This is a genomic window from Streptomyces sp. P5F9 (genome assembly GCF_057961495.1).
In genome coordinates this window covers 1-54,184 of the sequence record NZ_JBXVPZ010000017.1, presented here as the reverse complement: position 1 = coordinate 54,184, position 54,184 = coordinate 1, and the positions used below count along the sequence as shown (strand labels likewise).

Here is a 54,184-nt window from a genome sequence, read left to right as displayed (position 1 = left end):
CCCACCGCACTGCCCGCCGACACCGCCGCCAGCACCCAGGGCACGACATCGTCGCCGTACCCCCGCTGCTCGACGAACGCCATCACCAACAGGTAGACCGCACTCAACGCGAGCCCCATCCCCCCGGCCACGACGACCGGACCGAGCAGCCCGCGAACCCGGGCCGGCCTCAACCCCCGCCCGGCGCCCGCGGATACGCGTACTCCGGACAGTGCCGGTGACCTGACGAAGGCGATCGTCCCGGTCACGATCAGGGCCGCGCTGAGCAGGACCCCGGCCGCCGGTGGAGCGAAGACGAGCAGCGCGCCGACCGCCAACGGGCCGACGACGTACAGGAGTTCCTCCGCGACGCCGTCGAGGCTGTACGCGCGCTGCAACAACCCACGGTCACCGACGAGTTCGGCCCACACAGAGCGCATCGTGGGTCCGAGCGGGGGCGCGCACATGCCCGTCAGCGCGGCCACCGCGCCGAGCACCACCTCCGGCGTCCCGGGGCTCCAGGTCACCGCCGCGAGGACGCACAGGAGACCGCCGTAGAGCATCGCCATGGGGAGGAGGGCGCGGCGGGGGCCGTGGCGGTCGACCAGGGCGGCGCGCAGGGGTAGCAGGAGGACGGTCGCGGTGCCGAAGACGGCCATGATCGTGCCGGCGGCGGCGTAGGAGCCGGTGGCGCGGACGACCGCGAGCAGGACCGCCGGGGAGACCATTCCGTACGAGAGGCGGCCGACGAGCGCTGCGGCGAACGTGCGGCGGGCGTACGGGACTTGGAGCACGGAGGCATACGAAGGGCACGCCGAAGTCGGCGTGGAAGAAGACGCGGACATGCGAGATGTTCCTCAACTGGAGGCAGGGAAAGGGGACGCTTGTGCGCCGCGCGACGGCGATCAGATGCGATCCGATGTGATCGCTGCCGTGCGCGGGCCGGGGCGGGCCCTATGCCAAGAGGAGGAACATGCGGTCAACGTACCAACGGGACACGGCCGTTGACCACCGGGTCAGCTCTCGGTGATGTCCGCGCTCAACCCTCCGTGATGCCCGCGATCAGTTCGTCCGCCGCCCGGTACGGGTCCAGCTCCCCCGCCACGATCCGCTCCGCGAGCGCGCTCAGGCGGCGGTCGCCGTGCAGGTCGCCGATGCGGGCGCGCAGGGCCGTGACCGCGATCGTCTCGACCTCGCGGGCGGCGCGGGCCGCGCGGCGCTCCGCGAGGACACCGTGCTCCTCCATCCACGCCCGGTGCTTCTCCAGCGCCTCCACGACCTCGTCGATGCCCTCGGCGCGGGAGGCGACCGTCTTCACGATCGGGGGGCGCCAGTCGCCGGGGCCGCGGGACTCGCCCAGGCCGAGCATGTGGTTCAGCTCGCGGGCGGTCGCGTCGGCGCCGTCACGGTCGGCCTTGTTGACGACGTAGACGTCGCCGATCTCCAGGATTCCGGCCTTCGCCGCCTGGATGCCGTCGCCCATCCCGGGGGCCAGCAGGACGACGGAGGTGTCGGCCTGGGAGGCGATCTCCACCTCCGACTGGCCGACCCCGACCGTCTCGACCAGGATCACGTCGCAGCCCGCCGCGTCGAGGACGCGGATGGCCTGCGGGGCGGACCAGGCGAGGCCGCCGAGGTGGCCGCGGGTGGCCATCGAGCGGATGTAGACGCCGGGGTCGGAGGAGTGGTCCGACATGCGGACGCGGTCGCCGAGCAGGGCGCCGCCCGAGAACGGCGAGGACGGGTCGACGGCCAGGACGCCGACCCGCCTGCCCTGCTTGCGGTACGCCGTGACCAGCGCGGACGTGGACGTCGACTTGCCTACGCCCGGCGATCCCGTGAGGCCCACGACGTAGGCCCCGCCGGTCAGCGGTGCGAGTGTCGCCATGACCTCCCGGAGTTGGGGGGACGCCCCCTCCACCAGGGAGATCAGCCGGGCCACGGCCCGCGGCCGGCCTTCCCTGGCCTGGGCCACCAGCGAGGCGACGTCCTGCATCACGGCTCCGATCCCTTGCGGATGTGCGAAAAGGTTCTGCTGCTCAGGCCTTGGGTACCCGCACGATCAGCGCGTCACCCTGACCGCCGCCGCCGCACAGCGCCGCCGCGCCGACCCCGCCGCCGCGCCGCTTGAGCTCCAGGGCCAGGTGCAGCACGAGCCGGGCGCCGGACATGCCGATGGGGTGGCCCAGGGCGATGGCCCCGCCGTTGACGTTCACCTTTTCCGTGGACACCCCGAGGTCCTTCATTGACTGGACCGCGACGGCGGCGAAGGCCTCGTTGATCTCGATCAGGTCGAGGCTCTCGACCTCCAGGCCCTCCTTCTTCAGGGCGTGCAGGATCGCGTTCGAGGGCTGCGACTGGAGGGAGTTGTCGGGTCCTGCCACATTTCCGTGGGCGCCGATCTCGGCGATCCACTCCAGGCCCAGCTCCTGCGCCTTGGTCTTGCTCATCACGACCACGGCCGCCGCACCGTCCGAGATCTGCGAGGAGGTGCCGGCGGTGATCGTGCCGTCCTTGGTGAACGCCGGGCGCAGCTTGCCGAGGGACTCGGCCGTGGTCTCCGCGCGGATGCCCTCGTCCTTGCTGAAGACGACGGCCTCGCCCTTGCGCTGCGGGATCTCGACCGGGGTGATCTCGGCCTCGAAGACGCCGTTCCGCTGGGCGGCCGCGGCCCGCTGGTGGGACAGGGCGGCGATCTCGTCCTGCTCGGGGCGGGCGATGCCCAGGCGCGTGTTGTGCTTCTCCGTGGACTCGCCCATCGCGATGTTCTCGAAGGCGTCGGTCAGGCCGTCGTGGGCCATCGCGTCGAGCATCTCGATCGCGCCGTACTTGTATCCCTCGCGGGACTTGGGGAGCAGGTGGGGGGCGTTGGTCATGGACTCCTGGCCGCCCGCGACGATCACGTCGAACTCACCTGCACGGATGAGCTGGTCGGCGAGCGCGATGGCGTCGAGGCCCGAGAGGCACACCTTGTTGATGGTGAGCGCCGGGACGCTCATGGGGATGCCCGCCTTGACGGCGGCCTGGCGTGCCGGGATCTGCCCTGCCCCGGCCTGGAGCACCTGGCCCATGATCACGTACTGCACCTGGTCGCCACCGATACCCGCACGGTCGAGGGCGGCCTTGATCGCGAAGCCGCCGAGATCGGCTCCGGAGAAGGACTTCAGGGAGCCCAGCAACCGTCCCATGGGCGTCCGGGCGCCCGCGACGATCACCGAGGTCGTGCTGTTCGTTCCAGACATGAGGTGCGATCCCCTTCCAGCATTTTTCAGCTGAGGAGTGAACGAGGGTTTACTTGAAATGTACTGAGCGGTAGACCACCCCGTCATCGGGCCGTCGGTGTGATCGCGCGCACGTTGCGTAACCATCGCGCTAGCGCTGCACTACATACATGCTGACGCGAATCGACCACATCGGGATCGCCTGCTTCGACCTCGACACGACTGTCGAGTTCTACCGGGCCACGTACGGCTTCGAGGTGTTCCACTCCGAGGTCAACGAGGAACAGGGCGTACGCGAGGCCATGTTGAAGATCAACAACACGGACGACGGCGGCGCCTCCTACCTCCAGCTCCTCGAACCCACCCGTGAGGACTCCGCCGTAGGAAAGTGGCTGGCGAAGAACGGGGAGGGGGTCCACCACATCGCCTTCGGTACGGCGGACGTCGACACGGACTCCGAGGACATCCGCGGGAAGGGCGTACGCGTTCTGTACGAGGAGCCCCGGCGCGGCTCCATGGGGTCACGGATCACGTTCCTGCACCCAAAGGATTGCCATGGCGTACTGACAGAACTGGTCACTTCGGCGCCTGTTGAGTCACCTGAGCACTGACCCTCGTACATATGGGCCGGTAGGGTTGGGGTCGGTCGTCGCTCGCAACCAGGGCTACGGCATGCCGGGGTCCGGGTTTCGGGGGGCGAGCGTCGGGCAGCAGCCCATGCTCCGTCGTTGATCTGACACCATTCCCCGGGAGCACCGTTCGGTGGATGGACGGCGCTCGTTGGAGTAAACCGCGACCAGGGGACGGATGGGACCGCGCAGTGCGGGGCTACGAACGCCAGGAGCGAGAGCCGGCGGCTGACGTCGACCACCTCTCTCGGTTCGAGGCCGAGATGGAGCGGCTGAAGACCGAGCGGGAAAAGGCGATCCAGCATGCCGAGGACCTCGGCTACCAGGTCGAGGTGCTGCGCGCCAAGCTGCACGAGGCGCGCCGCACCCTCATGTCCCGACCGGCTTACGACGGCGGTGACATCGGCTATCAGGCCGAGCAGATGCTTCGTAATGCCCAGGTCCAGGCCGACCAGTTGCGGCAGGACGCCGAGCGGGAGCTGAGCCAGGCCCGCGCGCAGACCCAGCGCATCCTCCAGGAGCACGCCGAGCAGGCCGCGCGCCTCCAGGCGGAGCTGCACACGGAGGCCGTGACCCGGCGCCAGCAGCTCGACCAGGAGCTGGCCGAGCGCCGGCAGACCGTCGAGTCGCACGTCAACGAGAACGTGGCGTGGGCCGAGCAGCTCCGCGCCCGCTCCGAGTCGCAGGCCCGCCGGCTCGTGGACGAGTCGCGCGCCGAGGCCGAGCAGGCCCTGGCCGCCGCCCGCGCCGAGGCCGAGCGCGTCGCCACCGAGGCCCGGCAGCGGCTGGAGATGGACGCCGAGGCGGCCCGCGCGGAGGCCGAGCAGCTGCTGCGCCGTGCCCGCACGGACGCCGAGCGGCTGCTGAACGCGGCGTCCTCGCAGGCCCAGGAGGCCACCGACCACGCCGAGCAGCTGCGCAGCTCCACGGTCAACGAGTCGGATTCCGCCCGCCGTCAGGCCACCGAGCTGAGCCGGGCCGCCGAGACCCGCATGGCCGAGGCCGAAACCTCACTGCGTGAGGCGCGCCTTGAGGCGGAGAAGGTCCTCAGCGAGGCGAAGGAAGCCGCCGCCAAGGCGCTCGCGAGCGCCGAGTCGGCCAACGAGCAGCGCACCCGGACGGCGAAGGAGCAGGTCGCCCGGCTGGTGACGGAGGCCACCAAGGAGGCCGAGGCCACCAAGTCGGACGCCGAGCAGATCGTCGCGGACGCCCAGGCCAAGGCCGACAAGATCGTCGCGGAGGCCGAGGAGAACGCGCGCAGCCTCACCGCCGAGGAGACCGCCTCCCAGCTCGCGAAAGCAGCCCGAACCGCCGAGGAAGTCCTCGACAAGGCGGCCGAGGAGGCCAAGAACACCACGAAGGCCGCCACCGAGGAGGCCGAGCGGATCCGCTCCGAGGCGGAGGCCGAGGCCGACCGGCTGCGTGCCCAGGCGCACGACATCGCCGAGGGGCTCAAGGGCGCGGCGAAGGACGACACCAAGGAGTACCGGGCCAAGACGGTCGAGCTCCAGGAGGAGGCGCGCCGGCTGCGCGGCGAGGCCGAGCAGCTGCGGGCCGACGCGGTCGGCGAGGGCGAGCGCATCCGCGCCGAGGCCCGCCGCGAGGCCGTCCAGCAGATCGAGGAGGCGGCCAAGACCGCCGAGGAACTGCTGTCGAAGGCCCGCGCGGACGCCGACGAGCTGCGCCAGACCGCCACCACGGACAGCGAGAAGGTCCGCACCGAGGCCATCGAGCGCGCCACCACGCTGCGCCGGCAGGCCGAGGAGACCCTCGACCGCACCCGCAAGGAAGCCGAGCGGCACCGCTCCGAGGTCATCGAGCAGTCCGAGGGCATCAAGGCCGCCGCCGAACAGGCCGCACGCGACCTGCGCGACGAGACCGAGCGGGCCATAGAGGCACGCCGCGAGGAGGCCGCCGAGGGCCTGACGCGGCTGCACACGGAGACCGAGGAGCGGCTCGCCGCTGCCGAGCAGGCGCTCACCGACGCCCGCGAGGAGGCCGAGCGGATCCGCCGCGAGGCCGCCGAGGAGACCGAGCGGCTGCGCGGCGAGGCCGCCGACCGCATCCGCTCCCTCCAGGCCCAGGCCGAGGCGGAGGCCGACCGGCTGCGCAACGAGGCCGCCGCCGACGCGTCCGCCTCCCGCGCCGAGGGCGAGGCCATCGCCGTACGCCTGCGGTCCGAGGCTTCCGCCGAGGCCGAGCGGCTCAAGACCGAGGCACAGGACACCGCCGACCGCGTCCGCGCGGAGGCCCAGGCCGCCGCCGAGCGGCTGGCCACGGAGGCCTCCGAGACGCTGGCCGCCGCCCAGGAGGAGGCCGTACGACGTCGTCGTGAGGCCGAGGAGCTGCTCGGGTCGGCCCGTGAGGAGGCCGGGCAGGAGCGCGAGCAGGCCCGCGAGCAGAGCGAGGAGCTGCTGGCCTCGGCGCGCAACCGCGTCGAGGAGGCGCAGTCCGAGGCCGTACGACTGGTCGAGGAGGCCGACCGGCGCGCCACCGAGATGGTGTCGGGCGCCGAGCAGCACGCCCAGCAGGTACGGGAGTCCGTCGCCGGGCTGCACGAGCAGGCGCAGGAGGAGATCGCCGGGATCAGGTCGGCCGCCGAGCACGTGGCGGACCGCACCCGGCGCGAGGCGCAGGAGGAGGCGGACCGGGTCCGCGCCGACGCGTACAGCGAGCGGGAGCGGGCCACCGAGGACGCCAACCGCGTCCGGCGCCGGGCGGCCGAGGAGACGGACGCAGCCAAGGCCCTTGCGGAGCGCACCGTTTCGGACGCCATCGCGGAGTCGGAGCGGCTGCGGTCGGAGGCCGCCGAGCACGCCCAGCAGGTGCGCACCCAGGCCGCGGACACGATCGCGCAGGCCGACCAGGACGCGGCGCGGGCCCGGGCGGACGCCCGCGAGGACGCCAACCGGATCCGTTCGGACGCGGCGACGCAGGCCGACACCCTCATCACCGAGGTGACGGCGGAGGCGGAGCGGCTCCAGACGGAGACCGTCAACGAGGCCGAGCGGGTGCGGGCCGAGGCCGTGGCCAAGGCCGAGAAACTCATCTCGGACGCGACCGGGGACGCGGAGCGGCTGCGTGCCGAGGCCGCCGACACGGTGGGTTCCGCGCAGCAGCACTCCGAGCGGATCCGCAGCGAGGCCGCACGCCTCAAGGCGGACGCGGAGGCGGAGGCCGAGCGGGTCACCTCGGCGGCGCGCGAGGAGTCCGAGCGGACGCTGGACGAGGCCCGCAAGGAGGCCAACAAGCGGCGCTCCGAGGCGGCCGAGCAGGTCGACACCCTCATCACGGAGACCGCGGCCGAGGCCGACAAGCTGCTCAGCGAGGCCCAGCAGCAGGCGCAGAAGACGACCGCGGACGCCGAGGCACAGGCCGACTCGATGGTCGGCGCGGCCCGCAGCGAGGCCGAGCGGCTGGTGTCCGAGGCCACGGTCGAGGGCAACTCCCGCGTGGAGCAGGCACGTACGGACGCGGACGAGCTGCTCGTCGGCGCGCGCCGGGACGCCACCGCCATAAGGGAGCGCTCCGAGGAGCTGCGCGACCGCATCACCGCCGAGATCGAGAACCTGCACGAGCGGGCCCGCCGTGAGTCCGCCGAGACGATGAAGTCGGCCGGCGACCGCTGTGACGCGCTCATCAAGGCGGCCGAGGAGCAGCTCGGCAAGGCCCAGATGAAGGCCAAGGAGCTGGTCTCGGAGGCCAACTCCGAGGCGGGCAAGGTCCGTATCGCCGCCGTGAAGAAGGCCGAGGGTCTCCTCAAGGAGGCCGAGCAGAAGAAGTCCACGCTCATCCGCGAGGCCGAGGAGCTGAAGGCGGAGGCGATCCGCGAGGCCCGCCGCACGGTCGAGGAGGGCAAGCGCGATCTGGAGGTGCTCGTCCGCCGCCGCGAGGACATCAACGCCGAAATCTCCCGTGTCCAGGACGTCCTGGAAGCGTTGGAGTCTTTCGAGGCCCCGACGGCGGCCAAGGACGGCGGGGTCAAGGCGGGAGTCACGGCGGGCGCAACTCGTTCGGGTGGCAAGTCTGTTGAAGGTTAAGAAAGCCCCGTGAGGTTCGGGGTGTTCTGGGGCCTTTGACCGAGTCTTTGGCAAGCGGTCCGACGGTTAGCCACTCAAAAGGGGTGTCATTCTCCAGATCAAACACGCATCCGCTCGATGACACACCGCTTCGGCCCCTAGGATTCCACCTATCACCTCACCGGTCTCATTCGACAGGAACCCCATGAGCGACACTTCCCCCTACGGCTTCGAGCTTGTGCGGCGTGGGTACGACCGCGCTCAGGTGGACGAACGCATCTCGAAGCTCGTCTCCGACCGTGACAGCGCTCTGGCCCGTATCACTGCTCTCGAAAAGCGCATCGAGGAGCTCCACCTCGAAACGCAGAACGCCGCGGCCCAGGTAAGCGACGCCGAGCCGTCGTACGCCGGTCTCGGCGCGCGGGTCGAGAAGATCCTCCGCCTCGCCGAGGAAGAGGCCAAGGACCTGCGCGAGGAGGCACGGCGCGCGGCCGAGCAGCACCGCGAACTCGCGGAGTCCGCTGCTCAGCAGGTCCGCAACGACGCAGAATCGTTCGCTGCGGAGCGCAAGTCCAAGGCGGAGGACGAGGGCGTCCGGATCGTCGAGAAGGCCAAGAGCGACTCCGCCCAGCTGCGTGGCGAGGCTCAGAAGGACGCGCAGCAGAAGCGCGAGGAGGCCGACGCCCTCTTCGAGGAGACCCGCGCCAAGGCCGCGCAGGCCGCCGCCGACTTCGAGACGAACCTCGCCAAGCGCCGCGAGCAGTCCGAGCGCGACCTGGCGTCGCGTCAGCAGAAGGCCGAGAAGCGCCTCGCGGAGATCGAGCACCGCGCGGAGCAGCTCCGGCTTGAGGCCGAGAAGCTGCGCACGGACGCGGAGCGTCGCGCCCGTCAGACGGTGGAGACGGCTCAGCGCCAGGCCGAGGACATCGTGGCCGACGCGAACGCCAAGGCCGACCGCATCCGTTCGGAATCCGAGCGCGAGCTGGCCGCCCTGACGAACCGTCGCGACAGCATCAACGCCCAGCTGACGAACGTGCGCGAGATGCTCGCCACGCTCACCGGCGCCGCGGTGGCCGCCGCGAGCTCGCCGGTCGAGGACGAGCCGATCTCTCGTGGAGTTCCGGCTCAGCAGTCCCGGTAGTCACGCGGTAGTTCGTACGGCTGAGGCCCGCATTCCCTTCGGGAGTGCGGGCCTCAGCCGTGCCCGCGCAGCAACGGCAGATACACGTCGTCGACGATCCCGACGAGGGCGGAGTCGGCGACCGGGTCGAGGGACAGGATCATCTCGTAGCGCAGCAGTTGGGCAGCAAGGGGGACCACACGGCCGTACGCTCGACGATCCTCCTGTGGGCACGGCGGAGATCCAGAGGATGCCCCGGACTTCAGGCCGGGGAGGAATCCGGCTTCCCGCGTCGCGGGGCAGGTTTGGCCGGATCGCTGCCGAGCGATCCGGCGTCTGCCGAGACGGCGGTGAGGCCGAGCTCGATCAGACACAGGATCTCGGAGTTGATGGACCGTCGGTCCGCAGCCGCCTGAGCGCGCACACGGCCGTGAAGGTCTTCGGGGAATCGGACGTTGAAGTTGACCATGTAGCCATTCTATAGCTAACGTGTAGCCATGGTGGCATCACAGGCGACGGGAGACACTGGGCACGCCCGGTGGACATTCCGGCTGCGCGTGTCGTCGACCGCCCGCACGCAGCTGTGTGCGGAATAGGATCGGCGCCGGTGGGTGTGGAACGAGTGCGTAGCCAAGTCCAAGGCGGTGCACGCGCGTAACAAGGCCAGTGGTGAAAACGTCACCTGCGGTCCGGCCCAGCTCGACAAGATGCTGACGGCAGCCCGGAAGGCGACGTCGTGGCTTCGCGAGGGCAGTTCGGTGCCGCAGCAGCAGACCATCCGGGACTTCGGCAGGTCCCGCGCGAAGGCGCGGAAGGACATCAAGGACCGTCTGCCTCAGAGGCGGCGGGCCGGGATGCCGAAGTGCAAGAAGAAGCGCGAGGCCCTCCCGAGTCTGAACTACACCCAACGCGGCTTCCGGCTGAAGGACGGGCGCCTGCACTTGGCGGGCGGGATCGTGCTGGGCGTGGTGTGGTCGCGCGACCTGCCTACCACCCCGTCCTCGGTACGGATCTATCAGGACAGCCTCGGCCACTGGTATGCCTCCTTCGTCGTCCCCGCCCAGGCAGAACCCCTGCCCGAGATCGGCGCAGTGATCGGCATCGACTGGGGCGTCAAGGAGACCGCGACCACCACATCCGACGCACATGACCTCCCCCACGTCCAGCACGGCAAGAAGGTCCAGGCGAAGCTGTCGCGCTACGACCGGATGATGGCCCGCAGGAAACCCAAGCAGGGCCAGCCCGGCTCGAAGGGATATCGCGAAGCTAAGAAGTTGCGGGCGAAGGCGCACAAGAAGGTGGCCCGTCAGCGGCAGGACACCGGCCGCAAGTGGGCAAAGCGCGTGGTGACCGACCATGACGTGATCGCTGTCGAGGACTTCCGCCCGAAGTTCCTCGCCAAGACCACCATGGCCCGCAAAGCCGCTGACGCGGCGATCGGCGCCACTAAGACGGCCTTGCTGGAGATGGGCCGCAAGCACGGGCGGGATGTCCGCCTGGTACACCCCGCGCACACCACCATGGACTGCGCGCAGTGCGGAGCGAGAACCAAGCACGCACTACCGCTGTCGGAGCGTACCTACACCTGCACCGCATGCGGAGCCGCGTCCCCCAGAGACAAGAACTCCGCCCAGGTGATGCTCGTCCGGGCAGGTCTCAACCCGGCTGGCGTCGAGGGCGTAAGACCTCCTGGAGCGCTGCTCCAGGAAGCAGCCTGAGCCAGGAATCCCCCGCCCTTCAAGCGGGAGAGGATTCAAGGTTGTTGCCTGCCTCGTCGGACTCTGTTTGCCCGTTCGGGTGGCATCCGCCGAACGCCCGTCTTAGCGTGGCCGCATGATCGAGCTTGAGGGGCTGACCAAGCGGTACGGCGAGAAGATGGCGGTCAACAACCTCACCTTCGCCGTCAGACCCGGCATCGTCACGGGCTTCCTCGGCCCGAACGGCGCCGGCAAGTCGACGACCATGCGCATGATGCTCGGGCTCGACCGGCCGACCGCCGGGGACGTACGCATCGACGGCCAGCACTACGACCAGCTCAAGGACCCGCTGACCTACATCGGCGCCCTCCTCGACGCCAAGGCCATGCACGGCGGCCGCAGCGCCTTCAACCACCTGCTGTGTCTCGCGCAGAGCAACGGCATCCCGAAGGCCCGGGTGCACGAAGTACTCGACACCGTCGGCCTCACCTCCGTCGCGAAGAAGAAGGCCAAGGGGTTCTCGCTCGGCATGGGCCAGCGGCTCGGCATCGCGGGCGCGCTGCTCGGTGACCCGCGGATCCTGATGTTCGACGAGCCGGTCAACGGGCTCGACCCCGAGGGCATCCACTGGATCCGCAACCTGATGAAGTCCCTTGCCGGGCAAGGCCGTACGGTCTTCGTCTCCTCGCACCTGATGAGCGAGATGGCGCTGACGGCCGATCACCTCGTCGTCATCGGCCAGGGCCGGCTCCTCGCGGACACCTCCATGGCCGACTTCATCCAGCAGAACTCGCGGTCCTACGTCCGGATCCGCACCCCGCAGCGCGAGCGGCTGCTCGACGTGCTGCACCAGGCCGGGATCACGGTCGTCGAATCCGGCAGCGGGGTGCTCGAAGTCGACGGGAGCAAGTCCGAGCAGATCGGTGAGCTGGCCGCGTCGCACCAGCTCGTGCTGCACGAGCTGAGTCCCCAACAGGCCTCTCTGGAGGAGGCGTTCATGCAGTTGACCGCGGAGTCGGTGGAGTACCACGCGCATTCCGACGCACCACCACCCCCCGTGGCACCTGCCCGGCAGCAGGGCTGGGGCGACGACTGGAAGAAGGGCTGACATGGCGGCGACCCAGGTCATCCGCTCGGAGTGGACCAAGATCCGTTCCGTCGCGTCGACGGTGTGGACGCTCTCGCTGGCCCTGGTGGTGACGATCGGGCTCGGCATGCTGATCTCGGCGCTGTCGAAGAGCCAGTTCGACGACATGAGCGCCAAGGACAAGCTGTCCTTCGACCCGACGTTCATCAGCTTCGCCGGGATGAGTCTTGGTCAGCTCGCGATGATCGTGTTCGGGGTGCTCGTGGTGTCGAACGAGTACAGCACCGGCATGATCCGCACCTCGCTCGCGGCCGTCCCGCAGCGCGGCACCTTCCTGTTCAGCAAGATCGCGGTGGCCACCGGGCTGTGTCTGGTGGTCGGGCTGGTGACGAGCTTCGTCACGTTCTTCCTGGGGCAGGCGATGCTCGGCTCCCACAAGGCGGAGATCAGTGACCCGGGCGTGCTGCGCGCGGTGATCGGCGGCGGGCTCTACATGACGCTGATCGCGATGTTCTCCATGGGCGTCGCCTCGATGCTGCGCTCGCCGATGCTGTCGCTGGGCATCCTGATGCCGTTCTTCTTCCTGATCTCCAACATCCTCGGCAACGTCTCCGCGACGAAGAAGATCGGCCGGTACCTGCCCGACCAGGCCGGCAGCAAGATCATGCAGGTGGTCACCCCGGTCGACGACTCGTCGCCGTACGGACCGTGGGGCGGGTTCGGGATCATGGCGCTGTGGGTGCTCGCCTCGCTCGTGGGCGCCTATGTCCTTCTGAAGCGGCGGGACGCGTAGCCAGGAGCACGGCTCGGGCGTTGCTTTACTTTCTCTTGGGCGGAACCGTCAGCGCCCCGATATCCTCCTAACCCTTACGGGGGCGTGTGCCCTGCTGTCCTGATCCTTTCGATGGGTGCGGAGCATGATCGAGGCTGTCGGCCTGACCAAGCGCTACGGCGACAAGACCGCCGTGTACAACCTTTCCTTCCAGGTGCGGCCCGGTGCCGTCACCGGCTTCCTCGGGCCCAACGGCTCGGGCAAGTCGACGACGATGCGCATGATCCTCGGCCTGGACAACCCCACGTCAGGACAGGTGACGATCGGCGGCTTCCCCTACCGCAAGCTGCCGAACGCCCCCAGACAGGTCGGCGCCCTGCTCGACGCCAAGGCCGTGCACGGCGGCCGCAGCGCCCGCAGCCATCTACTCAGCCTGGCCCAGCTCTCGGGCATCCCGGCCCGGCGCGTGGACGAGGTGCTCGGGGTCGTGGGCCTCCAGGACGTGGCGAGAAAGCGCTCCAAGGGCTTCTCCCTCGGCATGGGCCAGCGGCTCGGCATCGCCGCCGCTCTCCTCGGCGACCCCCAGGTGCTGCTCTTCGACGAGCCGGTCAACGGCCTCGACCCCGAGGGCATCCTCTGGGTGCGGAACCTGATGAAGGCGCTCGCGGCGGAGGGCCGTACCGTCTTCGTCTCCTCGCACCTGATGAGCGAGATGGCGCTGACGGCGGACCACCTCATCGTGATCGGGCGCGGGCAGCTCCTCTCCGACATGAGCGTGCGGGACTTCATCTCGGCGAACTCCGCCGACTTCGCGCGCGTGCGCACCCCGGACACGGAGCCCCAGCTGCGCGAGAAGCTGACCTCCGCGCTGACCGAGGCGGGCGGGCACGTGCTGCCCGAGCAGGACGGCGGGCTGCGCGTCACGGGACTGCCCCTGCCGCGCATCAGCGACATCGCGCACGACACGGACGTACGCCTCTGGGAGCTGTCCCCGCATCAGGCCTCGCTGGAGGAGGCCTACATGCGGATGACGCAGGGGGCCGTCGACTACCGCTCGACGACCGACCAGAAGGCCGGTCTGATGCAGCAGCTGCCGCCGGGCGCGCAGCCGCCCATGCCGGTACCGGGGCAGGGCCAGCCGGGCTGGTACGCGCCGCCGTCTCCGCAGCAGGGCGGCCGGCCGTTCGCGATGGGCCAGCCCCCGGCGAATCCTTACGGCGCCCCGAATCCGTACGGCGCCCCTGCGGCGCCCGTGGCGCCCGCACCGGGCCCGTACACGACTCCGGCGCCGCAGGCCCCGCAGACGGCGGCACAGGCGCCCCAGGGCCCGGCACAGGGCGCCCCGGCGGCCGCACCGGCTCCGGGCGCGGGTGCGGCCGGGGGCGCGGGCGGGATCGCATCCGCGCCCAACTGGCAGGCGGCGAACGGTCCTTCGTACGGCGGGTACACCTCGCCGATCCCGGTCGTGCGCACGCATCTCGGGCACGCGCTCGCCTCCGAGTGGACGAAGATCAAGTCGGTGCGCTCGACGATCTGGACGCTCGGCGTCTTCGTGGTCCTCGTCATCGGCATCGGCCTGCTCGCCGCCGTCGTGGTCAGCAACTCCTCCTCGCAGCTGAACGGCGAGAACCCGCTCTCCTACGGCTTCTTCGGGCTGCTGCTCGGCTGCATGTGCATCATCACGCTCGGCGTGCTGACCACGGCCTCGGAGTACGGCACGGGCATGATCCGCACGACGATGACCGCGTGCCCCAGCCGCGGCCGGGTCCTCGCGGCGAAGTCGATCGTGTTCTTCGGGGTCGCCTTCGTGGTCACCCTGGTGGCCTCGGGGTTCATCGCCTTCGTGGACGCCTCGCTGCTGGAGAACAACGGCGCGAAGGACCCGTCCGCCGGCGAGTGGCTCAAGGGGACGGTCGGCGTCTCGCTCTACATCGCGCTGCTCGGGCTGCTCTCGCTGATCATCGGCTCGATCATCCGGCACTCGGCGGGCGCGATCACCGTCATGATCGGCGCGGTGCTCGCCCCGCTGGTCATCGCGCTGTTCATGTTCTCGCAGTCCCTGGAGGACGTACGCCAGAAGCTGTTCGAGTACTCGATCCCGAACCAGCTGAGCGTCTTCTACTCCAACTCCCTGACGGATTCCGGCCCTTCGGGCTGGGACCCGCTGTGGATCATCGTGGGCGTGACGGCCGTGGCGTTCGCGGGCGCGGTCGCGCTGCTGGAGAAGCGGGACGTGTGAGCCGTACCACTTGCTAGGACACAGGCTCAGAACTTCGGCGCGTTCCTGGACCGCTGCACCCGTGTGGTGCGGCGGTCCTTCGCGTTCCAGCACGCCTTGTGCCAGTGCCGGCGCTCGTCCACGCCAGAGTGCTCCGGCCAGGCCACGACATGCGGGACACCGGAGGGAATCTGCTGGTCGCAGCCGGGGCAGCGGTATGTCTTGCCCTGCGCGCTCGCCCCGGCGACATGGCGCACGCTCCACTCCTCGCCCTGCCAGTGCTCCGTGGACTGCCAGCCGCCGTAGCGGCCCGAGGGCTCGTCGTCGGCACTCTGGCCGGAGGAACCGGACTCCTTGGGTCGGTTGCGACGCGGGGACACAGAACACCTCACGGGGCTATACAGGAGGCAAGGGCTGTGTCCAGCCTACGTGGCGCGGACAGGGGTATGCGAAGGGCATCAACCCGCACAAGTCCCCCTCGGGACCGCGCATTCTGCAGACAATCCGCAAATCTCTTTGCCAGGCCGTGTCCTCGGCACGTGTCGGGCGGTTATGCCCGGTGGGGGAGCTCCGTGTCGGAGCCAAGGAAGCAGGAAAAGCCATGCGCGTCGGAAGTTTTGTGTTGGCGGCCCAGTTCCCGGGGCAGGGCCAGGGGGAGGCCCTGCACCGCGCGGTCCGCTCGGTGGAGGTCGCGGAGGAGGCCGGTCTCGACACGGCCTGGCTGGCCGAGCACCATTTCGTGCCCTACGGCACCTGCCCGTCCGCGGTCACCCTGGCCGCGTTACTGCTGGGCCGCACCCAGCGCATCCGCGTCGGCACCGCGGTCAGCGTGCTGCCCACCGTCCACCCGGTCGCCCTCGGCGAACAGGCCGCGCTGCTGCATGTGACGAGCGGGGGGCGCTTCTCGCTGGGTGTGGGGCGCGGCGGGCCGTGGGTGGACCTGGAGGTGTTCGGCTCGGGTCTCGCCGCGTACGAACAGGGGTTCCCGGAATCACTCGATCTGCTGATGCGCTGGCTGCGCGAGCCGTCGGTCGCGGGCACCGGGGACCGCTTCGCGTTCCGTGAAGTGCCCGTCGTACCAAGGCCGTCGGAGGCGCTGTCGGACGCGCCGGGCCCCGAGGTCGTCGTCGCCTGCACCTCGCCCGCGAGCGTGCGACTGGCGGCCGAGCGGGGCCTGCCGATGCTGCTCGGCATGCATGTCGGGGACGAGGAGAAAGCTGAAATGGTCACCCTGTGGCGCCAGTTGGCCCGGGCGGCCGGGCGGCCGGCGGAGGAGATCCGCGGCGCGGCCCATGTGTCTGCCGGTGTCTGCCAGATCGCGGACAAGCGTGCCGACGCCGAGGAGGCTCTGGTGAAGGCGATGCCGGGCTGGCTGAAGCAGGGGCTCGACGCCCATGTGACGGTGGACGACCGCGAGCGCCGGATGCGCGACCCGCTCGCGTACACCGAACTCCTCTGCGGGCTGCACCCGGTGGGCACCCCGCGCCTGTGCGTCGACCGGCTCGCGGCGACCTCGGAGCGGACCGGCATCTCCCGCTTCGCGCTGCTCGTCGAGGGGTCCGGAGACCTCGCGGCGACCGAGGAGAACGTACGGCGGCTCGGAGCCGAGGTGCTCCCCCACCTCGGCTGAGCGAACCGCGGGGAGCTTGCCGCCCCAGTACAGAAGCACCTCCCGCGTACGGGAGCGGCAAGCAGTGCACCACCCGCCGCGTCAGCAGTCCCTGAACTCCGGGGACTGGTTCAGCAGTTGGCTGCGCACCGAGGTGAAGCGAGCCAGCTTCTCGTCGACCGAGCCGTCCATGGGGAACACCGCCACCCGGTGGCAGTTCTGGAAGGCAAGGCGTACACCGAAGTGCCGCTGCAGCGCGCCGCGTATCGCGTCACTCGCGAGCGCACGCAGCAACTGACCGCGCGCCTGCTCGTCCGGCGGCGGCGTCTGGTTGTCGGCGAACGCTCCGCCGTCGACCTTCAGCTGAGCCACCAGGGAGCTGATCATCTCCCATGCGTAAGGCAGGGAGGTCCGGACGCAGTCGACGAATTCAGCTTCGTCGACCTCGCCTCGCTCGGCCTTTTCGAGTAGGGCCGGTGAGACGTCGAGCGACATGGGTTCTCCTCTCGCACCCCCAACGCGCGGGGGTTGCCGGACAGGTAAGGGAGTTCGCGATGACGAACACGCTGCGTACATGTCTCGCGACCTCCCGCTTATACGGTAGGCAACGGAGGGTGGCGGCACCAGGAGAATGCGTACATAGGGAACTCCCAATGGGCCCACAATCGGCCAAGAATGAACAACGGGCGTCACGGGTCTTCCAGGACAACAGGGGCGGCCCGCAGAACCTCGTTCGAGGGTGGTGGTGGGAGACGGGTGGGCGAATCGCGTGCACCCACGCCCGTCGAGTAGCGTTGCCGACCATGCGTCTCGTCATTGCCCGGTGTTCCGTGGACTACGCGGGCCGGCTCACCGCCCACCTCCCCTCCGCCCCCCGTCTCATCCTGGTGAAGGCGGACGGCAGCGTCTCGATCCACGCGGACGACCGGGCCTACAAGCCCCTCAACTGGATGTCTCCGCCCTGCACGCTGAAGGAGGGTTCCGGGGACCCTGAAGATCCCGCAGGTGTCTGGACCGTCATCAACAAGGCGGGCGAGAAGCTCATCATCACGATGGAGGAGATCCTCCACGACTCCTCGCACGAACTCGGCGTGGACCCCGGCCTGATCAAGGACGGCGTGGAAGCGCACCTCCAGGAGCTGCTCGCCGACCGCATCGACACCCTCGGCGAGGGCTACACGCTGATCCGCCGCGAGTACATGACGGCCATCGGACCGGTCGACATCCTGTGCCGGGACGCCGAGGGCGGGACCGTCGCGATCGAGATCAAGCGGCGCGGCGAGATCGACGGGTCGGAGTCGAAGGAAGGTACCGCTTCCCCCAAGCCTAGGCACTGGGCTGTGGAGATCAAGCGACGCGCCACGATCGACGCCGTGGAACAGCTCACGCGGTACCTGGAGTTCCTGAACCGCGACACGACGATTGCACCCGTCGGGGGCATCCTCGCAGCTCAGAGCATCGCGCCGCAGGCCCGGACGCTTGCCGAAGATCGCGGCATGAGGTGTGTCGTCCTTGATTACGACGAGCTTCGCGGCATCGACAACAAGGAAGACCGGCTGTTCTAGCAGGCCGATCATGCACGTCCAGCGCCCCCGGATCTCACGCGAGACTGGGGGCGTACGTCGCAACTCTTCTTCGTCGCCTCCACTCCCCCTATACAGAGCGCTTCTGGTCGCATCCCGGGTACCACTCAGCGATCTTGGCAGGGTGCCGACACCCTCTTGACCGCTCCTCGGGATGGTGGGCACGATGGCACCGAGAAAGTTTCTCGTCCATTCGAGCAAGGAGAGCCATGCGCGCTCAGTTTCTCGGCAAGGACCCGGAATCGCAGGTTGGCCAGTCACCGACGCTGTTCGCGACCGACCGCACCGACCGTAAGACCTACATCGCCCAAGGATGGGTCGTGACCGACCCCCAGGTGCTCGCCGATGTCGGCCCCGTCCCCGAGGGTGAAGCGATCATCGAGATCCCCGAGGATGTCCTGAAGTTCTACGCCCGCCGGTACCAGGAGGAGGAAGGGCGCTGAGCCGCATCATCGGCGACGAGTTCGGCGAGCTGTTCCGCACCTTCAAGCACACAGCGTTTCGTTTGGAAGTGCGGGACCGCTACGACTCGTCGTACGAGAATGAATCGTTGGGCAAGTTCCTTCGCAGCGAGCCCGACGATCTGCCATGGATGCAGGACTGGCTCACCATGATTCGCGAAGCAACGGATAACGGCCTGCGCTTCTCACGAGTTCGAGTCGTCAGCCTGCCCCTGACCGACTACAGCCGCTTTGGCATCTGGTGCGCCCAATTCACCAACGGCGCGGGCGAGGATATTCGGTATCTCACCCGCGATGAAGCCAAAGCCGAGGAACTGCCCAGCCACGATTACTGGTTGTTCGACAGCAGTAAGCTGGTGCGTATGCACTTCGATGATGCGGACCGCTTCCAAGGCGGCGAGCTGATCGAAGATCCGGCCGTGATCGTAGAGCACAACTACTGGCGTGACGCCGCCTGGCACCACGCCAGACGACGGGATGACTTTGCCACCGAACAACAGCAGCAGCGCGACTAACGTCCAAGAGGCGCGTAGCGCGCTAGGCAAGCGACTCCGTGAACTGCGGCAACAAGCCGGCCTGACCGGCAAGCAGCTCGCGGAGTCGCTGGCATGGCCACCCTCGAAGGTGTCGAAGCTGGAGAACGGTCGGCAGACACCGACCGACGACGACATCCACGGGTGGACGCGGGTCACGAGCACCACGGATGAAGCCGAAGCCCTGCTTGCATCCCTCCACACTCTTGAAGTCCAGCACGCCGAATGGCAGCGGCAGTTCAAAACAGGGTTGAGCGCTCACCAAAACGAGATTGCCGACCTGGACGCGCGAACCAAGTTGTTTCGCGCCTTTGAAGCGACGGTTATCCCTGGACTGCTGCAAACGCCCGAGTACGCGCGGGCCCGCTTCGCTCAAGGGATCGCCATGTTCCAGGCGCCCAACGACATCAACGAAGCCGTCCGAGCACGGGCGCAGCGCCAAGAGATTTTGTACCGGGCGGACAAGCGGTTCCACTTCGTTCTCACCGAAGCAGCGCTACGCTTCCGCCTCGCTTCACCAGAGATCACGCTTGGGCAGTTGGATCGACTGGTTTCTCTGTCTGCGCTGCCGAACGTAAAGCTCGGCATCATCGGGTTCGAGACGCACTACGTGGTGGCTCCGTGGCATGGCTTCTGGATACTCGACAACGACCGCGTCATGGTTGAGACCTACTCGGCAGAGCTGAACCTTGCCCAGCCCGGGGAGGTCGAGCTGTACGGCCAGGTCTTCGAGCAGCTTGCCGCCGTCGCCAGCTATGGCAGGGCAGCGCGGGCGATCATCACCCGCGCCATTGACGATCTTGTGTCGGACTCCCCCGAAGATGGCTCCTGATTTCTGCACCCTTCACCCGTTAGTGGAGTTTCGAGAAATACCAAGAAACTTTCTATACGGGCGCTGCTGCGACCCCTACGCTCCCCGCAGGACGGCGAATCGCGTCCATCCTTCTGGGACTTGGGGAGAGCCAGGTGACCATCACTGTTCCGCTATTGAGCCGGGAACAGATCAACCGACTGCCGGAGCGTGCCCGGGAAGTCGTCGAGTACCGCAAGAGCGGCCTCAGCCTCAACCACATCCAGGGGTGCCCGCTGGACTGCGCCTACTGCATCCGTCACACCTACGGACTGTGGGATCAGCGACAGCCGCGCGCCCTCATGAGCGACGCCGAGGCCGTCGAAGAACTGGTCAATCACCGGTACTTCCAGCCGCACGTGACGCCGGTTCAGGTGTTCAACCGAGCCACCGACCCGTTTCTGCCGAACGTCCGACCGCACACCTTCGCGGTGCTGGAAGACCTCGACAAGCGTGAGCTGCGCAATCACGTGTTGGTCATCACCAGGCACGCAATGAAGGCCGACGACGTCCAGCGGCTCAACCACCTCCGGCACGTCAAGGTGACGTTGCTGTTCACGTACTCGGGGATCGACAACAAAGACATCGAACCGTACCCGTCCAGCGTGGCCGCCGAGTCGCTCAAGCTCATGAGTGAACCGCTCGACCGCAGCTATCGAACGGTTCTGTACTGGCGACCGCTGGTGCCAGGTCTCAACGACTCCCCCGCACACCTTGACCGGGCGTACGAGCTGAGTCATCACGCCGACGCCACAGTCTTCACCGGCCTGTTCTACCGGGGCCAGATCGCCGACTACTACAAGGCGAACAACCTCCCGGAGCCGTACGACGAAACCGCCCGCCGCAAGATCGTGCCGGAGACCCTGGAAAAGCGCGTCCTCTCAACGTTCGCCGGCTGCGAGTCGTTGTTCCGCAAGACCTCGTGCGCCGTGTCGTTCGCCCATGGGGAGGCCGACTACAACGGCCACTACGGCATCCGTGAACTGTGCGATATCTGCCCGCTCGCGCAGCTCGACCTCTGCAAGAGCGCACACCACGTACCCAGTGCCGAGCGGATACGGGAAGTCGGCAGCACTCTGTCAGAGGCGAGTGGTCTGGTGGTCGTGGACATCACGGAGCGAGCGGCCGTCGTCGCCGGACTCGCCGAGGAACAGCCGCGCTACTACCTGCAACATGCGCTTGGCTTCCAGGTACACGACGTGCGCCACCCGCACCGCGACCGTCGCCATGGTCGGGCGGAAATCGGATGGAAGGAACCCAAGCAAGATGACTGACTGGACGAACCTGAACTACGTCGTAGTGGACGTGGAGGGCAACGGCCAGCAGCCGCCGGATCTGGTGGAGTTGGCCGCCGTGCCGATCGTCGGGGGTGTCATCGGGGAACCGGTGAGCTGGTTGGTTCGCCCGGATCAGCCGATCACGCCCATGGCCCGAAGGATTCACGGCATCACCAACGAAGCCGTTGCTAGAGCGCCGAAGTTCGAGGACATCAAGGTTGATGTGCTGCTGGCCTTGTCGCACCCGGCGCTGGTCGCCCACAACGCGCACGTTGACGTTGATGTTCTTCAGCGGAAGCTCATGGGGTGGGAGTGCCCGGAAGTCTTCGACACGCTCAAACTGTCGCGCCGCTTCGTGCCCGACCAGATGAGCCACCGGCTTGGATCGTTGGTTGAGGCGTTCAAGCTCGCCGAGGGGCTGCCGCTGGAGCTGAGGCCCCACCGCGCCACGTACGACGCGGTGGTCACGGCGCGGCTGTTCCAGATGCTCGCCACCACCAATAGCGTTCCGCGGTCGCTGGATGAACTACGTGACCAACCGTCAGGGGGTGGCAGGGATGAAGCTGCGACCCTTTTCTAGCCATGAGCGAGGCATGTTCGTCACGGTCGACGGCCCCAGCGGTGCCGGGAAGTCCACGATCGTTCACCACCTGGCGCAGATGCTCGTTGCCGAAGGCGAACACGTCCACGTCACGGCCGAGCCCTCGAAGGGAGCGATAGGGGATCTCTGCCGCCAGTTGACGGAGACGGTCACCGGTCACGCCCTCGCGTGCTTGTACGCCGCCGACCGATACCACCACGTCGAGACGGAAGTACGACCGCACCTCGAAGACGGCCGGACGGTCATCAGTGATCGGTACATCCCGTCAGGACTGGTGATGCAGCGCTTCGACGGCGTAGATCCGTCGTTCCTTTGGCAACTCAACGCCGACGCTGATCGGCCCGACCTCGCTGTGATCCTCGAAGCCGACCCCGAAGTCATCTCCGAGCGGCTGACGGAGCGCGGGCCGCATAACCGCTTCCAGCTCTCGCCGGGCAGCAGCCACGCAGAAGTTCACTTCTACCGGCAAGCGACCGAGCGCTTGATCCAGGCCGGTTTCGATGTCCTGCGCGTTGACTGCAACCAGCGACCACCGGAGCAGGTAGCCAAGGTCATTCGAGATCGGCTGACGACCTTCTTTGCCGCCCCTCGTGTGTGACCACGCGTGATGGTTCTCCCCGCTGATCACACCAGTTGGTGTCTCAGTACCCCGTGAAAGCAGCAGGGCTGGCGACGTTGGCTTCCGCGTCCGTCGCCAGCCCTGCACCCCGTTCCTGCGGAGCGCAGAGCGATGAAGCCTCCCATCTACGGCTACGTCCGAGCACTTCCTGACCTGGACGACCAAGCCGTCAGCCACCTACACGATGAACTGGCCCACTTCGCCGTTGCGGCGGGGTTCACGCTGGCCGGGGTCTTTGTCGAACGCCGCTGGCTCCACCTGGCCGCCTGGGATGCGTTAGTTGACCACTGCAACCGGCACGAGGTGCGAAATGTGGTCGTGCCGAATTCCGAGCACCTGCACACGCTGCCGTTCCTGTCCTCCGTGATGCAGAGCGTCATCGAGGACGTCATAGGGGGCTGCGTCTGGTTCGTCCATCCCGACACAGCCGAGGAGCTGTCGTGTCCGTCCAGGTCGAGGAGCACCGCCCCGTGAACGTACCCCGTCAACCGAACCAGCTCTTCACCACCAGCATCCGCCTTGCTGCCGTGTCCTCAGCCGTACCATGCTCGCGGATGTTCGTGCGGGACATCCTCGAACGTTGGAAGCTCGGCGACCACATCGAGGTTGCCGAACTTGTGGTGAGCGAGCTCGTCACCAACGCCGTGAAGATGACCGGCATCACGGACCCAGAGCCGAAGTCCTGGGAGATAAGGGCAGAGCACGTCATCGGGGTGCAGCTCCGCACCACGAACGGCAGCCTGTTCGTCGAGGTGTGGGACAGAAGCATGGACGCCCCCGTGGCGAAGAACCCGGACAGCAACACCGAGGGCGGTCGTGGCCTGATGCTCATCGGGGCGATGACGAAGCAGTGGGACGTGTACCGGCCGCAGTCAGGTGGCAAAGTCGTCTGGGCTGAACTGGAACTGGGCAAGCCTGCGGAACCTCCGCCACTGCACCATCCACCCCTGACGGTGCGCGTACCGGGGTCGACCATGCCGCCGCGTGGTGAGATGGAGAAGACGGCACATCTGGGGCTGATCGAGCGGATGTTGGACGATTCGCGTTCTCACGATGTATCCCCGGAAGGTTGAAGGACTCGACCAACCCCCAGCCGGCCACGAGCGGTTGATCCGCCACACCTACTGCACTCGACTAGTCCTCAGATTCGCCAGGTTCGCACCCCCGTTCGACCGAGCGGGGGTGCTGTCGTATTACCCGTCAGTTCACCTGCGCAGCCAGGGAGTTGTGTGGCAAGGTGCCAAGGCTTCCTTATGTTACGCATGGTACAGAAGGAGGCTTTTGTTTAGAATAGTAGACATGGAATATGCGAGGAACTATTTATGAGCAACAAGAACGAAGATCCTGGGATGTACCTGCGGAGTCTCCGCCTCAAGAACTTTCGATCCTGTTATGACACGGAAGTCGAGTTTCAACCAGGCATCACACTTCTCGTTGGCGAGAACAACTCTGGTAAGTCCAATGTGATCGAAGCGCTACGGCTTGCAACTGCACCCCTAAACCGTCGAGCTACAAGATACTTTGATGAGTCCGACCTATCTCACGGCCAGGAAGGCCAAGAAGCCGAACTTCACACGTTTTACGATGGCCTGACAAAAACTCAGCGCGCGCACTACATTGCGGCGTTGAATGTCGATACCAACCAGGCCGTCTACTCGGCAAAGTATGCGATCGACTCAAAGCGTCGGCACAACGTGCGATCGACTTTCACGGCTGGCCCCGTCGGTGGAACAGACGCTGAACCCGAAAAGCGCGAACAGATCGCGCACGTCTATCTTGCACCGCTGCGAGATGCGAAGAGGGAACTTGATTCATCAGACGGCAATCGTCTCCTCAGAATCATTCGACACCTCACTACCGAAGAAGAACGAAAAGACTTCCTGGACAGTGCCAACGATTCGTTCAAAGAACTGAAGAAGCACGATGTCCTAACTACTACCACGGGCGAGATTCAGGCGCACCTTGGTGAACTGACGAACTCCGTACGTGGGCAAAGCGTCGAGGTTACGTTTGCCGACTATGAAATGAACCGGCTGGCGCGAAGTCTCAGGGTGAAGATGGCGGAACATGACATCGAGCCCGCCGATCTCACAGAGTCTGGATTGGGATACGCCAACCTACTCTTCATTGCTACGGTCATCCTGGAACTGCGCAAGGCTCAAGATGCCGAACTCACACTGTTTTTGGTTGAGGAGCCGGAAGCCCATCTGCACCCGCAGTTGCAGGCTGTTCTTCTTGATTATCTGCGCGAGCAGTCCGAGGCTTCGCCAAGTGACGATACACAAGGGCCTGCCGGACGAATTCAAGTTATCGCAACGACGCACTCACCGAGCCTCGCGAGCAGTGTTGGCATCGAGAACGTCGTAGCGCTCCGGACTAAGAACGAGAAGGAGACGATCCAAAATGACGAGGGTACTAAGGAGGTAGGTCGCCGCAAAACGCACGTGCTTCCCCTAGCTAAGATCAAGCTTAGCGATCCTGATCGGCGAAAGATTAACCAGTACCTGGATGCAACGCGAGCCGGACTCCTTTTTGCTCGCCGGGTGATTCTCGTAGAGGGTATTGCGGAGGCTGTGCTCCTTCCTGTAATTGCACGCCACTCTGTGTTTGGCGACGATAACGACCCCACCCAAGTGAAGCAGCGGCGAGCCTTCCACGGGGTCACGATTATCAATGTAGGTAGCGTCGACTTCGCGCCGTACATCACACTTCTACTCTCCGAGGTGAATGGCTGCCGCTTGCTGGATCAACTGACGGTAGTTACTGACAGAGACCCAGACGTTCCCAAAGAAAAGAAAGAGGACGAAGAGCCCCAGGGCGAGGTGGTGGCTCAAGAAGAAGGGGAAGCCGACCCCGACGACGCCCCAGACGATGAGGGCGGCGGAGATGAAACCGAACAAGATGATGACGATGAATCTGCGGTGAACAACCGCAAGGATCGCTTGATGGAACATGCTGAAGCGATCGGGGCAAAAGACTACCTTGTCGTGGCAGAGGCCCCGCACACGCTTGAGGCTGATCTGCTTACCCCAGAAGGAAACGAGCCGGTCCTCAAGAAGGCATATCTGAGCCAGCACCCCAAGTCTCAAAAGCACTGGCATGAAATCATGGCGAACGAGAAGAGCCCGACCTGGGGATTCTACCTAAAGTTGCGTAAGAACAAGAACTTCATGAGCAAGGGTCAGTTCGCCCATGATGTCGCACTCTCTATTGAAGACAAAGAGGGTTTTAAAGCGCCTGACTATCTGGACGAAGCCATCCGTGGCGTGCTGGAAGAAGGAACGGGCGGTGTGGCGAGTTGAGCACCATTAGCTTGACCGAAGACCAGCAGGCTCTCGTTGACGCTGAAGAAAGCCTGTTCGCTGCCGCCTGCCCAGGAGCTGGAAAGACTCGCGCTATGGTGGCACGGTTCTTGAAGCGAACCGCTGAAGAGAATCGCCAGGGTGTTGCCCTGATCTCCTTTACCAACGCAGCAGTCGATGAGGTACGCCGTCGGTGCGGGGACCAAGTTGACGCCCTGAAGGCGCCAAATTTTGTCGGGACGTTCGACACATTCATCCATCGCTTTATTGTCACGCCGCTTTTCGTGAGGGAGTACAAGGTACCGCCGAAGTACGTGCAAAGCTGGAAGGAAATTTCAAGCACGAGCTTTCGTATGAGCGAGATTCCTCGGTCTGGCGAGCTCGAATTTAGTTGGTTCGACTTTGATCGAAACGGTCGAGCTACCCTTGTGATGGATCGAGTTGATCCGCGCTTCGGTAATGCCGAGGCGAAGACAGCACTCTTGGCAAATCGGAACAAAGCTGAGAGTAGGGCCTCGCACATCTTTGGCAAGCTGCTTGAAGCGGGCACCGTCAGTTGTGACGCAGCCCGGTTGCTAGCCGAATTCTGGGTGCAAGACACTGAGGCTAGGCGGATCATCGGCCCACTGCTGCAATCACGCTTTTCAGAAGTGATCGTCGATGAAGCGCAGGACTGCGGTCGCGAGGAGCTGCTCGTATTGCAGTATCTTCTTGATTGCGGCATCCGGGTCGTGATGGTCGGTGATATTGACCAGTCAATTTATGAGTTCCGCGACGCGACACCAAGCGCTGTACAGGACTTCGTGAAGAATCTACCGATGCAGTTGGAGCTTGGCGACAATTTCCGTAGCTCTCCAGCGATCTCCGCCTTTAACAGTGGACTCCGGTCAGGTGCCCTAGTCGAGACGTCCAGTGGGGAGACGTCGGCACTGCAAATTCCGGTGCAACTTGTCGAGTTCTCAGTACTTAATGACATCGTTCCAGCGGCGTTGCGGATTGCCGACGAGCACGAGCTAGCGGCGAGTGACCTTATACTCCTCGCTCATGCCGGAGCCCATGGTATGCAGGCGGCTGGTGTAGTTGCCGTCGGGGGGTCGGGAAACAATAGAGTCCTTTCTATCGCTGATGCAGGGTTCAAGCTCAGGTCGACAGAGTTCAATGCGCAGACACGTTTGAAAGTCATTGGACAGGTAGAGCGCGCCGTCCTAGCAGCACTCGCCAGCGGCAATGATTTTGGGCACAAGAGCCTTGAGGCTATTTGTGAGAAGCTCGGCATTGAAACACGGTGGCTCCGCAACTTTGCTGTGCGTATGGCTGTTGCTCTCGACGCTAAAGGGAAGACCGCGAAGGAATTTGCGGTTGAGGTACGAGAATTCCTCAAGGCTGCCGATTGGGGTGATGCAACTCCCCCGGTGGCCGGAGACCTAGGGAACCTTTTTAAAGCACCGAAAGAAGGTGATTGGGCCAACGTTGCAAGCCTGGGTGACGATCCCCTTATTCCATACTCAACTGTGCACGGCGTGAAAGGCATGGAGTTTCCCGGCGTCGTGCTGGTTCTTCCGGATACGCCAAGAAGCAAGGTGACGGAAGAAGTACTGGATGCCTGGGAGAGTGGTCAGGACATCGAGTCTCGGCGCGTGCTCTATGTCGCCGGTTCTCGTGCGCAGCAGTTGTTGGTGTTCGCCGTCCATCGAAAGCACATCGACCGTGTCGCCGTGCTCCTCGACGCCAAAGCGGTTCCGTACGTACGTTCTTGAGGTGGGTCTCAGACGTCTTGATCGAACCGACCTAGCGCAGGCCGGCACGGAAGGTAGGTCGGTCGATTCCAGACGAGTGCACCCCTCAGATTGATTGACGCGTCCCCGGGGCGCGTCAGCAGAAAAGTGATGGAGGCTGTCATACCCGACGACTACCGTTGATCCATGACGGAAGACCAGCGCGCACCGATCGCCAGACGCACGCCGCTTGATCCCTACAGTTCAAGCGCGCCGCATCTGGTCGGCATCGTGGACACCAACGCGCTGTTGAGCAGTATCGAGAACGACTGCCGTAAGGGCTTCCGGTCACGGCTGCTGCGGATGAGCGATGGTGGCACCGCCACTCTCTACGCTGCTGACCACGTCCTTGACGAGACGTACGAACACCTCCCGAGGATGGCCAAGCGTGGCCTGGTGTCGCTCGCCACCCTCCGCGCCCACTTTGAAGCTGAGTACCTACCGGCGCTGCGGTTCGTCACGATGTCGGATGTCGACGGCCCGGACGATCAGGTCTTGGCGATCACCGACACCGACGACGTGCCAACAGGCTGGTTGGCCAAGCTCATTGCGCCGTGCGTCGTGTTCTCGGATGACAAGCACCTCAAGAAGCCTGGGTTCGCCCCCAAGGATTGGCAACGAGCGGCGAAGTCCGTCCTCGACATCGCCGAAGGTGTGAGGGACCAGGCCGTCACGGTGAACGCTGCCGTTCTTCCGGCCAGGGGTGCAGTGGGGCTGGTCAAGCTCCTGGGGCGTCAGACCGGCATCTCCCCGTGGGCGATTGGTGCTGTCGTCCTCAGTGGTGGCGCACTACTCCTCAAGAAGCCCGAGAGAAGGAAGGCGGCTACTTCGTTCGCCGTCAAGGCACTCGAAGTGGTCGGCACCAAGCTGGAAGCGGCAACGGCGCAAGAACGGCAGGGTGTCGAGAAGCTGCGCGAGGTCATCCTTGCTGCACCGTTGCAGCCGACGATCCGTCAGCGGGTAGCGATCACGTTGGCGCGGCAGAACGAACCGCTACTCGCCGCCGAGGTGTACGAGCTGATCTCAGCGCACTTCCCGGATGAGCCCGAGGTCGCCATCAAGGAGGTGCGGGCCGTGCTGGAAGAGGGGACAGAGTTCGTCCGGGTGGAGCGGTACCGATGGCAGCTCGGGCGCGAGGTCGCTCCGCGGCAGTCTTGAACAACCCGATCAACCAGGCGCCGGCCACGAGCTGTTGGTCGTCGCGCTCCAGGGCGCAGACCCCAGGAACGAAGAACGCCCCGCGACCGGCAGCGGACGCGGGGCGTTCTTCGCTGGGGTGCGGGGCGGGGGCGACGAGGGAGTATCAGGCTTCTTCGGTGTACCGGATCGGCCCGTTGGGGTCGGGGTTCTTGGGATCACCTGAATGAAGGCTTCGTTGGAGTTGGGGTTGTCTCCCACCACTCGGAGGTACAGGCGCACGCGCCTGACCTCCTCGTAGGGGTCGAACCCTGATTTCAGAAGCCAGCCCTCCACGTACCAATCCGGGTGCTTGTAGCAGCCGATCGGGGTGTCTCCGTGGTCGTTCTCGACACCGACGAACACCGATGTGGTGGTCTGGACGACCACGTTGAACTCAATGTCGTCGGATACCTTGACGCGGATCGGAACGGGCTCGGCGTAGGTGTTGCCGAACTGGGCGTTCTTGAGCTCTTCCAAGGTGAAGCCGGGATTGAACATGAAGACGGTCTCACCCGCCTCGAAGCCGTAACCCCTGAACATGTCGTACAGACCGTCGCTGGGGCCGTACTCGTCCGCCATGTTGTCTTACCTCTCGTGCGATTCGGATGGGGCACGCCACCGGTTGAAATCAATCAAGCGGGGTGCCACATCCGAAGATGAGAGGCGCGATGCAATTACTTAATTGCGAATCATTATTATTTAAACACGTATTGACCTATTCGTCAATACTTTCGCGATGCCACGAGGGGAATACGTCAACAGTCTTGAGCAGCAAAGCGAAGAGCACGCTTGACTTTTCAGGCAAACGCCCCACGTCAATAATGCCAGCGATAAAAAACGCCTCGGCGACGAGCGTTAGCACAGAGAGATAGAAGTAATCCGCAATAGGCAGCGGAGCGTACGCCACGTTAATCATGTAGCAGACAATCCCGACGAAGGCGAACGTAGCCATAGTGTATTGCGCTCGCCTGCTTAGTCGCCTCATGATGGCATTCACCCTTTCAGTAAGCGCGTCCCAGTCAGGCTCACTCGCGTCCGGCTCAGGCTGCGATGACTGCCCGGTTTGAAGAGGTGCGCTTTCCGATGAAGCCATGGCCGCATTGAGAAACTTCCTCTGCGCGTGCTGGCGAATGATCAGGCGCGCGAGCTCTTGGAAGCCATCTTCCTCAAAGCGGCAGTGATGGCTACGGCTAATCGCGAAGCTCACCTCATCGCCCGTCTTTGGCAAGGTGTCAGCCCAGCGGCGGCGAGCCTCCAGATTCTTCCGAGGCTCGACATCATCCCCGATGACAAGAGCGTTACGAATTGCCCGAGTCATGTTGGTATCGCGGAAACCCAGAACGAGCGCCGTCAAGCGCTTGTAGCCCTCCGCTGGCTGCCCCTCCGCGTCGAGCTGCTGGAGCAAGCGGACATGTTCCTCCTTGCCTAGCTTCCCGATCGTCAGGCCAACACCCTTACGCAACTTCACGAAGCTGGCGATCAACGTTGCCTCGATGTTCACCCTCGAAAGCCTCCCGCCCAAACCATCCCAGATGCGCAGTATCCCACCTCGTCCATGTGTCACAGACATGTCTGAAGGCCCTGGGACATCGGTGGCATGTACTCCCAGGCCCTCACCGGCCGACGGTTAGTTCGCAGGGTCATCCCCGATCCGCACGACCACAAGAAGGACGGCACCCATGGGTAGCGAACTGATGCTTGGCGGCTTCGGAGAACCCGACGAACGGCGCGGCCTGGCGGCCCGTCCGTCTCGCGGGCAACGCGCCGCGCAGCGGCGGACGGGCGTGGAACTCGTCCGCCTCCAGGGCGCGGGGCAGCTCGAAGAGGTCAAGTTCCTGCTGCGCAAGCGCATGACCGAAGACGGGATGCACGACGTTGCCGACGTCATCGAGTTGGGCGAGCGGTTGGTTGCCCAGAATCCGGCCGCTGCTGCCCTGCTCGGTGACATCGTCCGGGAGTTTGCCTACACCACGGCCCGTGACATCCGGGACTTCGGCCGGATGCGGGGCATGTAGGTGTCCGACGTGTTGCTCGGCGCGCTGGCAGGCGTTGCCCTCGTCTTTCTTCCTTGGTGCGTGGCGCGCGTCATCGAAGCGTTCAACGCGTACCGCGACGCCAAGAAGAACCGGCCGCTGACTGCGTTGGAGCAGTACGCCGTAATGCGTCGCCGCAAGCAAGACACCATGCGCCAACTCCGGGCAGTCGCCCACGAATCCCAAGAAAGGAGGTAATCAAGATGAGCAGTGCCGCTCAGGCCGCGCTCGGCTTCGTGTATCTCGTCATCTTCGCGGCGGTGCCGATCCTCTTGTACGTCTGGTTCAACCGGCGCTTCGGCCCTGGCATCCGCCAGCGTCGGCGTGACCGCCAGATCGAGACGCACATGCGCCTCGCCTACCGCGACGCCGAAGTAATCGACCGCATTACGCGGCGCATCGAGGACGAACGGCGTTTCTGATCCTCATCGACCGGCCCCCTTCCGTACGTCGTCCTCCGGGGAAGACAGCCGAGACCTTCTCTCGGCCATGGCCACCCCGGCTGGACGGCTCCATGCGGCAGGGGGCCGCGTCGTAGATCCGCTCCATCAAGCATCCGCCGGCCACGACTCGTAGGTCGGCGACACCATCCCGAGAGGTTGCCCCGTGGCGAAGGCCCGGAATTTGTTGCTGCTCCTGCTGCTGGCCGCACTGACGATTCGCGTGCTGTGGCTGGCCGTTGAGCCGATCCTTCCTTATCTCGTCAGCGGCCTGGCGGTGCTGCTCGTACTGGGATTTATCTACCACCGCATGACGAGGTGGTGACCGTGAACGCCCGCACCTACCGCCTGAACTTCCCGTCGGACCTCGCCGCCGACCAAGTGGCAACGTGGCTGCACGCTGTAAGCGGCACGCTCACCACCGGCCCGCGGCGGCTCTTGGATGTCTCGTCCATGGTGTTCGAGGTCGAGGCCGGAGAACTCGGCATCCAGTACCGTCTGGTCGTCCCGGATGAAACGGCCGACTTCCTGACGGGCCAGCTGCGCGCCTTGATCCCCGGATCTACAGCCACGCCGGCGGGCGCGGATGACCGCGCGCACCAATGGACGGCCGCGGTCGAGCTGGGACAGACGAACCCACGGCGGAGCCTCGGCACCGTGAACCCCGAGGCCACCAGCGCAAGCCTGCTCGCTGGAATGCAGGGCCTCGGCCGGGGTGAAGCGCTGCTTCTTCAATGGGTCGTGTCACCGGCACTGCGGCAGCGTCCACCCAAGGCGGCGGGCGAGTTGGTCTTGCCTGGTTCCCGCTTCGCTCCGAAGCCCGACCGGGACCGGATCACCGACGTGCGGGCGAAGCTCAGCGAGCCCAACTTTCTCGCCGTGCTTCGCGTGGCCGTGAAGGCTGCGACCAGGCAGCACGGCGAACACCTCCTTGCCCGTGTTCGTGCCAGCCTCCGCGCGGTCGGGAGCGCCGACAACCGACTCAAGCAGCGGCTTGTGACCAGTGGTCGCGTCATTTCACGGGTGCAGTCCCGAGCCGTACCGACGCTGTTTCCAATGCAACTGGCCGGCTCCGAGTTGGTCGGCCTGATCTGCTGGCCGATCGGGCAACCGCATGTTGCCGGGCTTCCTCGTTCCCGTACGCGGCAGTTGGCCGCGACGGGGGCGATTCCTCGTACCGGCCGAGTTATCGCGCGGAGCAACTTCCCGGGGAATGAACGACTGCTCGCCCTTGGGGTGGTCGAGTCGGCTCAGCATTTGCAGGTCGTTGGACCCACGGGAAGCGGTAAGACTGCCCTCCTGGCAAATATGATTAAACAGGATATGGACGCCGGACGGGGCGTGATCTTGATCGAGAGCAAGGGCGACCTGTTTAACGCCGTTCTCGAACGTGTGCCCGAGCATCGGATTTCGGATGTCGCCCTGATCGACGTCAGCGACACCGCCCATCCGGTCGGTTGGAACCTGATGGCCGGGTCGCCCTACGTGGTGGCCGCCGACATCCAGCGCCTTTTCGATCATTTGTACCCACAGGACTCTCGGGGCGTACGAGTTCGACAGGGGTTCTATCACCTGATCCTCACGGCCATGTTGAGCACCGGCGGGGCGGCTCCCATGACGTTCGCGGATATTGGCGCGCTTGCCGTGCCGAGGCCGGATCAGGAAGATTTCGCCGCCCGTTTGATCCGTGGCGTTTCACACGTCGAGGAGCTGGCCTCGTGGTGGCAGGGATTCAGCGACGCTCGCACGAGGGCAACGCACTTCCAGCCGATCCTAGATCGAATTTGGCAGTTGAATAATCGGCCGAGCATCCGGAACATCATCGGGCAGAGCCGCAGCACGGTGAACCTGGGCGAGATCATCCGGGGCAATAAAATCTTGCTCGTTAACTTGGGGCGCTCAACCGAGGGGCGAGACACAGCCGGATTGCTCGGCTCGCTGCTCCTGAATGCGGTGTGGAGTGCCGTGCAGGCCGGGGCGGCTAATCCGGCCCGACCAACCATGCTCGTGCTGGACGAGTATCAGGATTTCGCCGGATTGCCGATTTCTGCCGTCGACTGGTTCGCCCAGGCTCGTAGCTTCGGATTGGCTGTGACGGTGGCACATCAGTTCTTGGGACAGCTCCCCCGAGAACTTCAGGAAGCGACACAAAATAACGCCAGATCGACCGTCGTGTTCCAAACGTCCGCAAACGAATCCAGAGACTTCGCCCGACAGTTTGGCCGCAGCGTTAGTGATGAGGACTTTTCGAACCTGGCAAGGTTCGAGGTTCTGATGCGGATTGCCACTGCGGACGGAGTCAGTTCGCCGGTAACGGGTGTCACGCTACCGCCCGTTGATCCGACCGGTTCCACTGCCGAAGTACGGCGACATTCCCGAGCGACTTACGGGCGGCCCGTCGCAGAGGTGGAAGCGGCGATTAAGCATCGCCGCGGAGCGCAGCCGGCCCCGGGGCCTTCTACGAGACGACCCCGGTTCGGTGGACCGGGGAACGGGAGCTGAACCATGGGGCGAGGAGCAAGCGAAGCACTAAGCCGCGATCTGCAAGAACTCCACGACAATGCGTGCTACGTCGAGGCATATGCCGGTTTCCTTCAAAAAGAGCTGCGTGATCTCGTAGCGGCATCTGCTCGGACTCGGTCGTTGCTTGATGGGAACGAAGGCGGCGACGATTCGTTCGGGGACTACGCCCGCGAAGTCATGGCGATGAAATACGAGATCGGGCGGTTGGTTGAGCGAGTCCTTCTCATGCGGATGGACTGCGAAAGGATGTAAATCCTCACGACGTAGGCGAACCCCGTAGGCCAGGGGTGGGCGAACCGTAGGTGTACCCCCACCCCTGTAGCGGCAGTGACCAGCCAGAATGCCGCCGTCATGACGTGACTACCCCAGGAATGGAACCTGTGGAACTACTTGGGCGCGACTACGAGGTAATTCGGTTGGTGGACACGTTCACGCAGCTTGCCTCGACCCATATTTCGGAACTTCTTTTTGTCGACCGCTCACACTCGGTGCCGGACAAGGTTCTTGGACGGCTGACACGAAACGGCTACCTTTCCCGGGTTGGCCGCAGAACCAGCGGGATCAAAGGCGGCGCGGGGGCGTTCGTATTCCAGCTCGGCCGGTATGGCCGCGCCCTCCTGGACGTCGAAGGCCGCCAGTCGCCCACGGTGAATAACCACGCCTTGATGGTCGCTGACACCTACCTTGAACTACGGCGAGCGGAAAGGATCGGGGTTCTGGTTCTCAAGGATTACGCGGTGGAACTTTCCGTTCCTCCGGCAGTGCGGGCGGATCTGTCAGTGTCGGTGGACTTTCCGCAGCAGTCACGCGAAAGCCGGTACTTTCTGGAAATCGACCTGGGGACGGAACGACCGGCGCGGATCACGGAAAAGCTCGCGGCATATTGGCGGGCAGTCGAGACGAGCGCCGAGGACTGGTTTCCTTACGTGGTGTTCGTGGTGCGGCAGCAGGCGCGTAAGAGCGAGATTGAGCGGACTATCCGCAGGCTTCCCGAGGAGCGTCAGGAGATGGTGCGGGTGTACGTGACGGGCGAGCTTATCCCCCAGCTTTTGAACCTGTGAAAGCGTTGTGTTTAGTACGGCGCTAACAGGGGTGAAAAGCATTGAATAACAGGGGTGGATTCGTTATAATAAAGACATAAAGTAAGAGCCCTGATTGCGACAGGACTCCTACAGTTTCGACTAATCAAAGTAGCCGAAACTGCTGTTATTTATAACACCTCCTGTCGCATCCGGCAAGGAGGTTATTTTTTACCCGATACCAGAAACGACGCAACAAACCTAGAATCAAGCAAACGTAAATAGCGCCGGAAGCCTGACCGCTTCTAGGGTCGGTTTTCTGTGGCGCAGGATAACTAAGGAATGAGGATTCAGAACATAGCGAACAAGATTGAGGCTTTGGGCGGCAAGTGTCAGATAGGTACGTCCCCACGCGAAGATAACCGCCACGTCGTGCGACTGCTCGGCAAACTTGGCCGGTATGACATCGAGGCCGTAGATTACAATTCACCGTCACCGACGGCCGCTGACGCCGATGTGTCGGTCATCCTGTACCGACGTGACGACGAAGAGATTGATAACTCGTGGCTGTTTCATCGCACGATCGGGTCGCTTGAACAGCTCGTGCCAAAGCACGCGAAGGGGGTGATGTGAAACTCCTGACCAAAGAGCTGAAACGGAAGCTGCCAGGCTTCACCGTAGAGAGGGCCGAACCGGTAGCCGTCGTTAAATTCATTGCGCCGTGGAGCAACTGGACATGGTATGCCGCCGAGTACGACCCCGTTACCCGTACGTTCTGGGGATTGGTGGACGGCAACTTTATAGAGTACGGCTGCTTCGGCCTGGACGAGTTGGAGCAGGTACGCGGGCCGTATGGGCTGCGGATCGAGCGAGACAAGTTCTTCAAGCCAACGCCGCTCAAGGAGTTGGAGTGACAGCCCGCTACAAGGTCCTGGGCAACCACATCGTTGACACCTGGGGTGGTGGGGTCATCGTGGCCGAGCTGGACGACCGGCGGACGGTGAAGGCCGCCCGGCCACGACGACGCCAGAGTAAGCAGGTACGCATCCGGGTGATGCAGGACTTCACCATCGCGGCCGGACTCGTCCTTGGTGCGATGCTGTCCTACGTCGTCATGCCGTGACCCTGGACACCGACACACTTACGCCCGCGCTGCTGTATCGCGGGCGTTCGGGTTGGTGGCGGGCATCAAGGGGTTGCGGCCAGCGTGCAGCTGGTCGAGGCGACCTAACGTCCCGCAGGTGCAACGGCCTTGAAGACCTCCACGCTTACCGTCCTGTCCCCGTAGTTGGCGACGTGCAGAACCAACTCGTACTTGTCGTACTTCTCGCTGAGGCGAGTTAGCCGCGCGACAACCGCGTCGGGGTTGTCGTCCGGGGTGGCCTTGAGCGAGAAGCCTGATGGCGGATCGTCTGCCGTGAAGTCGCCAAGAGACATGCGTTCTAGCCCCCTTGACTTTATCTCGAACTCATCAATATAGCGGCATTCTTTCGGGGCGTCTGAGAGTAGGTATCGGGATGCGTCAGTTTCTCTTCGGCCTACGAGCATTGGTTTTATTTGTACCATCTTCCAACTTTCTTTGACGTTAAGGGTGGAATGTTTCAAAGAGGCCGTAATTGCTGTATATTATGTGTAGGTAACGGCGCTTAGCTTGAATACTCCACTTTATCTGTTTGAAGGCGTATAATCGCCCTATGGGTATTGGGATCAATACCCTCCTGTCTGTGGGTTAGCAAAAGCGCTATGCTACTTAAAACTTTACATGTTTGGCATGTAAAGTTCAATAGAAAATGTCACGCCGAGAACAATTTAATACCTATGCACTATTTCAAACATACCGAAGTCACCGAAAGGTACCGTGTTTCGCTTAAGACCGTTCACAACTGGATTGAATCGGCCAAGGCTGGCAAGAATGGCTTGAAGCTCAACGTTAGCAGCAAGCATTCACACATTCTCGATACGCCAGAGAACGCCGTAATCCTTGATCGGCTCGTCGCAAAGGCGCGGCGTTATCAGTCTGACCAAATCAGTGTCATCCGGCCGACTTCCGAGTTCTACGACATCTATAGCAGCGAACAAGTGCTCGACATCATCACGAACCTAAAGGTGCATGGCGAAATCCCTCGGCAGTACAACTATCTGCAAGATGGGGCGACGAACTGGGATAACTGGTTGAAGCGTCTAGCCAAAGAGGAGTCCTCGAACATCCTGAAAGGGACTGTCGAGCTGATCCAGAAGAACATGGAGACGCTTGACTGGTTGCTCGAAGGGAACAAGCGGGTCAATATCATCGACCTTGGCGCGGGTAATGCCTTCCCGGTTAAAGACCTGCTCGGCCACTTGGTCGAGCGGAAGCTTCTCCATCGCTACATTGCCGTTGACATCAGCCCGTCCATGTTGACCCTTGCTGAACGGAACATCAAAGAGTGGTACGGCGACGCCGTGAGCTTCGAGGGATATGTCCGAGACATCAGCTACGAGCGATTCAATGATCTGATCGTTGACGAGATGGAGACAGAGGAGACCATCAACCTCGTCTTGTTGCTCGGTGGCACTACTCATAACTTCCACTCTTTCGAGGAAGCCCTTACGCCCATACGTGCGAGCATGGGGCAAAATGATCTGCTCATGTATTCAGTCAAACCGGACACGGAGGCGGCACGCAAGTATTTCGATTTTGGCGCTACTCCGGAAGCTGGCGAACTCTCAGACAGCCACAAGTACATTCTTGAACTGTTGAATATTGACGATTCGCTGTACGACGTAGAGGCGGGCTTCGATCCGGCAGCGAAGATGCGCTATATACGCGTACGTCTTACGGACGCCGTTGAGATCGAGTTTGACGTCAGAGGAGTGAAGCGCAGCGTCACCCTAAAGAAGGGCGACACCATCATGCTTCTCCGCGTTTGGCACAAGACCGTGCTCGAAATCCATGGGACATTCGAGAGGGCAGGTTTTTCTATGTTGCAGTCGATCCACACGAGGGATCGCCAGTGCTTCCTATCTATATCGGGCGTAGGGGATCGTGTCGACGCCGACCGCGTCTAACCGCCCGGCACCTTCCGCCGCTTCTGGCACGCTTGAACGCCCCGCGCCTCGCATCGGCCGCGGGGCGCTTTGGTTGGCGGGATCAGGAGCTGGTGCCGGCATGGGGTTGGGTAGGGCGATTCTACGACGAGGCCGCAGCGGCCGATGACAGGCCGGACTCATGCGTGACTCGGGTGCATGGCAGGTTGACCGGTTCAAGGACGCTCGGCCGGCGCGCGGCTGGTCGCCTCGAATTACGCTGCAAGATCCGCCTCGTGGCCCTCAGTGTCATTGACGGCTGCGTTGACGGCTACAACCCCGACTAACCAACGTCGTCGGCGGTCTTGCAAGACCACGTTTACCTCTGTCACACGGTCGGCTACTCCTGAACGGATGGAGCTTCGGAACCAGGTGTCGCAAGTTCGAATCTTGCCGGGTGTACCAGAGATGATTGATGTTAGCTCGTCGACGAAAAGCGACACTTGACGGCTAAGTTGACGGCTACCGTAACCGTCAGCCCCTTCCATGAACCACCCAGGCTGAAAGGTCTGGGTGGTTTTTTGTACGGGCGTACTAAGTGCGGCCTCTACGCGACTAAGCGCCTCGCGACGTCCATCCATGCTGTCGTGCTGGTAAATCTGTTGCGTTATGGCAATGTCGGAGTGACCAAGAATCAGTTGGGCATCTCGTGCGGGTACGCCGAGGTCTTTAAGGAGTGTCGCGGTTGTGTGTCGCACCTGATGAACTGTGATGCGTCGTATCCCGTGCTTCTCACAGATGTTCTGGAATGAACGCACGAAGTTGCGCGGTTCAATGGCGGTGCCGTTCTTAGTGGTGAAGACGAGATTACCGGTGAACGTGCGTCCTTCGAGGAGGCTGCGAACCAGCCCAAGCATCGGGAGGTCACGCCGTCCTGCTCTTGTCTTGACCGGCCCTATTCGCAAAGCACCGGCTATACGGCCGACCTGTTGCCGTACTCGTATGACTGAGTTCTCAAAGTCAATGTCCTCTGGACGGAGACCGAGCACTTCGCCTCGGCGCAGTCCGTAGAACAGGAGAAGTACGAACATCGGATAGAGCGGGTCTGTTTGGGCGGCCTCAAGGAAACGTTTTGCTTCTTCTACGGTCCACGGTTGAATGTCGTCGCGTTCCCACTTCTTGAGCTTGACGAGCTTAGCAACGTTGCGACTGACCAGTTCTTCTTCCTGCGCTCTGGTGAGTGCCGAACGTAAAATCTCCCGCAGGATTTGAACGCTTCGGACCGACATGCCCTCCGCAAGCCGTTCGTTGAAAAACGTCTGGAGGGTGGGCACGGTCAACTGCGCAAGCCTGTTCGCTCCAAGACCAGGCTTCAAGTAGAGGCGTATGCCGCTCTCGTAGCGCTCGTATGTCGAAAGTCTTAGGTTCGGCTTCACAACCTCTCTAAGCCAGTAATCTAGGTATTCACTGAGTTTCCAGTTTATGTCTGCTAAGGGGATGCCCCGGGAACTTTGGGCTATGAGCGCTTGCAGCTTGTCGAGGGCTTCTTTGCGCGTCTTTCCGTAGCGGCTAATCGGTTTTCTTTGCCCGCTCGTCATCATTACGAGGACGGACGCCTCCCAACGCCCGTCCTTGCGTTGGTAGACAGTGCCCTCGCCGCTTGCTCTACGGCGAGCCATCAGGCGAACTCCTGCCGCCAAAGCTGCTGCACGTACTGCCGGAGGGCATCTATAGGTATGAACCTACGCCTTCCAATGTGGACGTAACTGAGCAGACGCCTGTTCATCAGGTCGTACAGCTTCCACTTGCTAATACGCAGGCGCGTGCGAGCTTCAGTCACTGTCAGAAGTTGGGTGCCGTCCTCGGCTCCATGGGTTGCGTTTAAAATCACCTCATTCATAAATGTGTGTCTCCTTCTCGATTAGTTATACGCTTCTGGTTCCGTTTGTGAACCTCCCGGCGGACTTCTGCACTGTGGTTTTGACATCATGCGGCGACTCCCGTCTGTTCTGTCTGTCCGCCGCCGAGAAGGCGCGGACCATCTCCAAGCAGCCCGACCCTAAAGAGCATCTGCGCTTCCACGGCGAGCTTTCCGAGCACGGAAGAGATGCGCTCCGCGCGGTGCTCGTCCTTCACTAACCACACAACCCTCGGGAAGACCCCGCGCCGTTGTTGCTCCATACCAGAGCGCCAGTAGTCGACGTACCGCTGTGACTTCTTCAAGATGGTCGGCAGCGTCTCGGTAGAGAGGTCGACTTCTACGAAGCTGCTGTACTCAAGAGCCGCAGTGCCAAGCCGGACGTACGCATCCGGCTTGACCTGTACCAGCTCGCCGCCAGACCCCGTGAAGTGGCGCCAGTTCGCTGGTTCAGCGTCGTAGGCCAGTAACTCGCCACGGCCAAGCCGGTGCCCTTCGACCAGTTGGACGTACAGTTCAGCGACGGCGAGCATGTGGTCTTGGAAATATGGTTTCGACTCCCACACTTGGCGACGTTTGGCGTCAGCTTCAGGGTTGCCCGCAGCAAGAACGGCATAGCCAAGTTCGCTCAGTCCATAGATATAGCCAGAAGAACCAGCGCGTACGCCGCCAATCCTCCGAGAGAACCGCGTTACTACCCCAAGTGTCGTCAGCTTGGTCATGAGGCGCTGTGCCTTGCGGGCGCGGGCGAGAGGAGATCCCTCCACGGCAACGAGTCGTTGGAGCTGGCGCAGGCTGGCCAAGCGGACGCGCTGGAGAACCGTCAGGATGCCGAGTTCGTGGCGAGTCAGTTCCTGGCGTACCCCCTCCGCCCGCGCGATTGGAATTAGGCGAGGTCTCACCATGAGGACACTCCATATGGAGAGATATTCGCTAGGCACTTTCGCCTTGTAACGGGGAGAAAGCGCCACCAACGACCAACACGACGCGTCAGCCGAAACGACGGTCGACACGACGCACGATGCGTCATACGACGCGTCATTCGCTTAGCTCCCGTGGCGTCTCTCCGACGGGTTCGGTCGGTTGGGTGTCGTTGCCGTTCCAGCGCTGGCGTAGTTCCTCATCGAGGGCCAAGCCGTCGACCCCGAACCGCGCCGCGCTTTGGCGTCGTAGGTCGAGCGGATCACTGAGGGCCCGTGCGTCCGGCTGACGCGTACGGATAAGAAACGGTTCGCTTGGCTGCCGATTGACCAGGACTTCGGCGTACGCCTCGTGAGCCCCGAGGAGTGACACATCATTCGCCACCAGGCCGCCGCCGAGAACGCTGGCGAGCGTGGATGCGTCCTCGCTGCTGGGACGGAACACCACACGGTTACGCGCGTTGGCGATGATCCCGGCCCGCATCTTCGGCGGGAGCTGGCCCATGTGCTGATGCGCCACCGTCAGGCCGACACCAAGGCCGCGCGCCTGGGCGAACATGTCGCCGAGATCAACCGGCAGCCGGAGGTACTGCTGTACCTCGTCGATCACGACCATGACAGGGTGTCGCTGGTTCGACGGAACCACCGCTCGTCGCTGCATCGCTTGCCAGAGCTGCGTCACCAGCAGCGCCCCGATCATCTGGGACGTCTCGCTTCCGATGACGCCAGCGTTCAGGTTCACCAGCACGATGCGCGGACGTTGAAACAGCTCGTCCAACCCGAACCGCGGGGACGCTTGACCCAGCAACCTACGGATGGCTGTGCGGCTTAAAAAAGCCCGGGTCTTGTTGAGAACCGGGCTGATCACTTGTTGGCGTTCGGCCTCTGACAGGCCGTCGTACCAGGAGAAGAAGGGAGCAAGGACAAGAGCGTCGTTGACCTCGGCGAGCACGCGGCGGCGGAAGGTCGCGTTGGTCAGCAGGACAGGAAGGTCGGCGAGCGTGCTTTGGTTGCTTCGACTCAGCGCGACGAGCGTGTGCATGAGGACGTCGGCACTTCGAGGCCCCAGGCTCGATCCGTACAGCTCACGGAACAGGTGCAACAGATGGTCGGCACGCTGCTCCGCGTCCTCGGGACGACCGGCCAGCGGGTTGAAACCGACGACCATCCCGGCCTGTCCCGGCTCGATGACCACCACGTCCTTACGACGCTCCGCGGGGACGCCGGCCAGGATCGCTTCTACCAGGTCGCCCCGGGGTTCAAGGACGAAGACACTTCGCCCGGCCGCCACGTCGGCGTGAAGCAGCGCGGCCAGCAGCGTTGATTTCCCGCTTCCCGTCGGGCCGACGACGTGCACATGGTGAAGGGCACTTTCCGTCGGCAGCGTCACCAGTTGGTCCCGCTGACTTGGGTGTAGGCCGGCGCCGAGGATGCGTTCGCCCGGTTGATGGCGTACTTCTCCCGGCATGAGCAACGCGGAAGGTGCCGGGTACTGGCGGCCGTGCCTCGCGTGCCGTGATCCCGTCGCTTCTACCGGCCAGCCGACCACCGAGGCCAGTTCCGCCACGTTGAGGACGCCCGACCAACGGTTGCCGTCCGTCGCATGGTCGAGCTGGTCGACGCCGCGCGTCGTGGGTCGCAAAACGTGAAAGCTTCCGTGTGGCCCGCTGGCAAGCTGGATCGCTTCGCCAAGCGCGCCGACGAGAAGACGGGCCTGTTCCACGTTGCGGGCACGGGCACCGATTCGGCCCCGGATGAGTAGCAGCGGCTCGGCCGCCTTGGCCTTCCAGAGTTTCCGAGCGTCAGCCGTCTCGTGGACAACGGCGACCAGGCCGAGCGCACGGGCGATGCTGAACTGCTCCGCCCTCTGCTTCCGGTTCTGTGCTGGCCCGACGATCCACTGAAGGGCGACGGATTGCCCCCGTGCGAGGGCGTTCATAATTTCGAGGAGTCCAGCGGTGACGCTGGCCGTCATGTCGGTACGTACGGGGTCGGCGAGACTCGACAGCCTGACGTTCGCCGCGACCATGACGGGCGGGCGGTTCGGCTGATCCAGAGGAACCAGCACGAGCCCGGGGAGCTGTGCTTGCAACTGGCCGGGCAGCTCGGCGGCTATCTGTTGGTCGAGACCGACCAACCAGCGGACATCACCGCCGGATGAAGCACGTGTCTCAAGGACGGCGGCCGGCGTGCGCTTGAACCAGCCGACCAACGGCCGGTAGGCCAGGGGTTGCAGTGCTCTGACCACTTCGGGGGCGGTCAGATCATGGGGGAAATGAATCTCGAACCAGGCGAGGCCGGTGTGATCCGGTGCGCCTGTGCGGCTGGTGGGTTTCAGTGAATCTGTCTTGGCATTAGTCCTCCTGTCTCGTTCCTAATCTGAAGCGCACGAAGCAAGGCCAACGCTCGGGGAGTGCTGGGGTTATGTTGCTTCGGCTGGTCATGGAGCTTTGCGACCGTGTGCGGTCGGGGTTGCTCTTATCTATTACTATGCCCGGTGGTCATTCAGTTTGCCTGACGCGAGTTGAACGTGATGGTTTGGGGTTGGCTGTTTTCTTGATGAAGGCCAGTTACTATACTTATGCAAGTGACTGAGTCTTAGCTTGAAGTTGGTTGATGGCGAACAAAAATACCGCCGAGATGGCGGTATTCGAGACTTACCAGGAGAGGGTGGCAAGCTTCATCGCTTGCGGTTCCGCCTCCATAGATACCCATCTACCAGGTCGATCGCCAAGGCGACGGCTATGGCAATAGCGCCAAAGATTCCCAAGGGAAGGTCATCGTGGAGGAACGCGCGGATCTCAAAGACGACAAGAAACGTGTACTTGACGACGATGCCGACTCCTACCAGCGCCGCGCGCCACTTGCGCGCCCTCTCTTTTTTCGCCTGAAGGTCTGCGGGCTTTTTTGGCCGCTTGCGTCCATACCACCAGTTCACAGCCGAACTGGAGAGTGCCGCGATTGCGATCGAAAGAAATAGGAAAGCGACAAAGAGAACTTCACCTATGGGTTGCACCCAAGGGTCCATGCCTACTTCCGCTTGTCCTTCTCGGGTTTCTTTCTAGGATGCTTGCGGTAGTACCAGCCGATGACTGGGGCGAGGAAAACCGAGAGGAGCATTGCTGCAATGGCAGCGCAGAAGAAAATGATGTCGCTGACGCTAATATCGCCTAGCATGAACTATTTAGACCTGAACCATTCTTTAGGCTCTGGGAATAACTCACCCAGTTTCCACTTGGTTGCCGCGTAAGTCTCCGCAGAAAAGAACAAGCAAGCCAAGGTGATGACCACCGTGCCGAAAATATTCCCGCTAAGCGCATCAAGGATCGCAAGCCCTAGATATAGGATTGCGGATACGCCATAAATACCAGCAATCAAGTTGCGGACGTTCTCGCTTTTAAGTTTGTATCGAAGAGTGATGACCATCACGATAAGGTTGACGACTATGAGCGCGTCGAGAATGATTTCTTGAGACATTTTGTTCCTTTTAGTTATTGGTGTTGTGAGTGCGGGTGGTGGTACGCCGTGCGGCGCACCACCACCCTTTTCACCCTTTTACCTACGGAAGGCGGCCCCGCAGACATTGACGATCATCACGGCGTACCGTGTCGCCGTTGCGGGCGCAGCTCCCAGCCGCGCCATCGTGGCGACGAGCGGTCCTACAGCCGGTGCGACAGAAGCCAGACCGATTGCGAGTCCGATCGGGACTCCGGTGCCGAAAATGCAGCCGACGTACGCCCAGAAATTCGGGTCGGCCACGACCGGGTACGCGTAGTTCCCGGAAGCATGGTCGACCACCTGAGTGAGCGTGGCGCCGTCCGTCTCGAACCGAGTCGGAACAGCCTTACCGTTGGCGTCCTTGGCCCAAGGGGTCGGGACGACCAGCGCCGGAACGTTGTCGCTGCTGAGTACCGCAGCGCCACCGTCCTCGGTGATGACCACCTTGCCGCCGTCCGGCACGCTGACCTTGTAGTCGTAGCGCGTCGGGGCGTCGGCGTTGGCGATGGTTGTCAGCATCTGGATGCCGGTCGCGGTCGGGATGACCGCCTGGGCGGAGCCATCGGTACCGGGGTACACGACAGTGCCGTCAAGCAGCCGCTTGGCATTCCCAGCCTCGTCGGCCTTCGGAAGACCGATGTTGACCGAACCGAGCGACACGCCGTTTTCCGGGTCCTTGGGGACATCGGTGGTCGTGCCGTTCTCGGTGACGACAGCGGCCGAGTCGGTGTCCACGAGGGACTTGACCGGTTCGGCGACCAGGTCGCCGGTGGTGTTCAGTGCGGCGGCAACCTCCGACGTGGTGACAGTGTCACCGGTGTCGGCGGATGCCATGGTCGGTGCCGTCATGAGGGCGGCTGCGGTCATGACCGCAGAAGCCGTCGCCATGGCGACCTTGCGAGCGAAGCGCGTATTGCGCATCTGGTTCTCTCCCAGTAGTGCAGGGTGTAAATGTGCGAGATTCATATCAACAAGCCGCCCGACATCGGGCCGGACAGCGTGACATTACGGAATACAAATGGCTTTCGTATCCGCTCTCACCGCGCCGGATTATGAAGCATTGTTAATGTAATTACAAGCATTATCGGTTTGAAAAAGAAAGTCCCCCGCCCTGACATGGTTTTGCCAGGGGCGGGGGTTCCGCCATCAACCATCGGGGAGAGTCGACGGGAGGCGGAGCTTAGATGCGGCGCGGAGGCCGTCACTTGATCTATTAATGACACACTTCGGGTTCTTTGCAGAGGGCAGAATTTACAACGCGAGCGCATGAAGAAACCCCCTCTAGATAGAGGGGGTTTCCCACGGGCTACGGTGACTACTGCACGCAGATAACCCGCGCGTTCCTCACTGTCGCAAACGTCTCCTCATGGATGATCGCGTAGTTGTATGCGTCAAACCAGTTGTCGAACGGCATACCCTTTCGCGACCACGGGCCGTCAGGGTGGTGTAGGAACTCAACGGCGTAGCTCTTGGTTTCCAACAGCAGCTCTATCAGCTGCGAGGGAACCGACTTGGTGAACCCGCGCGTATCTGGCGCACCCGTGAGGATTGCATCCCCACTGATGTACGCCTGGCCGCGGAGCCCCTTGGCGTGCTGCCACAACAGGACGGTTGCGCGGTGGTTGAACGGCAACGACCAAAGCATCGCCTCGTCGTTCGCCAGGATCGAAGCCGGCGGTTCGTCGAGGTTGAACGCCTCGAACGTGCCGCCGACCATCTCCTGAATGAGCTTGTCGTTCTCCGCGTCGAACTCAACCCGCTGGATGGGCTGCTCTTCGGCGCAGGGAAGCAAGATGCCAGTTATCACGGAACCACTTCGCCTCTCGACCGTGGGACTCTGGTCCGGGGTGACGGTCGTTTCACCCCGGATTTGAACCTCACGTGGTCGAGTTGATAAGCCCCGCCCCGATGACCCATGCGGGCCACCAGGACGGGGGATTTCCGTACTACCGGGAGCGTTGGCAGATACGGAGACTGAGGGGGATTAACTCCCGTTGCCGTTACCGACCTTGGTTCCGGGAACGCGCCCACGGGTGCCGCGTGCGTCCTCCAGAATCTGGGCCATGTCGGTTGCGGCCTTGTTGAACTCCTCCAGAGGCACGTACGCGTCGCGCTTCTTGCCGTCGGGCGTCGAGATTTCGAGGATCACGAGGTCACCACTGATGTCCTTGAACGCGCCCAGTTCGGTGACGAGGACGTCCAATGCCTTCGGCTGGTCGATGTCCGGGTGCTGCCGGACGACGACACCGGCGAATTGCTTGTCGGTGCCCTGCTTGCCGCTGAGGTCACTGACCTTCTGGCTCACAATTGCCATTTCTGCTCCACTCGGTTGTTTCGGTTCTCGGTCGAGGCTTGTTCCTCGGCCGTACTTCTATTTAGCCAAAATGATCTGGTGGAGCACTTGGCGAGTTTGGTTGGTGGAGTTTGGGAGTGGTTGATATATAATTAAATGCAGATGAAAGAAGGTTTCGACTTAGCGGCGTACATGAAGAAGTCCACCAAGAAGAGTGGTGTTCCTCTACGCCTGAAGAACAAGAACGTCTTGCGCGAACTTGCACGGTTGCTCAAGTAGCAGACAGCAAAGAGCCTCCGCCCGAACGGGCGGAGGCTCTTTGCTAGGGGTGCTCCTACGCGGCTACACCTTCCATTGAATCTCGATCTGCTCGACGTCAAAGCGCCACTTCTTGTAACGAGGCTTCCCACCACCAGGGTGAACGATGATCTTGTCTACCAGCAGGCCGACGATCTTGCGACGCCAGCCGATGTCAGTGTTGCGCTCCCACGCTTCACGGATGGTCTGGCCGATCGGGATGCCGACCACGGCGCGCTTGGTGCTGTACTTCTCGACCTCGCGTTCTGCGTTCTTGAGCGTGGCCTCTCCGGATGCCTTGGCGCGCATGAACTGCTCACGACTCAAGTCGTCCGGGTTCTCGCCGTAGTAACTGTCGATCAGCTCGTCGAGCTTCTGCTTCTTGAGCTGCTGGACGTCGAGCGCAGCCTTCAACTTGACGGAGTCCTCGTCGCTCTCGGCGAAGATGGCGGCGAACTCGGGACTGTCCAACCGGAACAGGACAGCTTCACTGATGAAGTCCTCCATCGGCTCGGCCAGCCGTGACACCCCACTGCACCCCGTGCGCTTGCCGTACGCGTCGTAGGGCTTGCACTTGTACCGTGGCTTGTTTGGTTGGCTTGGTCGATCACGCTTCATCGAGCCGCCGAGCAGGGAACCGCAGGCTCCGCAGAACACGAACCCACGAAGAAGGTACTTACGCGGGTTGCCTCGCTGCTCGCGCAGTTGAGCGTCACCGTTCAGGGCTGCTTGCAGCTTCTCCCAGGTGACGGCATCAAAGACGGCGTTCCAGACGGCCTTGTAGTGAACGCCGTTGTGCTCGCGGATGCCCTTGCCTGACTCGTCGAACGGCGCATACCGCACGCGGCGCAGCATGTTGACCATGGTGGCTTTGGTCCACCGACCACCCTCGGCCGTCTTGATGCCTCGCGCGTCAAGGTCGGCCATGATGGACAGTTCCGACTCACCCTTGATGATGCGCTTGGCCATCTCGTGCATGACCTCAATCTCGGATGCACGGTGGTCGATGTGGTTCGGCTCGAACCCGTAGGGTCGGCGTCCACCGTTGGGCATCCCGCGACGAGCAAGCGCAGCCTTCTTCATGCGCACGCGGTCTGAGATGTTGTCGCTCTCGCCAGCAGCAGCGTTCACCGCGTCGCGGACGGCCTTACGTCCGGCGCTGGTGCGGAGGTCGTAGTAACCACCGCGCGTCGTGACGACCGTGTGGAAGGTGGTCTTCTTCGACCACACCAGGTCGATCAGGACCTCGGCCTCAAGCGGCTTACGGAAGAGGCGGGTTACCTCCACGCACAGGATGACGTCGACGCCGTTGGTACGGACGAGGTTCATCAGCCGCTCGAAGTCGTCACGGACTTCGTTGCCGTAGGCCGACGCTGAGATGTCGTTGTCTTTGAAGCTGCCGACGAACGTCCAGTCAGGTCGAGTCGTCCTAAAGACTGCGCACTCGTCCAGTTGGATGCCGACGTTTTCGCCCCTCAGATCGGGGTCTTTGGCGTCATCTTCAGAAAGCCGCGCGTAGTCGGCAACGCGCTGGAGTGCAATGTTGATTGAGACCGGTGGGGCTTGGGTGGTACTCATACGCCGAATGTTCCTTTATGTCCGTATTGTACCATTCGGCGGTACCTTTGGAAATACGGACGGCGTGGAGCAACTCACGCGCTATCTGGAGCTGTTGAACCGCGATCCCCACCTCGCCCCGGTCCGCGGCATCTTCGCCGCCCAGGAGATCAAGCCCCAGGCCCGCGTCCTCGCCACCGACCGCGGCATCGGCTGCACGGTCCTCGACTACAACGCCCTGCGCGGCATCGAGGACGACAAGCTGCGCCTGTTCTGACCGGACTTCGACAGACTTCGACAGACACTGGCTTCACCGCGACGAAAAGGGCCGGTTCCGATCATCGGAACCGGCCCTTTCATGCCCTACGGGACTGTCGTACGGGGGTCAGATCACGGCACCCGCACTACTCGACGTGTCCGCGCCGGCGCTCTCGGGCGCGGCCGAACTGGCCGTCTCGACGGGGGCACTTGAGGCTGCGCCGCTTGCCGAGGTCTGGGTAGTCGGGTTCGTGGTGCCGCCGGTGGGAGTGGCGGACGAGGACGACCCGCCGCTCGGGGTCGCGGACGAGGAGGAACCGCCGCTGGGTGTCCCGGACGACGAGGAGCCACCCGACGGAGTGGACGGTGAGGACGGCGGCTTGCTGGTCGGCGAAGTGGGCTTGGTCGGCGACGGGCTCGTGTGCCCGCCCCCCGAACTGCCCGTCCCGCTCGGCTTGTCCGAAGGCGTCCCGCCACCATCCGTCGGCGTCGGGTCGTCCGACGTCCCGTACGTCCCGTCCGGGCCCGGGTCGGTGGGCCGGCTGGTGGCCGTACCGGTGTCGTTCTTGTCGCCGTTCTTCGCCTTGTCGGCGCCGAGACTGTCGTCGTCGGTGCCCTGGCTGGCGGACGGGTTGACGCCGACCTTGTCGGACGGGTTGTCGGCGTTGTTGGACGTGGCGCCGAGGGTGACGACCGTGCCGAGGACGGCGGCGAGCAGGACGCCCGCGCCGGCCGCGACGAGGTTGCGCCGGGCGTAGCCGCGCAGGCCGCCCCGGGCCTGGTTGTGGGGCTTCGGGGGCGAGGACTGGTGCGCGACGAGGGTGTACGTGTCGCCGGGCGGCTGGAGCGGCGGGAAAGGCGCCGGTATGCCGCTGGGCGGTGACGCCGACTCCTCGTATCGCGCGTCCGGCACTTCCTCGCCGGCCGTGGCGCCGAGGCCGAGCGCGATGCCGGAGCGGTCGGCGACCAGGGCGAGGGCGCGGCGGCCCGCGACGGCGCCGCGCTTGTCGGCGGCCTCGCCGCGCAGGCCGATGGACGACTCCAGTTCGGCACGGGCCCGGTCGAGGTCGCCCTCGCAGAGCGCGAGGACGCCCAACTCGTGCTGGAAATAGGCCTGTTCACTCACATCGGCGGCGAGCTGCGCGGCCTCGAAGCCGGAGCGCAGCACCCGCTCCCAGGCGCTCCAGTGCAGTCCGGCGGCGAACGCGGGCGCTGCCGTGCGGGCGAGGTGGACAGTGCTGCTCTCCTCGCCGTCGCCGGGCGGTGTCGTCGCCGGTACCAGGGCGGCGAGCGCGGCGAGCAGGGCGTCCGCCTCGGCGCACACGCGCGCGGGCGTGACCGAGGGGTGCCCGGCCCACCAGGAGTAGTGCAGGGCGGCGATGAGGGCACCGGACGCGACGTCGTCGCCGTATCCGGCGGCCTCCAGCTGGGTCTGGACGCCGGTGGCGAGCCGGTAGCGGGAGCCGACCGGGGAGACCAGTCCGCAGCCCGCGAGTTCGCCGAGGGCGGCGTCCGCGTGGGTGTCGCCGACGAGTGCGGGCAGATGCGCCTGGTGCGGCACCTCGCCGCCGAGCGCGACGGCGAAGCGCAGGGTGGCCCGGGCCGAGGTGCTGAGCCGGGAGGCGAGCAGCGGCGCGGGCGCGGCGGCCTCGCCGAGGGACGGCAGGGGCGCGGCGTCGCCCTCGTCCAGGTCGAGGGGCGGGGCATCGAAGGGCGCGTCGACCGGGGGCGCGTCCTGGAAGACGCCGAACTCCTCGACGGCGCTGGTGCCGACGCGCAGTTGGTCGCGCTGGCGGAGCAGGGCGCCGGCCTGGACGAAGCGCAGGGGCAAACCCTCGGACTCGAAATAGAGGTCGCCCGCCCAGTTCGCCTCCTCCTCGGTGAGGACGCGGCCCACGGCATGTTCCAGGACCTCCACGGCGCCGGGCCGGCCGAGGCCGCCGAGGAAGACCTCCTCGATCGCGGAGTCCGCGGACGGCGCCGGGACCTCCGGGGTCGCGGCGATCAGGAAGGCGCACTCGGGCGTCGCGTCGAGGAGTTCGTCGAGGGCGGCGCCGCCGAACTCGATGTCGTCCAGGACGACGACCGCCCCGATCTCCCGCGTCAGCGCGAGGAGTTCCTCCCGGCCGGGCCGGTGCAGGGGTGCGTCGTAGACGGCGTAGAAGAGGTCGTGGAGAAGGTCGTCGGCGGTGCGATGGAAGCCGGTGAGGCGGATCACGCCGTCGGGGGCGAGGTCCAGGCAGTCCTCGGCGACCAGGTCGAGCAGGCTGGTGCGGCCCGAGCCCGAGGGGCCGGTGAGGCGTACGGAACGGCCGCGGGCGAGCAGCCGTACGAGACGCTCGCGCTCCTCCTGGCGCTCAAGGAGCGGCAGTTCGGGGCGGTTCAGGCCGGGCGGGACTGGTGGTCTGGCGGCGCGGGCCGCCTCGGCGCGCTCGGCGGCGCCGAACTTCGCGGGCCGGCCGGGCCGCTGTCCCGGCGGGCAGACCTCGATCTCGCTGCCGTCGACGGGGTTGACGGTGAGCAGGAAGTCACCGGTGACCAGCTGCACGGTACGGGCGAGTGCGGGTGTGTGCTGGCCGAAGTCGGGTGTGAGGGGTTCCCGCGGCGGGCGCTGACGCGACGACGTGTCGTCGTCATGGCCGTACTCCTCGGGTCCCCGGTCGATCGGGTCCATAGGTCCAAGCCCCCCAAAAGCGTCGTGTGCGGGTCGACAGGACCCAAGGCCCCTCCCGGCCTTGTGCACACCGCGCTGTCGCTTCTGGTCCGGGCCCGCTCGAAGGGTTGTAAGGCAGCGGGCGACCGAACCCTAAACCTTCGCACAGTATCTACGACAGCCCGGGGTACCGCGCCGTCCGAGACGTCACAGTCTCATGAGGATTGTGCGCGGTGTTTCGCGGGTGCCTGACCGGTGTCTTTCGCGAATGTGACACTTCATGGGGCATGTGTCACATTCGCGGAAGTGACTCCGCCCCGACACCGTCCTCGATGGCCAGGATGCGGTGCAGCCGGGTGGCCACGAGCAGGCGCTGCATCTGCGGCGGTACGCGGCGCAGCACCAGGCGGCGGCCGCAGCGGCCGGCCCGTCGGTGGGCTCCCATGATGACGCCGAGGCCGGTGGCGTCCCAGGAGTCGAGCTCGGACAGGTCCAGCACCAGATCGCCGACTCCGTCGTCGACGGCCGAGTGCAGGACCGTACGGGCGTCCGCCGCGCTGCGGACGTCGAGGCGGCCCCCGACGACCAGCTCGACGTGGTCGCCCCTGATGTACATATGCGCTCCCCGTGAGTGCGGTGGCGTTCTCGGTGGTATCGGCGAAGTCGGTGATGCAACCTCTGACTGCGTGAAGTGCCGGGAAGTTGCCGTCTGTGAGCGAACCGATACCGAATTCACCCCTGCGTGTGATGGGGCAGGGGCGTGTGCGGTTTCAGTGCTTGTAGAAGCCCTGCCCGCTCTTGCGTCCGATGTCACCGGCGTCCACCATTCGGCGCATCAGCTCCGGCGGGGCGAACTTCTCGTCCTGTGACTCGGTGTAGATGTTGCTCGTCGCGTGCAGCAGGATGTCGACGCCGGTGAGGTCCGCGGTGGCCAGCGGGCCCATCGCGTGACCGAAGCCCAGCTTGCAGGCGAGGTCGATGTCCTCGGCGGTGGCGACGCCCGACTCGTACAGCTTCGCCGCCTCGACCACGAGCGCCGAGATGAGACGGGTCGTCACGAACCCGGCCACGTCACGGTTGACGACGATGCAGGTCTTGCCGACGGATTCGGCGAACTCCCTTGCCGTGGCGAGGGTTTCGTCGCTCGTCTTGTATCCGCGCACCAGCTCGCACAGCCCCATCATCGGGACCGGTGAGAAGAAGTGCGTTCCTACGACGCGCTCCGGACGCTCCGTCACGGCCGCGATCTTCGTGATCGGGATGGCGGAGGTGTTGGAGGCGAGGACGGCGTCCTCGCGCACGATCTTGTCCAGCGCGCGGAAGATCTCGTGCTTGACTTCGAGCTTCTCGAAGACGGCTTCGACGACGATGTCCGCGTCGCCGACGGCGTCGAGATCGGTGGTCGCGGTGATGCGTCCGAGGGCCGCGTCGGCGTCGTGCGCCTCCAGCCTGCCCTTGCTCACGAACTTGTCGTACGAGGCCTTGATGCCGTCGGTGCCACGCTTCAGCGCTTCGTCGGTGACATCGCGCAGGACGACGTCCCAGCCCGCCTGCGCGGAGACCTGGGCGATACCGGAACCCATGAGTCCGGCGCCGATGACGGCAAGCTTCCGTGCCACTGTGCGACTCCCCTTTGAAACGCTTACAGCGTGTATCCGTATGCCTCTCGGCGGACACTAGCGAAGGTGCGGCGCTGTGTGACCGGTTAGTAACGCGCGTCACGTCTCATCTGACGGACATCACACCACCACGGGTCATTCGACCGCCCGTACGGCCTAGTTGACCCCGTTCGCCGGACCCCCGGACCCTAACTACGCTGGCCGCATGGTCAATCTGACGCGCATCTACACCAGGACCGGCGACCAGGGCACCACCGCCCTCGGCGACATGAGCCGGGTCGCCAAGACCGACGTCCGGATCTCGGCGTACGCCGACACCAACGAGGCGAACGCGGCGATCGGCACGGCCATCGCCCTCGGCGCCCTCTCCGAGGACATCGTCAAGGTCCTCACCCGCGTCCAGAACGACCTCTTCGACGTGGGCGCGGACCTGTGCACGCCGGTCGTGGAGACCCCGGAGTTCCCACCCCTCCGTGTCGAACAGTTCTACATCGACAAGCTGGAGTCGGACTGCGACCACTTCAACGAGCAGCTGGACAAGCTCCGCTCCTTCATCCTCCCGGGCGGCACCCCGGGCGCGGCGCTCCTCCACCAGGCGTGCACGGTCGTACGACGCGCTGAGCGCTCGACGTGGGCGGCGCTGGAGGTGCACGGCGAGGTGATGAACCCCTTGACGGCGACCTACCTCAACCGCTTGTCCGACCTGCTGTTCATCCTGGCGCGTACGGCCAACAAGGAGGTGGGGGACGTGTTGTGGGTGCCGGGCGGGGAGCGCTGACCGACAGTCAGAGGCGCCGGTAGATCTCCCGGCGATGCCCGGCCTCGACGACGAGGATGACGAGCTTGCCGTCGTCGATCGTGTAAGCGATCCGGTAGACACCGACGCGTAGTCGGTACAGGTCGTCGTGGCCCGACAGCTTCTTCACGTCCGCGTCCTCGCGGTACGGGTCGTCGCCGAGGCGGCTCAGCGCATGGAGGATGCGCAGAGCCGTCGTCTGGTGGTCGATGGCCTTGAGCTGGCGGCGAGCGGCGGCGGCGAACTCGAAGGCGTACTTCACGCCACGCCCGGGCCCGACGTGCCGAAGATGTCCGCGAGCACGTCCGCGAGGGTGGCGCGCGGTGCGTCACCCTCCTCGGCGAGAGTCTGCAGAGCCTTCCGCGCGAGCAGCTCGTCCGCCGCCTCCTCCAGCGCGTTGTACTCCTCTATGGGCACGATCGCCGCCACCGCGGCGCCACCGCGCGTGATGACGGTCGCCTCCCCCTCTGCCGCGTGGTCAAGGAGTCGCGCCAGGTTGGCCCGCGCTTCGCGGACGGATACGGATGCGGAATCGTCCATACGGCCAGTGTACTCGCCTGCGTGTACACAGAGGGCGTCAGCGACCCCGGCTGCACCTTTACGAGGGAAGCGACAACGAAGAGACGCACGTCAGCCGGTTGCCGACCAAGTCGGAGCCGCGCAGCCGGGTCCAAGCGGCCGTGTCGGCGCAGGAGTTGGGGGTTTAGCACACGAGCACGGAAGTGGTCCAGACCTATTGACCCGTGGTCCAGACCTTTCTATTCTCGCGGCACTGTGGGTGCGAAGGCTCAGTCGCGCCCCGACACCCCCGACACCCCGACAC

The 54,184-nt window shown here is 64.4% G+C and carries 54 protein-coding genes and 4 pseudogenes; 33 read left to right on the top strand and 25 right to left on the bottom strand.

The window, feature by feature from the left end; genetic code table 11:
* From AC31A1_RS05650 to AC31A1_RS05640, 3 genes are all read right to left on the bottom strand, one after another.
* Positions 1 to 824 (bottom strand): MFS transporter (locus AC31A1_RS05650; RefSeq protein WP_489652137.1); only part of this gene is annotated, 824 nt, incomplete at its 3' end.
* 194 nt (positions 825 to 1,018) lie between these two features.
* Positions 1,019 to 1,975 (bottom strand): methylmalonyl Co-A mutase-associated GTPase MeaB, encoded by a 957-nt coding sequence (gene meaB / locus AC31A1_RS05645; RefSeq protein ID WP_399387631.1) that lies wholly within the window; start codon positions 1,973 to 1,975, stop codon positions 1,019 to 1,021.
* A 43-nt stretch (positions 1,976 to 2,018) separates the two neighbouring features.
* Positions 2,019 to 3,221 carry an acetyl-CoA C-acetyltransferase gene (locus AC31A1_RS05640; protein ID WP_489652136.1) on the bottom strand — a complete coding sequence of 401 codons (1,203 nt, stop codon included), beginning with the start codon at positions 3,219 to 3,221 and terminating at the stop codon, positions 2,019 to 2,021.
* Between the two features lie 149 nt (positions 3,222 to 3,370).
* Here AC31A1_RS05640 and mce point away from each other — a divergent pair, with 149 nt between their 5' ends.
* The 3 genes from mce to AC31A1_RS05625 all read left to right on the top strand — a co-directional run bounded on the left by mce (position 3,371) and on the right by AC31A1_RS05625 (position 8,989).
* Positions 3,371 to 3,811 (top strand): methylmalonyl-CoA epimerase, encoded by a 441-nt coding sequence (mce, locus tag AC31A1_RS05635; protein ID WP_019073152.1) that lies wholly within the window; start codon positions 3,371 to 3,373, stop codon positions 3,809 to 3,811.
* A 209-nt stretch (positions 3,812 to 4,020) separates the two neighbouring features.
* A complete protein-coding gene (gene scy / locus AC31A1_RS05630) occupies positions 4,021 to 7,869 on the top strand; it encodes a polarized growth protein Scy (RefSeq protein ID WP_489652135.1) in 3,849 nt (1,282 codons plus the stop codon).
* Positions 7,870 to 8,053: 184 nt separating this feature from the next.
* Positions 8,054 to 8,989 carry a coiled-coil domain-containing protein gene (locus tag AC31A1_RS05625; protein ID WP_033285426.1) on the top strand — a complete coding sequence of 312 codons (936 nt, stop codon included), beginning with the start codon at positions 8,054 to 8,056 and terminating at the stop codon, positions 8,987 to 8,989.
* Positions 8,990 to 9,042: 53 nt separating this feature from the next.
* Here AC31A1_RS05625 and AC31A1_RS05620 read toward each other — a convergent pair whose 3' ends face one another.
* The gene (locus tag AC31A1_RS05620) at positions 9,043 to 9,168 is read right to left on the bottom strand and encodes a hypothetical protein (protein ID WP_489652134.1); all 126 of its coding nucleotides are present in this window, start codon (positions 9,166 to 9,168) and stop codon (positions 9,043 to 9,045) included.
* 62 nt (positions 9,169 to 9,230) lie between these two features.
* Positions 9,231 to 9,437, bottom strand: a complete 207-nt coding sequence (locus AC31A1_RS05615; protein WP_489652133.1) for an Arc family DNA-binding protein — start codon at positions 9,435 to 9,437, stop codon at positions 9,231 to 9,233.
* Positions 9,438 to 9,465: 28 nt separating this feature from the next.
* Here AC31A1_RS05615 and AC31A1_RS05610 point away from each other — a divergent pair.
* The 4 genes and pseudogenes from AC31A1_RS05610 to AC31A1_RS05595 all read left to right on the top strand — a co-directional run.
* A pseudogene (locus AC31A1_RS05610) lies at positions 9,466 to 10,686 on the top strand (RNA-guided endonuclease InsQ/TnpB family protein).
* A 115-nt stretch (positions 10,687 to 10,801) separates the two neighbouring features.
* Positions 10,802 to 11,773 (top strand): ABC transporter ATP-binding protein, encoded by a 972-nt coding sequence (locus tag AC31A1_RS05605; protein WP_489652132.1) that lies wholly within the window; start codon positions 10,802 to 10,804, stop codon positions 11,771 to 11,773.
* Between the two features lies 1 nt (position 11,774).
* Positions 11,775 to 12,545 carry an ABC transporter permease gene (locus tag AC31A1_RS05600; RefSeq protein ID WP_489652131.1) on the top strand — a complete coding sequence of 257 codons (771 nt, stop codon included), beginning with the start codon at positions 11,775 to 11,777 and terminating at the stop codon, positions 12,543 to 12,545.
* A 124-nt stretch (positions 12,546 to 12,669) separates the two neighbouring features.
* Positions 12,670 to 13,932, top strand: a pseudogene (locus tag AC31A1_RS05595) (ABC transporter ATP-binding protein); the annotation flags it as partial.
* Between the two features lie 857 nt (positions 13,933 to 14,789).
* On the opposite strand, the gene AC31A1_RS05590 reads toward AC31A1_RS05595, so the two are convergent.
* On the bottom strand, positions 14,790 to 15,122 hold the full coding sequence (locus AC31A1_RS05590; RefSeq protein WP_489652130.1) for an ATP/GTP-binding protein: 333 nt from the start codon (positions 15,120 to 15,122) through the stop codon (positions 14,790 to 14,792).
* Positions 15,123 to 15,343: 221 nt separating this feature from the next.
* Here AC31A1_RS05590 and AC31A1_RS05585 point away from each other — a divergent pair, with 221 nt between their 5' ends.
* Entirely contained in the window at positions 15,344 to 16,372 is a 1,029-nt protein-coding gene (locus AC31A1_RS05585) for an LLM class flavin-dependent oxidoreductase (RefSeq protein ID WP_489652129.1), read from the top strand.
* Between the two features lie 81 nt (positions 16,373 to 16,453).
* Here the strand turns inward: AC31A1_RS05585 and AC31A1_RS05580 are convergent, their stop codons facing one another.
* Positions 16,454 to 16,846: an SCO5389 family protein gene (locus AC31A1_RS05580; protein ID WP_363097071.1), complete on the bottom strand. Its 393-nt coding sequence runs from the start codon at positions 16,844 to 16,846 to the stop codon at positions 16,454 to 16,456.
* A 308-nt stretch (positions 16,847 to 17,154) separates the two neighbouring features.
* On the opposite strand from AC31A1_RS05580, the gene nucS reads away from it, so the two are divergent.
* From nucS to AC31A1_RS05520, 12 genes are all read left to right on the top strand, one after another.
* Positions 17,155 to 17,916: an endonuclease NucS gene (gene nucS, locus AC31A1_RS05575; protein WP_489652128.1), complete on the top strand. Its 762-nt coding sequence runs from the start codon at positions 17,155 to 17,157 to the stop codon at positions 17,914 to 17,916.
* Positions 17,917 to 18,143: 227 nt separating this feature from the next.
* Positions 18,144 to 18,377, top strand: a complete 234-nt coding sequence (locus tag AC31A1_RS05570; protein ID WP_489652127.1) for a hypothetical protein — start codon at positions 18,144 to 18,146, stop codon at positions 18,375 to 18,377.
* A 68-nt stretch (positions 18,378 to 18,445) separates the two neighbouring features.
* The gene (locus AC31A1_RS05565; RefSeq protein WP_489652126.1) at positions 18,446 to 18,910 is read left to right on the top strand and encodes a DUF6879 family protein; all 465 of its coding nucleotides are present in this window, start codon (positions 18,446 to 18,448) and stop codon (positions 18,908 to 18,910) included.
* Positions 18,873 to 19,760, top strand: coding sequence for a helix-turn-helix domain-containing protein (locus tag AC31A1_RS05560; RefSeq protein ID WP_489652125.1), 888 nt, complete (start codon positions 18,873 to 18,875; stop codon positions 19,758 to 19,760). Before AC31A1_RS05565 ends, AC31A1_RS05560 begins: the two co-directional genes overlap by 38 nt.
* 134 nt (positions 19,761 to 19,894) lie before the next feature.
* Complete coding sequence (locus AC31A1_RS05555) at positions 19,895 to 21,052, top strand: radical SAM family protein (protein ID WP_489652124.1); 1,158 nt, start codon at positions 19,895 to 19,897, stop codon at positions 21,050 to 21,052.
* A complete protein-coding gene (locus AC31A1_RS05550; protein ID WP_489652123.1) occupies positions 21,045 to 21,635 on the top strand; it encodes a 3'-5' exonuclease in 591 nt (196 codons plus the stop codon). Before AC31A1_RS05555 ends, AC31A1_RS05550 begins: the two co-directional genes overlap by 8 nt.
* 13 nt (positions 21,636 to 21,648) lie before the next feature.
* A complete protein-coding gene (gene tmk, locus AC31A1_RS05545; protein ID WP_489652122.1) occupies positions 21,649 to 22,254 on the top strand; it encodes a dTMP kinase in 606 nt (201 codons plus the stop codon).
* Between the two features lie 132 nt (positions 22,255 to 22,386).
* Positions 22,387 to 22,749 (top strand): hypothetical protein, encoded by a 363-nt coding sequence (locus AC31A1_RS05540; RefSeq protein ID WP_489652121.1) that lies wholly within the window; start codon positions 22,387 to 22,389, stop codon positions 22,747 to 22,749.
* Between the two features lie 80 nt (positions 22,750 to 22,829).
* Positions 22,830 to 23,348, top strand: a complete 519-nt coding sequence (locus tag AC31A1_RS05535; protein WP_489652120.1) for an ATP-binding protein — start codon at positions 22,830 to 22,832, stop codon at positions 23,346 to 23,348.
* 249 nt (positions 23,349 to 23,597) lie between these two features.
* Complete coding sequence (locus AC31A1_RS05530; RefSeq protein ID WP_489652119.1) at positions 23,598 to 25,577, top strand: ATP-dependent nuclease; 1,980 nt, start codon at positions 23,598 to 23,600, stop codon at positions 25,575 to 25,577.
* An 11-nt stretch (positions 25,578 to 25,588) separates the two neighbouring features.
* Positions 25,589 to 27,334 carry a UvrD-helicase domain-containing protein gene (locus tag AC31A1_RS05525; RefSeq protein WP_489652118.1) on the top strand — a complete coding sequence of 582 codons (1,746 nt, stop codon included), beginning with the start codon at positions 25,589 to 25,591 and terminating at the stop codon, positions 27,332 to 27,334.
* A 165-nt stretch (positions 27,335 to 27,499) separates the two neighbouring features.
* Positions 27,500 to 28,510, top strand: coding sequence for a PIN domain-containing protein (locus AC31A1_RS05520; protein WP_489652117.1), 1,011 nt, complete (start codon positions 27,500 to 27,502; stop codon positions 28,508 to 28,510).
* A 9-nt stretch (positions 28,511 to 28,519) separates the two neighbouring features.
* Here the strand turns inward: AC31A1_RS05520 and AC31A1_RS05515 are convergent, their stop codons facing one another.
* Positions 28,520 to 29,110: a hypothetical protein gene (locus tag AC31A1_RS05515; protein WP_489652116.1), complete on the bottom strand. Its 591-nt coding sequence runs from the start codon at positions 29,108 to 29,110 to the stop codon at positions 28,520 to 28,522.
* Between the two features lie 136 nt (positions 29,111 to 29,246).
* A complete protein-coding gene (locus tag AC31A1_RS05510; protein ID WP_489652115.1) occupies positions 29,247 to 30,032 on the bottom strand; it encodes a hypothetical protein in 786 nt (261 codons plus the stop codon).
* Between the two features lie 178 nt (positions 30,033 to 30,210).
* Here AC31A1_RS05510 and AC31A1_RS05505 point away from each other — a divergent pair, with 178 nt between their 5' ends.
* The 9 genes from AC31A1_RS05505 to AC31A1_RS05465 all read left to right on the top strand — a co-directional run bounded on the left by AC31A1_RS05505 (position 30,211) and on the right by AC31A1_RS05465 (position 35,669).
* A complete protein-coding gene (locus tag AC31A1_RS05505; protein ID WP_489652114.1) occupies positions 30,211 to 30,546 on the top strand; it encodes a hypothetical protein in 336 nt (111 codons plus the stop codon).
* Positions 30,547 to 30,762 (top strand): hypothetical protein, encoded by a 216-nt coding sequence (locus AC31A1_RS05500; RefSeq protein ID WP_489652113.1) that lies wholly within the window; start codon positions 30,547 to 30,549, stop codon positions 30,760 to 30,762.
* A 5-nt stretch (positions 30,763 to 30,767) separates the two neighbouring features.
* The gene (locus tag AC31A1_RS05495) at positions 30,768 to 30,986 is read left to right on the top strand and encodes a hypothetical protein (protein ID WP_489652112.1); all 219 of its coding nucleotides are present in this window, start codon (positions 30,768 to 30,770) and stop codon (positions 30,984 to 30,986) included.
* A 184-nt stretch (positions 30,987 to 31,170) separates the two neighbouring features.
* Entirely contained in the window at positions 31,171 to 31,329 is a 159-nt protein-coding gene (locus AC31A1_RS05490) for a hypothetical protein (RefSeq protein ID WP_475943814.1), read from the top strand.
* 2 nt (positions 31,330 to 31,331) lie between these two features.
* Entirely contained in the window at positions 31,332 to 33,506 is a 2,175-nt protein-coding gene (locus AC31A1_RS05485; RefSeq protein ID WP_489652111.1) for a type IV secretory system conjugative DNA transfer family protein, read from the top strand.
* Positions 33,507 to 33,946: 440 nt separating this feature from the next.
* The gene (locus AC31A1_RS05480) at positions 33,947 to 34,588 is read left to right on the top strand and encodes a replication-relaxation family protein (protein WP_489652110.1); all 642 of its coding nucleotides are present in this window, start codon (positions 33,947 to 33,949) and stop codon (positions 34,586 to 34,588) included.
* 300 nt (positions 34,589 to 34,888) lie between these two features.
* Entirely contained in the window at positions 34,889 to 35,179 is a 291-nt protein-coding gene (locus tag AC31A1_RS05475; protein ID WP_489652109.1) for a hypothetical protein, read from the top strand.
* Positions 35,176 to 35,460 (top strand): DUF2958 domain-containing protein, encoded by a 285-nt coding sequence (locus tag AC31A1_RS05470; protein WP_489652108.1) that lies wholly within the window; start codon positions 35,176 to 35,178, stop codon positions 35,458 to 35,460. Before AC31A1_RS05475 ends, AC31A1_RS05470 begins: the two co-directional genes overlap by 4 nt.
* Complete coding sequence (locus AC31A1_RS05465; RefSeq protein WP_489652107.1) at positions 35,457 to 35,669, top strand: hypothetical protein; 213 nt, start codon at positions 35,457 to 35,459, stop codon at positions 35,667 to 35,669. Before AC31A1_RS05470 ends, AC31A1_RS05465 begins: the two co-directional genes overlap by 4 nt.
* Before the next feature lie 104 nt (positions 35,670 to 35,773).
* Here AC31A1_RS05465 and AC31A1_RS05460 read toward each other — a convergent pair whose 3' ends face one another.
* A complete protein-coding gene (locus tag AC31A1_RS05460) occupies positions 35,774 to 35,983 on the bottom strand; it encodes a hypothetical protein (protein ID WP_489652106.1) in 210 nt (69 codons plus the stop codon).
* Positions 35,984 to 36,364: 381 nt separating this feature from the next.
* Between AC31A1_RS05460 and AC31A1_RS05455 the strand changes: the two genes are divergently transcribed.
* Positions 36,365 to 37,594 carry an L-histidine N(alpha)-methyltransferase gene (locus AC31A1_RS05455; RefSeq protein WP_489652105.1) on the top strand — a complete coding sequence of 410 codons (1,230 nt, stop codon included), beginning with the start codon at positions 36,365 to 36,367 and terminating at the stop codon, positions 37,592 to 37,594.
* A gap of 233 nt (positions 37,595 to 37,827) precedes the next feature.
* Here AC31A1_RS05455 and AC31A1_RS05450 read toward each other — a convergent pair whose 3' ends face one another.
* The 10 genes from AC31A1_RS05450 to AC31A1_RS05405 all read right to left on the bottom strand — a co-directional run bounded on the left by AC31A1_RS05450 (position 37,828) and on the right by AC31A1_RS05405 (position 48,056).
* Positions 37,828 to 39,231 (bottom strand): tyrosine-type recombinase/integrase, encoded by a 1,404-nt coding sequence (locus AC31A1_RS05450; protein WP_489652104.1) that lies wholly within the window; start codon positions 39,229 to 39,231, stop codon positions 37,828 to 37,830.
* Complete coding sequence (locus AC31A1_RS05445) at positions 39,231 to 39,452, bottom strand: helix-turn-helix domain-containing protein (RefSeq protein WP_489652103.1); 222 nt, start codon at positions 39,450 to 39,452, stop codon at positions 39,231 to 39,233. The genes AC31A1_RS05450 and AC31A1_RS05445 overlap by 1 nt, the downstream gene beginning before the upstream one ends.
* An 86-nt stretch (positions 39,453 to 39,538) precedes the next feature.
* Positions 39,539 to 40,375 (bottom strand): replication-relaxation family protein, encoded by an 837-nt coding sequence (locus tag AC31A1_RS05440; RefSeq protein ID WP_489652138.1) that lies wholly within the window; start codon positions 40,373 to 40,375, stop codon positions 39,539 to 39,541.
* Between the two features lie 133 nt (positions 40,376 to 40,508).
* Positions 40,509 to 42,638 (bottom strand): type IV secretory system conjugative DNA transfer family protein, encoded by a 2,130-nt coding sequence (locus AC31A1_RS05435; RefSeq protein ID WP_489652102.1) that lies wholly within the window; start codon positions 42,636 to 42,638, stop codon positions 40,509 to 40,511.
* A gap of 432 nt (positions 42,639 to 43,070) precedes the next feature.
* Positions 43,071 to 43,418, bottom strand: coding sequence for a hypothetical protein (locus AC31A1_RS05430; protein WP_489652101.1), 348 nt, complete (start codon positions 43,416 to 43,418; stop codon positions 43,071 to 43,073).
* A 152-nt stretch (positions 43,419 to 43,570) separates the two neighbouring features.
* The gene (locus tag AC31A1_RS05425) at positions 43,571 to 43,867 is read right to left on the bottom strand and encodes a hypothetical protein (protein WP_489652100.1); all 297 of its coding nucleotides are present in this window, start codon (positions 43,865 to 43,867) and stop codon (positions 43,571 to 43,573) included.
* Positions 43,868 to 43,945: 78 nt separating this feature from the next.
* Positions 43,946 to 44,809: a hypothetical protein gene (locus tag AC31A1_RS05420; RefSeq protein WP_489652099.1), complete on the bottom strand. Its 864-nt coding sequence runs from the start codon at positions 44,807 to 44,809 to the stop codon at positions 43,946 to 43,948.
* A 394-nt stretch (positions 44,810 to 45,203) separates the two neighbouring features.
* Entirely contained in the window at positions 45,204 to 45,695 is a 492-nt protein-coding gene (locus AC31A1_RS05415; RefSeq protein WP_489652098.1) for a DUF3846 domain-containing protein, read from the bottom strand.
* A 177-nt stretch (positions 45,696 to 45,872) separates the two neighbouring features.
* A complete protein-coding gene (locus AC31A1_RS05410; RefSeq protein WP_489652097.1) occupies positions 45,873 to 46,202 on the bottom strand; it encodes a hypothetical protein in 330 nt (109 codons plus the stop codon).
* 321 nt (positions 46,203 to 46,523) lie between these two features.
* The gene (locus tag AC31A1_RS05405) at positions 46,524 to 48,056 is read right to left on the bottom strand and encodes a recombinase family protein (protein ID WP_489652096.1); all 1,533 of its coding nucleotides are present in this window, start codon (positions 48,054 to 48,056) and stop codon (positions 46,524 to 46,526) included.
* 49 nt (positions 48,057 to 48,105) lie between these two features.
* On the opposite strand from AC31A1_RS05405, the pseudogene AC31A1_RS05400 reads away from it, so the two are divergent.
* A pseudogene (locus AC31A1_RS05400) lies at positions 48,106 to 48,312 on the top strand (endonuclease NucS domain-containing protein); the annotation flags it as partial.
* 108 nt (positions 48,313 to 48,420) lie between these two features.
* Here AC31A1_RS05400 and AC31A1_RS05395 read toward each other — a convergent pair.
* The 3 genes from AC31A1_RS05395 to AC31A1_RS05385 form a co-directional block, all read right to left on the bottom strand.
* Positions 48,421 to 50,967: an ATP-binding protein gene (locus AC31A1_RS05395; protein ID WP_489652095.1), complete on the bottom strand. Its 2,547-nt coding sequence runs from the start codon at positions 50,965 to 50,967 to the stop codon at positions 48,421 to 48,423.
* A 271-nt stretch (positions 50,968 to 51,238) separates the two neighbouring features.
* A complete protein-coding gene (locus AC31A1_RS05390) occupies positions 51,239 to 51,562 on the bottom strand; it encodes an STAS domain-containing protein (RefSeq protein ID WP_328679008.1) in 324 nt (107 codons plus the stop codon).
* A 154-nt stretch (positions 51,563 to 51,716) separates the two neighbouring features.
* Positions 51,717 to 52,565, bottom strand: coding sequence for a 3-hydroxyacyl-CoA dehydrogenase family protein (locus AC31A1_RS05385; RefSeq protein ID WP_489652094.1), 849 nt, complete (start codon positions 52,563 to 52,565; stop codon positions 51,717 to 51,719).
* A 205-nt stretch (positions 52,566 to 52,770) separates the two neighbouring features.
* Between AC31A1_RS05385 and AC31A1_RS05380 the strand changes: the two genes are divergently transcribed.
* Positions 52,771 to 53,343, top strand: coding sequence for a cob(I)yrinic acid a,c-diamide adenosyltransferase (locus tag AC31A1_RS05380; protein WP_489652093.1), 573 nt, complete (start codon positions 52,771 to 52,773; stop codon positions 53,341 to 53,343).
* Between the two features lie 7 nt (positions 53,344 to 53,350).
* On the opposite strand, the gene AC31A1_RS05375 is transcribed toward AC31A1_RS05380, so the two are convergent.
* Positions 53,351 to 53,623, bottom strand: a complete 273-nt coding sequence (locus AC31A1_RS05375) for a type II toxin-antitoxin system RelE family toxin (RefSeq protein WP_489652092.1) — start codon at positions 53,621 to 53,623, stop codon at positions 53,351 to 53,353.
* Complete coding sequence (locus tag AC31A1_RS05370) at positions 53,620 to 53,901, bottom strand: type II toxin-antitoxin system Phd/YefM family antitoxin (RefSeq protein WP_489652091.1); 282 nt, start codon at positions 53,899 to 53,901, stop codon at positions 53,620 to 53,622. The genes AC31A1_RS05375 and AC31A1_RS05370 overlap by 4 nt, the downstream gene beginning before the upstream one ends.
* 80 nt (positions 53,902 to 53,981) lie before the next feature.
* On the opposite strand from AC31A1_RS05370, the pseudogene AC31A1_RS05365 reads away from it, so the two are divergent.
* Positions 53,982 to 54,068 (top strand): annotated as a pseudogene (locus tag AC31A1_RS05365) (DNA-binding response regulator); the annotation flags it as partial.
* Positions 54,069 to 54,184 lie beyond the last annotated feature (116 nt).

What these genes read in the sequence shown, in the direction of transcription:
- AC31A1_RS05450 (WP_489652104.1), bottom strand. Translation starts at nt 39,231, where the DNA reads ATGGCTCGCCGTAGAGCAAGCGGCGAGGGCACTGTCTACCAACGCAAG.
- AC31A1_RS05515 (WP_489652116.1), bottom strand. Translation starts at nt 29,110, where the DNA reads ATGGCGGACGAGTACGGCCCCAGCGACGGTCTGTACGACATGTTCAGG.
- AC31A1_RS05540 (WP_489652121.1), top strand. Translation starts at nt 22,387, where the DNA reads ATGAAGCCTCCCATCTACGGCTACGTCCGAGCACTTCCTGACCTGGAC.
- AC31A1_RS05605 (WP_489652132.1), top strand. Translation starts at nt 10,802, where the DNA reads ATGATCGAGCTTGAGGGGCTGACCAAGCGGTACGGCGAGAAGATGGCG.
- AC31A1_RS05430 (WP_489652101.1), bottom strand. Translation starts at nt 43,418, where the DNA reads ATGGACCCTTGGGTGCAACCCATAGGTGAAGTTCTCTTTGTCGCTTTC.
- AC31A1_RS05625 (WP_033285426.1), top strand. Translation starts at nt 8,054, where the DNA reads ATGAGCGACACTTCCCCCTACGGCTTCGAGCTTGTGCGGCGTGGGTAC.
- AC31A1_RS05410 (WP_489652097.1), bottom strand. Translation starts at nt 46,202, where the DNA reads ATGGCAATTGTGAGCCAGAAGGTCAGTGACCTCAGCGGCAAGCAGGGC.
- AC31A1_RS05475 (WP_489652109.1), top strand. Translation starts at nt 34,889, where the DNA reads ATGAGGATTCAGAACATAGCGAACAAGATTGAGGCTTTGGGCGGCAAG.
- AC31A1_RS05455 (WP_489652105.1), top strand. Translation starts at nt 36,365, where the DNA reads ATGCACTATTTCAAACATACCGAAGTCACCGAAAGGTACCGTGTTTCG.
- AC31A1_RS05380 (WP_489652093.1), top strand. Translation starts at nt 52,771, where the DNA reads ATGGTCAATCTGACGCGCATCTACACCAGGACCGGCGACCAGGGCACC.
- nucS (WP_489652128.1), top strand. Translation starts at nt 17,155, where the DNA reads ATGCGTCTCGTCATTGCCCGGTGTTCCGTGGACTACGCGGGCCGGCTC.
- AC31A1_RS05585 (WP_489652129.1), top strand. Translation starts at nt 15,344, where the DNA reads ATGCGCGTCGGAAGTTTTGTGTTGGCGGCCCAGTTCCCGGGGCAGGGC.
- AC31A1_RS05530 (WP_489652119.1), top strand. Translation starts at nt 23,598, where the DNA reads ATGAGCAACAAGAACGAAGATCCTGGGATGTACCTGCGGAGTCTCCGC.
- AC31A1_RS05425 (WP_489652100.1), bottom strand. Translation starts at nt 43,867, where the DNA reads ATGTCTCAAGAAATCATTCTCGACGCGCTCATAGTCGTCAACCTTATC.
- AC31A1_RS05460 (WP_489652106.1), bottom strand. Translation starts at nt 35,983, where the DNA reads ATGTCTCTTGGCGACTTCACGGCAGACGATCCGCCATCAGGCTTCTCG.
- AC31A1_RS05505 (WP_489652114.1), top strand. Translation starts at nt 30,211, where the DNA reads ATGGGTAGCGAACTGATGCTTGGCGGCTTCGGAGAACCCGACGAACGG.
- AC31A1_RS05420 (WP_489652099.1), bottom strand. Translation starts at nt 44,809, where the DNA reads ATGCGCAATACGCGCTTCGCTCGCAAGGTCGCCATGGCGACGGCTTCT.
- AC31A1_RS05550 (WP_489652123.1), top strand. Translation starts at nt 21,045, where the DNA reads ATGACTGACTGGACGAACCTGAACTACGTCGTAGTGGACGTGGAGGGC.
- AC31A1_RS05570 (WP_489652127.1), top strand. Translation starts at nt 18,144, where the DNA reads ATGCGCGCTCAGTTTCTCGGCAAGGACCCGGAATCGCAGGTTGGCCAG.
- AC31A1_RS05370 (WP_489652091.1), bottom strand. Translation starts at nt 53,901, where the DNA reads ATGGACGATTCCGCATCCGTATCCGTCCGCGAAGCGCGGGCCAACCTG.
- AC31A1_RS05520 (WP_489652117.1), top strand. Translation starts at nt 27,500, where the DNA reads ATGACGGAAGACCAGCGCGCACCGATCGCCAGACGCACGCCGCTTGAT.
- AC31A1_RS05495 (WP_489652112.1), top strand. Translation starts at nt 30,768, where the DNA reads ATGAGCAGTGCCGCTCAGGCCGCGCTCGGCTTCGTGTATCTCGTCATC.
- AC31A1_RS05600 (WP_489652131.1), top strand. Translation starts at nt 11,775, where the DNA reads ATGGCGGCGACCCAGGTCATCCGCTCGGAGTGGACCAAGATCCGTTCC.
- AC31A1_RS05535 (WP_489652120.1), top strand. Translation starts at nt 22,830, where the DNA reads ATGTTCGTGCGGGACATCCTCGAACGTTGGAAGCTCGGCGACCACATC.
- AC31A1_RS05440 (WP_489652138.1), bottom strand. Translation starts at nt 40,375, where the DNA reads ATGGTGAGACCTCGCCTAATTCCAATCGCGCGGGCGGAGGGGGTACGC.
- AC31A1_RS05640 (WP_489652136.1), bottom strand. Translation starts at nt 3,221, where the DNA reads ATGTCTGGAACGAACAGCACGACCTCGGTGATCGTCGCGGGCGCCCGG.
- tmk (WP_489652122.1), top strand. Translation starts at nt 21,649, where the DNA reads ATGTTCGTCACGGTCGACGGCCCCAGCGGTGCCGGGAAGTCCACGATC.
- AC31A1_RS05405 (WP_489652096.1), bottom strand. Translation starts at nt 48,056, where the DNA reads ATGAGTACCACCCAAGCCCCACCGGTCTCAATCAACATTGCACTCCAG.
- AC31A1_RS05580 (WP_363097071.1), bottom strand. Translation starts at nt 16,846, where the DNA reads ATGTCGCTCGACGTCTCACCGGCCCTACTCGAAAAGGCCGAGCGAGGC.
- AC31A1_RS05560 (WP_489652125.1), top strand. Translation starts at nt 18,873, where the DNA reads ATGACTTTGCCACCGAACAACAGCAGCAGCGCGACTAACGTCCAAGAG.
- AC31A1_RS05445 (WP_489652103.1), bottom strand. Translation starts at nt 39,452, where the DNA reads ATGAATGAGGTGATTTTAAACGCAACCCATGGAGCCGAGGACGGCACC.
- AC31A1_RS05395 (WP_489652095.1), bottom strand. Translation starts at nt 50,967, where the DNA reads ATGGACCCGATCGACCGGGGACCCGAGGAGTACGGCCATGACGACGAC.
- mce (WP_019073152.1), top strand. Translation starts at nt 3,371, where the DNA reads ATGCTGACGCGAATCGACCACATCGGGATCGCCTGCTTCGACCTCGAC.
- AC31A1_RS05390 (WP_328679008.1), bottom strand. Translation starts at nt 51,562, where the DNA reads ATGTACATCAGGGGCGACCACGTCGAGCTGGTCGTCGGGGGCCGCCTC.
- meaB (WP_399387631.1), bottom strand. Translation starts at nt 1,975, where the DNA reads ATGCAGGACGTCGCCTCGCTGGTGGCCCAGGCCAGGGAAGGCCGGCCG.
- AC31A1_RS05615 (WP_489652133.1), bottom strand. Translation starts at nt 9,437, where the DNA reads ATGGTCAACTTCAACGTCCGATTCCCCGAAGACCTTCACGGCCGTGTG.